The following is a 44,769-nucleotide window of genomic DNA, read 5'->3' on the forward strand; positions in this document are numbered from 1 at the left end:
CTCCAGCTTGACTCACGTGTGGCCAAAAACCGCGATCGTGGTGATGCGGGTCAAGAGAAAACCAGCCTGAACGGTTTGTCAACGAAGTCGGCGGCTGGTCGTGATCACGTTGCGGAGCAAAGCATTTTCAACAAAAGCTCAAACGACCGTTCAATCGATCAGTCGCGTATTGCCAGGTCCAATGCCGAGCGCGACAGGCCGGAAGCCGATAGCGCGGATCGTGAGCGCCAGAAGGCCCAACAACGTAGTCGCGAGTCGCAAAAGTCGATAAAGCTTCGCCCGCCTCAGGAAAAGGATCGCGACCGCAGCCGCTGAGGCGACAATCCCTGTTCAATTCTGCGTTTAGGCTGACCGGCGACGGCTCAGCCCCAAAATCCGTTGAATCCCGGCGTGAAGCCGTTGAATGTCCACAGTGTCAGGCGGAGAAAGATACTGCTGTTCCATTTCTATCAAGGGCGGAATGGTTCGATCCGCTGGCAGACCAGAATATCGGACAGCCGAAATATCTGCATCGTTTGCCGCCAGCAGACCAGCCGCAGTGCTGTAGACAAATATGGCTTCGTGCCTGTCGACACCATACCATTCGACGGCTTCTAAGATCATCCCGGCGATCAATCCGGCGCCATTCCTAATTCGTCGCTCCTCTTCTGCCTGGACCACAGTTCCCCTTTCTTGCGCAAAAATGCCCCATGCCGTCCAGAAATCCGGCATAGCCTTCCGGATCCGAAGCAGCTCGTCGAGTCGCCCTGTCAGGGCCGCGAATTCTGATCTGCCGTGAGAGCCGACGTCCATTCCTCTTGCGTCCGAAATAAACCCAAAGCGAACGTCGCTCTCTCGCAACTGCTTCAGCATTTGGACGAACTCGTTGCTGATGTCGCCCAGCATGAAATCGCTGGGCGGACTAGTTCGTCTCAACAGGGTGCCATCTCTCTCGAAAATGACGAGGCCCGTAGAGCCGATTTTTCGGAATGTATTGCCATTGTATTTCATTGGCTGACGATCAAAGCTGGAAGCCAGCCTTGCCTTGTTGAAACCTCGATACCCTGTGTGGCTCCTCCAGTCCTGGTTGGTTGCCGCAGTCTCTGGTTCAAGCGGCCGTGAGTACCGGCAATTCGCCCTCCCGTCTGGAAAATGAACGGCCTGCATACAAAGGTCCGGCGACTTTCAATTTCAGCCGCATTTGCGCGCGGACGCGCTGCGAGACCTCGAAGACTCCGCAGCAAACTGGAAACCTTCCGTAGCCATCGGCTCGACCGAGCTCATCGAACTCTGCCCCGGCGCGTTTGTACAGCCTCCGCATGTGCGGTTCATAGTTCGAGATCAGAGTATCGATGCCGTTGTCGACGGCAACTTCGCACAGTGCAAGGAGAAGCAGGCAGAAGGCGCGATCTGGGCGCATGTCGGGGAAGTCGCGCGCTACGGTCTCCTCGTCGATACACATGCGCGTTCCCTCCCATATGCCGGGCGCGACAAGATCACAGGCATTGGGGAATGTTTCGCGGAAGACGTCGTAGAGAAGCGTTGGGCCTGTCGTCGGCATAAGCCGAACCGACCCGTAGAGTTTCCTCCGGTCGTCATCGCACCAGATGAGATAGGCAGGGTGAAGATCGTCAAAGCGATCCCGTTCATGAGGGCCGGCCACACACACATCCCAGCCGAGACGGTCAGCAAAAACCTTTTTCCTCAGCCGGAACGATTGATCGAGCAGGTCGATATGCTTGTGATATTCGTGAGCCTGAACAAGAAGATACATGTTTGCCTCCATCGTTTGACGGAAGCACCATGAAGATCACAAGATATACGATAAATTCCCCAGGATGGTACCCCTAGCTGGGGGTATTGCCAAACGGATTGATCAGCCGTAGCTGCATTGCCCGCGCAATCGTAAAGGTGATCGAGCCACCTCCGAGCTTGTGTCGAGCCGACTTGATGTAGGCTCTTGTCGTATGCTCGGAAAGCTTCAGGATGACTGCAATGTCGATGCTGTCTTTGCCCAGGGCCGTCCAGTGCAGGCATTCGATTTCACGAGTGGATAACTGTGGTATTGGGTCGTGCTCGCCGTGAAGTTCGAAGACGGCCTTGTGATGAATAAGAAAGGCCAATTCTTTCCATTCGCTCCGGAATTGTTCGACGGTCGCGTCCCATTCGTCAGCCGTCTTGTGCGAATTCAGGGAGAAGAGTGCACGGCGCTTTTTGTCGACGATCGGGATGGAGTAACCGTGGGCGCCAACACCATTTTCCCTAGCGTCATACAGAAAGTCACGGGCCGCCAATGAAACCTCGACCTCGCGCCAATCGAAGGGCAGTTGCCGGAGGAGACCTTCGCGCAGAATGGGATCGACTTTCGCGTATCCTCGTAGGAGGTAACGAGCAACCCATGCGTCGCGGTATGTCGTGCGCACATACGGAGTATCGACTACGTCCGCTAGCGTCAGCGCCAGATGGTAAGTTGAGAAGTCGATGCCGTATACTGCTTCCAGAAAGCGGAGTGCATCGTAAACACTCGGAGCGTTCTGGACCGCATGAAGAAGATCTTGAAATTCGTCTCGTACTCGTAAAAGCTCCATTGAAAAACTCCACTATGCGTGTGTTGGGACCAAGCTGACAGTGCGGCCAAGGGGCAGTGCAAGCTGATACTAGCATGTTATGGTATAACATATCGCATAATCCCTTTTATGGAACTTTGACTGGTCCGCCTATAGAACCTCAAGCGGGTGGATAGAAGTGATAAGCAGGCTCGGCACCCTTCAAGAAATCCGGCCGCGACGCGGCCGGATTCCAAGTAAGAGGACTGTCCGGTGTTCGCACCCTATGTCTCCCACGTCATGAAAGCCGCAACGGCAGCGTAATATAGTTGCGAATGCGATCGTCATGCATAACCGTTGGCGTGCCGGCAAGCTCGATGTGCTTGTATCGGTCAGCGATGGTGGACAGAACCGTCTCGACTTCCGCCCGGCTGATGACCTGACCGGCGCAGCTATGCGTGCCAATGCCGAACGTCAAGTTCTGGCTATCTTCAGGCGGCCGGGTATGGTCGAATGCATCAGGATTCGGGAAAACCTCCGGATCTCGGTTGACCGCAGCAGTCATAAAGCGAATTCGGGACCCAGTCGGTATTTTCACGCCGCGAATTTCGATGTCTTCCCTGTTGTAGCGCGTGAAGGAAAGTTCCGGCGGGTAGAGACGGAAGAATTCGTTGATGATGGCGTGACGAGCCTCCGGCTGAGTGCGATAGAGTGCAAAGACCTCCGGATTGCGCGCAAAATGCTCAAGGCAGGACGCCAGAACGTAAGCCGGGTTCGGGGCTCCCGAGAAATAGAAGAGCACAAGCGTTTCAAGTACTTCGTTCTCAGTCAGTTCGCCCTTCTCGTGAGCCGCGATGAGGGCGTCCAGCAGTCCGTCGCCAGGATTTTTGCGCTTATCCGCAATCATTGCCCGGCACTGGCCGAAGAGATACTCGAACCCCTTGATCGATTCGCTCTCCTGCTCTGCCGTCGAGACCGGGCTCTGCGCCATAACGATCCTGAGGACGTTCTCGATGGTTTGCTCAACATTGTCTTCCGGCACCCCCAAGACGCGACACATCGTGGCGTGTGTCGGCATGACACAGAGATTATGATGCGCTTCCACAAGCCCATCAGCTCCAATACCGTCGAGCGCCTGGTTCGTTACCTCTGCCGTATTCTTGACCCATTCCTTTACGAGCTTCGGCGTAAACCATTTGTTGCTGTGCCGCCGCATGGCGGTATGTTTGGGCGGATTGTAGAACAGAACCGTATTCAAGAAGACATGCCAGGAATGTGGCGGAACCCAGTCCGGCTCCGTCATGCTCATCGCCGGATGCCGCACGAACTCGAGGTAGTCGTCATACCGCGTGACCACGTATTCCCTATTGTCGATTCTATAGACCGGGAAATCTTTGCGGAGTTTGGCATACCACGGATAAGGATTGGCTCTGAAGCCTGCGTCTCCCCAGGGAAGATATTTGTCTTGCGGTGCAGAAATGTTGAGCATTGCTTTTGTCCTCTGGAGAAAAATCACGCGATGGAGAAAGTTTCTTTCGTCCAGCTTATCGCAGTGTCCGTTAGCGGCTTTCCGCTGGCGGCATCGTGCTTCCCAGTTTTTCCCAACTGGGATGCCCCAAGGTCAGAAACCGTAGCGACGAGCGTATCGATGGCGTTGTTGTAGGTTTTGTAGGTTGCATCTCCCAAACCAAAAGCAGCGAAAGAAAGACCGCTGAGATCCGGCCGGGTCTCATTGAGGGAGCCGTAGAAGGAGATGGCTGTGTCTGGCATCTCGCCGTCGCCATATGTCGACGTGACAAGCACCACGCGCTGCATCTGAGAAAGTTCATCGACCGTAAATTCGTCCATCGAAGAAACCTTCCCTCCGATGCCGGCCACTTCCAACGTAGCAGCGATATCATCTGCCGCCATTTCCGCGTTTCCGCTCTCCGTTCCATAAAGGATCATCACATTTTGCATAAGCGCCTCATTATTTGACTGCTGTCGTCTTCGTCTAACTAACGGCCGTTCGGTTTAACGGAGGCAATTCTTATGCCATCTGCCGGGAATCGGTCACTGAGCCATAGCGACGCGCGGAAGGATAGCTGCGGCGCTATCCTAAGATCGCAGTGAGCAGCAAGGCATTTCCGTATGACTGCGGTTGAGAAAAGGCGCGACCAGCAGAAAGCAGGTGCGTCCAAATTCTACTCGAAGGCAAGCCAAGCAAACGGTTGTTCTGGTTACCGGCGTGGAATGGAGGAAGCGACTGAGAAAAAATAGGCATTGCATGGTAAGATTGCGAGAAAATGGGCAAAACATGTGCAGCCAATAGGCCTGTCCGACATTTTAACAATCGTCCTCGAGAACTTTCGACTTCCTTACCGCTGGAACAACGTCGCCCGTAGACCTTCCGCATTAGGTTAGCAGAACGGCCCGTCCTTCGCGCCTAACCAAGCAGCGTGGCGAATGCGGCCGGTTCCATAGGAACTCTCACCACTTTCGGCTCGCGCACATGCCCACTACCTGCCGGAGAAGTGGACGAGATTTGCTGTTCCTCAGCCTCACGGTTGTTCGTTCGTTCGGCAACCGTGCTGAATGATAAGGAATCTGAAGTGTCTACGGCAAATGATATGGTGGTGTGGCGAGGCATCTGCCCCCGGCGCCAATCAAGGCGGTCATCCCGCCACGAGCGGCGATTGTCCTTTGTGACGGCACCACCGATGAGGCGGCCTGCGTCGGTGGCGTCGAGCAACAGCCAGATGCAGCAGGGCGCGCACTTGCCTGTGCTTTCGATCTGCTAAATATATACTCGGTCTGGAACGCAAAGCGTGCGACCCGCGGCGCTGAACTTGTTCGCGTCTCCATCGGATTGCACTTCGGTGAGGTGATCGTTGGCAACGTCGGCACGAGCGAACGAAGGGAATTCACCGTCATCGGTGACGTCGTCAACGTGGCAAGTCGTCTCGAACGGGCGACGCGGGAGTTACGAGGAAGTCTTTTGGTCTCTGATGCGTGTCTTCAGGCAGCCGGTAGCATCCCGCCGGGTTGCAGCTTTACCTCTGCGACCACCATTGACTTAGAGGGTAGAGATGGCTCAATCTATGCACACATTGTTTGATTGGTATCCATCCCAGCAGCGCCGTGGCTGACGCGGCATAGCGAGCGTTGTTCCCGGAATGAACCGCTCCGGTTCAGGCAGCATGGAACGGCCTGGATTCGAACGGCTTGTGGCACAGGTTTGCTCCGGCAACGTAGGAGCGGTCTATTGTCTCGAGGCTTCGGCTGGCGCGCAACGGCAGGGACTGGCATCATCTGATCGACCTTTGCGCGCTTGCGGGTACGCTGGTCATCGATCCGGATGGCGCCTATGATCCGCGGCTCGTCAACGATCGTCTGCTGATTGGATTGAAAGGTACGATGTCGGAGTATGAGCTTAGCTTGATGCGTCAGCGCGGCATCGCCGCACGTGATTCCAAGGCAGGACGCGGAGAACTGCGGTTCATGCTGCCGCCAGGCTTGTGCTGGAGCGAAGTGGGCAAGATCGAGATTGATCCGGACGAACATGTGGTTGAGACGATCAGGCTCGTTTTTGCCAAATTCCGGGGACTGGGAAGTGGACGACAGGTCTTTTTGTGGCTGCGGTCGGCCGATATCAAGATGCCGGTCGTTCTGCGCAATGTCGATGTCCGCAAGCTCGTCTGGAAGGCCCCGGCCACCACAGCGTCTGCAGATCCTCCACAATCCACTCTATGCAGGCGCCTATGCCTTCGGAAGACGTGCGCAGCGAACGCGGTTCGTCGATGGCCGCGCTCGCAAGGCTACCGGAGTGCGCAAGCCGAGGGATGAATGGCGTGTGCCGTTGCGCGACAATCATCAAGGTTACATCAGTTGGCGGAAGTATGAGGAGAACCATACGCTTCTGGCCGAGAACGCGCACATGAAGAAGAATTGCGATCGCAAGTCAGCGCGCGGCGGCCGTGCCCTTTTGACTGGACTGATGCGATGCGGTCGCTGTGGCCGAATGATGCGCGTCTTCTACGGCAGCGCGAAAGGCAACGCCCATCGCTGCCAGTGTCGAGGCGACGATGCTCACGTGGGTGTCGGCCTCTGCATCGGCATTGGTGGCGTCAGGGTCGATCGCGCCGTTGCGATGCAGATTTTAGAAGCGGTGTCGGACCGTGCTGTCGAAGCAGCAATATTCGCCTCGGATCAAGTCGAGCGGTCCCGAAGAGATATCGTTGCGGCAATCGAACGCGACCTTGAAGGCGCACGCTATGAGGCGCTGCTGGCCAGTCGCAGGTATGAGCTTGTGGACCCGGCCAAGCGGCATGTTGCACGCGAACTGGAGGCCCGATGGAATGATGCCCTGGAGCGAGTAGGCGTGCTTGAGCGCAAGATCAAGGATTTATCCGCGCTGTCAGCAGCATGGAAACATCAGCCGACAGCCAGCCCGGTCGCATCCGGCTAGTATCCGCTAGCTTGCCGCACGCCGATTGAACGCAGTGATTGGCAAAGGGAACGAAATATGGAAGAGCGCTGTGTTGGCCGCGAAAACATACTCGCTATAATGAGCCTCGTACGCTGGATGGTCGACATTAGACAAAAAACACGCCATTTTATCCGTTCTATCAACGATACGGCGGCGCGAGAGGTTGCGATTTTTGTGCTGCGACGAGATTAATCATTGCTCAGGTAACGAAATGGCTTTGTCTCCAAACATTCAAAACGCGCTCAAACGAATGCGGGAACACCTAGATCAGTTGGACGGGGTAGGAATTACTGCTGGCCGAAAACTGATTGTTGATGCATTTCTTGAGCTTGCAACCACGCACGGTTATAACGCTGTCACCATGCGCCAGCTTGGCAAGGCTGTGAACGTGAAAGCTTCAAGCCTATACTTCCATTTCCCGGGTGGTCGCGACGAAATCATAGTTGAATCGTTGCGCTCAAATTATTCAAGTTGGGGTGACGCTGTATTAAATGCGGCAGGCCGCTGTAAATCAGCGGACGAAGCTTGGGATTCAATTGTCCGCGTGTACACGACCCGACAACTATCGATGCCGGGCCACGTACTGTGGGATATTCTTCTAGCGTCAGACAACTTTGCGCAATTTCTTCCTCGACTGATACGCCAGGAAGTTGACCGATGGCTGTTTCTTGTCGAGAAGTTGCTTGAGGAGGTTGCTGTCGAAATGGGTCATGACGCTGATGCGTTGACAATCCGCACGATTATTGCCGCTTTGGATGGAGCTCCGTCAATTTTCAGGTGGAATGGCGAGGCATCCGATCTGGTCACTCATGCCGAACAGGCTATTTTTATCTCACGCCATGTCTTGCAGATGTCGTCTCCACAAGCGGAAGCAGCTTCTGAGAGCCTCAAAGGAAGTTTCTTGAGAACATCCTCTCAGTTTGGTTCGCAGGGGACACCAAAGCCTCTTTCTCAATTGAAGGTTTCCTAGGGCGTGGTGCATTTATATGGGCACACCGCTGCAGCTTTTTGAAGCTACAAGTTCCTGCTGGCACGAAACCGATTCTGGCGCGACCGGCTTTTGGAAACGCCTGCATTCGGACACCGCCTGAAGAGAAGCTAAATAGTTTCCTCCAGCTATGTTGCCGTCAGAATAGGCGAAAGCAGGTAAAATCCTATTCAATCCTTATGCAAAGGCATGGTAATTTCAGAGGCATCCGCGGGATGCTCTTTGTCTACGTTTATATGATCGCGATCGATTCGGAAGCTGACGCCGGTTTAGTGCTGCAAAGCGGTACAGAGCTTTGTTGCCGGCATTGTTGATCATGAATTCTGTCATTTAAACAAATGACTGGCTCCGGGATCCTGGCTCGCTGAGTCCGTGCCTTTGTTTTCGGTTCACCTAGTTATCTTGTCATCGTAGACAGCCTTGTTCGAGTTTTTAGGTCTTCAACTATTTTCGGGCTCTTCACGCGGCACGGGCGACGCCGGCTTGGCATGACATTTGCTTCTCCTGAAAGCGAACGAGTGTTCGTTCGTTCGTTGCGGGTGAAAACTCGTGCATCCCACAAGATTTTGGAGACCAGAAGTGAAGCATTTCAATTCCATGGAGGCCCGTGACATTGCGCATGTTCTGCATTGTGCAACGGATGCAGTCGTGCACGCCGAAATAGGGCCGACCGTCATTGTGCGTGGCGAGGGAGTCTTCATTTATGACAGCGAAGGAAAGCGCTATCTTGAAGGCATGTCCGGCATGTGGTCGGCTGGACTGGGCTTTTCCGAAAAACGTCTTGGCGAAGCCGCAAAACGCCAGATGGACACGCTGCCTTTCTATCACATCTTCGCGCACCGCTCGACGCCTGTCGTCATCGATCTCGCCGAAAAGCTGATCCAGATGGCGCCCGTACCGATGAGCAAAGCGTTCTTCACCAATTCCGGGTCCGAGGCCAACGATACGGTGATGAAGTTCTTGTGGTATCGCGCACGCGCGATGGGCAAGCCGGAAAAGCGCAAGATCATTACCCGGCACCGTGCCTATCACGGAGCGACCATTGGCACGGTGTGCCTGACCGGTCTCGAGGTCAACCACCGCAATTTCGACCTTCTCGTGTCGGACGTCATCCGCCTGACCTGCCCTCATCTTTATCGTGACGGTCTTCCGGATGAAACGGAAGAAGAGTTCTCGACTCGCCTGGCGAGCGAACTCGAGCAGAAGATCCTGGAGGAAGGCCCGGAGACCGTGGCCGCGTTTATCGCCGAACCGGTAATGGGCGGCGGCGGAGTTATTGTTCCGCCTGCCGGCTACTGGGAGAAAATGCAGACCGTCCTCAAGAAATACGATATCCTGCTGATTGCCGACGAAGTGATCAACGGCTTCGGCCGGACCGGCAAAATGTTCGGCAGCGAACTCTATGGCATCGAACCGGACGTCATCGTCCTGTCCAAGCAACTGACGTCGTCCTACATTCCGTTTGCGGCGATCCTGATGAACGACAAGTTCGTCGATCCGATCATGCAGGCCAGCCATGAACTGGGCGGGCTTTTCCATGGGTTCACCAACTGCGGACATCCAGTCGCCTCGGCCGTTGCTCTGGAGACGATCAAAATCGTCGAGGAGCGAAACCTGCCTGCTCGGGCAGAGGCGATGGGCGAACGCCTCCGGGCAGGTCTTTCGAAGTATCTGTCGCATCCGCTTGTCGGTGAAGTTCGAGGCGTCGGGCTTCTCGCAGCAGTGGAACTCGTGACCGACAAGGTTACCAAGGCCGGTCTGGGCAAGGTTGGCAAACTCGCGGAAATCGCGGCCGACAAGATGCATGACCATGGAGTCATCACACGTCCGGTCTACGACGCGCTGATCTTCTGCCCGCCGATGATCATCTCGGAGGAAGAAGTGGAGTTGATCGTCGATACGCTCGGTAAAACGCTGGACGAGTTGCTCGCAGATATCAAGGCGATCCCGGTCTAAGTCCATCCGCAGCCTTTCGAGCGCCCAGACGATATTGCTCCGGGCGCCGGACACCGAAGCACAAACTGGAGACGCAGATAAGATGAGTTATGTCAATAAGGTGGTCATTGTCACCGGAGCAGGAACCGGAATCGGCCGGGCGATGGTGCAGGAATTCGCTGCTCAGGGAGCGTTCGTCGCGGCGTTAGGCCGCCGCATGGACAAGCTCCAGGGCACGCTGGCATTGCTGCCCGATCCTGGAGCGGCGCTGGCACTAAGCGTCGATGTGAGCGATGCGGAAGCGGTCGACCAGGCGGTAAAACAAATTCACGCACAACGCGGACGGATAGACCTATTGGTCAACAATGCCGGGATCATGGACGATTATACGCCCGTGCATAAGACCGATATCGACGGTTGGCGTCAGGTTCTCGACATCAATATCGTCGGTCCCTACCTCATGTGCCGAGCCGTCATCCCCTTCATGCTTGAGCAGGGCAAGGGCGTCATCATCAATGTTGCCTCGGTGACCGGTTCGAAAGCTGGCGGCGGCGGATCTGCCTATACCACCTCCAAGCACGCCCTGATCGGGTTCACCCGTGCGCTGACGTTCGAGTACGGCACGAAGGGCATCCGCGTGAACTCGCTGTCTCCCGGCGCTACGGCGACCCCAATGAACTTCCCGGAGGATCGGTCGGAAGACTTTCCGGATGTCGAAGCTGCTGTGCGCGATCTTCCCGCCGGACGTTTCTGCCAGCCTGAAGAAATTGCCAAATTGGCTTCATTCCTGGGCAGTGATGCATGTGACTACGTTCATGGCAGCGATTACGTCATGGACGGCGGCTGGCTGACGGCCGGCCACGACCAATTCTAACCTGTTCCCATCCGACTTTCGGGGGTGCCCAAGCACCCCCATCTATACCGTTCAACGGCGTGGATGCCCGAGACGGGGACTGGGTGCTAGGATATACTCCGATCAAAAGCAGCATTGACCAGATCCACCAGGGATACTGGGCGCCACTGGCAAAGCTATCGATTAGATTGTTGACCGCGACGCCACCGAAGACCACAGCAGCGATGACGTTGAACGCATAGGTTGAAAGTGCCAAAAAGGATGCGCCAAGCCCGATGGGGCGACCAAGGCCCATCGTGATATAGGTGTAGAACGCACCAGGGCGCGGAATTCGGCGACTCATGTTGGTGAAGCCAACCGAGAAGAGCAGCATAAATCCCGTCACAACAACAAAGGCGATCGGCACGCCTATGCCGAAGGACAGGTTGTGGGACAAAAATCCAAAAATCACGCCTAAAGGCCCGGTAAAGGCCAGAACGGTGAAAAGAAGATGGGATGTTCCCATGTTTCCTTTCAGGCTGAAATCTTCTATCTTACGGGCCATGGTCGCCGTATCGTCCACAGTCGCGCCTGCCTCAATTGCAATGTCGTTCATCTTACCTTTTCTCCCAGTAAGCTACCCAAATCGCGTTTTGTCATTTGTTCCCAAATCTTAAATGTGCCGACACCATTTGGGCTGCCTTGCCGACATTAGGCAAAAGGCTATGCGAACGGCAGCACGTGGAAGTGTCTCAATCTGGTGCATTCGGAAGGCGGATCCCTTCGAGGGAAGAACGGTCAAACTACCCTTCTCTCCTGTGGACCAAATGCCGTGAAGGAACGACGCGCACTCATTAGTGCGGAGGCTTTGTCGCTGCACGAACTTGTCTGACTTAGGACCGCGATTGTGTCCGTTGGCACTGGTAACAGAATAGGTGACATCGCAATTTCGCCGCGTTGACAAGCCGTTGCATCGATGGCATGCGACAAATGCATGCATTTCAGCCAGGATTTCTGACGCGTAGTGGGTTATCATTATATGTCATTCCGACCTCGTACGGTTAAGGCACTCGATCACATTCGAGAGCATCTTGCTTCGATAGGCAGGTCTCACATTACGCCAGGGCGTGCCTTGATTTTGGAGGCAGTTTTTAAACTCCTCGCGTCGGAAGGATACGCGTCAATTTCGATGCGAAGGGTGGCCACCGCTGTCAATTTGAAGCCGTCCTCAATCTACTCGCACTTTCAAAATGGCCGCAACGAGATCATTTCTGAAGCATTGCGATGGAGTTATCATGGTTGGGGCGTCGAGTTTCTGGCGACGTCCGAAAAGGCTGAAAATGCGAACGACCTTTGGGACGCGCTGATCACGGTTTATGTGCGGCGGCAGTTGACCATCTCGTCTCACGACGTATGGGACATGCTTTGGGCAATGGACCAAATTTCTGAATTTCTCCCCGATGATTGTCGGAATGAAATGCGCGTCTGGTTATCGATGATTCACGAGTTGATGCGTGCGATCATTGTCGAAATGGGATTTGAGTTCTCGGAGCCATCTCTTCGGCTCGTGATTTCCGTGCTTGACAGCGCAACCTCATGGTGCGGCTGGTCCAAAAAACCGGAAGACCTTCCATATCATATAAATACCGCGAAGAAGATAACCCGGATGATCCTGCAACGGAAAGACGTGTTCGACGCCACGACGTAATTTAATGTACGGCGCGATCACCCTCTTGAAAACGGGCTAACGACGATCGACGTTCACTTGCCAGCCGTGAGCCATCGGTTTCCCAGCCTGACGACTTGTCAGATGCTGATGCCAGCCTGCTCCCGCAGTTGCTGCGGCTGCCCGGTCTGCGAGGCGATCGTGGCCGCATCGGCGATCAGTTGCGCCCGCAGTCCGTCTTCGCCTGTCGGGCTTGGAGAGTGCCCTTCGCGAATGCAGTCGAAGAAATGCTGCAACTCCCGTTCGTAGGCGATGGCGTAACGCTCCAGAAAGAACTCAACATACCGGCCCTTTTGAACGCCGGTCGTTCCCGCAAAGGATATCATAGTTTCTGGGATGTTTTGGACCTGAAGCATCCCACGGGAACCGTGCACCTCGATGTGTTTAAGCATGGAATGTTATGTTCGGTGCTGATTGACAGTTTGTCCGTCCGCATGCTCCAGTCCATCGAAATCTTCGGCGCGATAGCGCAGCAGTACGGCACCGTAGAATTTGGTGTTGCCGCCGTTGGTAGTAGTAGTTTCCCGGATTGAAAGCCGCTCCGTCGGGGCCGTACCAGTTCTCTTTCGGGCGAAAATGGCCGCGCTGGAAAATGGCCCGCGGATCGCGGTTTTCGGGGCTATCCTGCAACTGATGGCCCTTTTCGAGAATGACGATTCTTGCGCCCGTTTCGGCCAGCGCCCACGCCATGGTGGCGCCGCCCATCCCCGAGCCGATGATCACAATGTCGGCTGAATCCGATCCACACTTGAGCATGCGCTATATATCCTGATTTCAAACAAGCTGCGGTCTGAAGCGCGCGACGAGGGGCCGTGCGGAAACCTGAACGACAGCGCTGCTCCGTACTGAACTGTCTCGCGAAGACGTCTCGGCAAAGCATACGACGTCTTGCGCTCTCGTTCGGAAGCGGTCCAGCGCGACTACGCCCCGCGAGGGTCCCAAAGCCGTGCCTTGGTCGTTGCCTCGTATCCCTTGCCGTTGGGATAGCACATCAACTCCATTTGGAGTCCCCATGGTGCAAGGAAGTAGAGCCAGGTGGTTCCCTCATCTGGACCTTCCGGTTCCACTACTGGCTCGCCGAGAAGCCGCACGTTGTTTCCGCGCAGATGGGCAATGGCTTTTCTCATGTCATCGACATAGAAGGCAATGTGATGCCCCCCGACTGCACTGTTTTTCGGAATGGCGTTCGCCTGATCGGGTGACTCGTATTCGAAAAGCTCGAAATTCGAGTTGTTGTGGCAACGCAGAAACGCAACCCCGCGGATGCGGGAACGGGGATGAACGTTCAACTGATCCGACATGAAGGTACCTTCGTCGCTGAATGCACCAGCGCGATAGATGAGCTCGCATCCGATCACATCGCTGAAGAAGGCAATTGCCTCATCGAGATTGGGGACGGTGAGGCCGATATGATCGGTCCCGCGCAACCCCGGAAGTCCTTTACGCATTTCGTTTCCTCTAATGACTTGGGAACGTCGGGGACATCAAATCCTCGACCGGTCGGCCTGGCGGTTTGAGAGAAATACAATCACCAGGCAGACGAACATCAATAGCGAGAAGACCGCATTGACTTCTGGCGTGAAGCCGAAACGGAGTTGGTTGAATACCCAGATCGGAAGGGTCGGCGAGCCGCCGGAAAGAAACAACGTGACCATGACGTCATCAGCGGAAAGGGTCAGCCCCAGGAATGCACTCGCAAGAACGGTGCCCTTGATCAGCGGCCAAAGGACCGAAGTGAAGCTTTTCAGCCGATTCGCCCCGAGATCGAGCGATGCCTCCATCAGGCTCGGGTCGATCTTGCGAAGTCTGACCAGGACCATCAGCAAGGTGACGGGCATGACGAAGCTCATCTGCCCCACGATAATGCGTGGGATTCCCGATGGAATTCCGAAGATTTCCGTGCCGAGCACCATCTCGATCCCCAGGACGACGCCAGGCGTCGCGACCGGCAGCGCGAAGGCAAGCTCGTAGTAACGCGCGCCCTTCAGTCGACCATGATGGATGATCACCGCAAACAGAGTACCCAGCCCGGCGGCAAGGCATACGACGCTGATTGCGACAATGAGCGAACGTTGCGCAGCGGCGATCAGGGATTCGTTGCTGGCCAGGGAAGCGTACCACTGAAGCGATAGCTCCTGAAGCGGGAACGTCTGCACGGACGACGAATTGAGCGAGAAGATGAAAATGATGGCAAGGGGTGCATAAAGGTAGACGATCGCCATGCCGGTACCCAGGACGCCGATCAGGCGGCCTATCGTATTCGATGCGGTCACCGTCTGGGCTTGGCTGTTGTCGCCCTCGACACTGAGCATCACGCCTCGCGATGGACACAGGGCAAGAACGATCGACAGGAGAACGCCAACGCTCACCATCAGTACAACGGCCGCAGCCGCGCCGTATGGCCAGTTGTTCGCGAAGCCGAACTGTGTGGAAATGACGACGCCAACGGTGGTGCCGTCGATACCGCCGATCATGGCGGGCGTGACAAAGTCACCGACGGTCACAAGGAACGCCAGGGAAAACCCGATCGCGAAGTTTCTTCTCGTGAGCGGCCATACTAGAGTCACGAACGTGAAAAATGCGTTCGCTCCAGAATCCTGTGCTGCTTCGATCAGATCCTGTGGGATTTTCTCGAAGGCACCCATCGTGGAAATGAAGATAAACGGGATGGCGATATAGGCAAAAACTAAAACCACCGCGAGAGGGCTGTAAAGAAAGGCATTCGTGGGCTCCTGCAAGATCCCAGACGACACGAGAAATGTGTTCAGCACGCCGGACTGGCCGAGGATGACACGCCAAGCGAAAACGCGCATCAGCAGGCTGATCCAAAGCGGCAGAATAATTAACGTGGTTAGAAGCGCCCGATTGCGGGTGGCAACCCTGCCAACGTAGAACGCCAGGGGATAGGCGATGAACGATGCGACGAAGCACCCCGCGAAACTATATCCGAGCGTGCGTCCCAACAGCACCCAAAAACCGGAGGAATTCCAAAGTCTCTGGTAGTTGGCGAGTGACGGTTCGAATCTTATCACACCGCCGGTGGACTTGAGAAAGCTCACGCCGATCAGCAACAGACTCGGCATGACCACGATGAGGACAAGCCAAGTCAGGATGGGCAAGCTGATCAGAGCGGAAGAGGCCGCCGCCTGACATCTCTGCAAATTCCAGCGTGAAGTTTGCGAGCCCACGATCTGGCCCGCGGAGGAGACGACACCATCAGTCATGGAACACCTGTGAGTTCGTCAGGTCGAAGTCGAGCCAGACCGGTTGGCCAACTGCAAAGGTGGTTTCACGGGCCGCTGGCACCGAACCGATGAGATGCAGATCTCCGCAGCGCACATTTACTTCGCAATTCGTTCCGAGGAACAGCACGTCCTCCACTACGCCCCGCATAGCTCCAGCAGCAGAATTGGACGCCTCCAATTCGCTTATCTGGATCGCCTCGTAGCGTATCGCCATCCGTGCCGAGCCGGCTTTGCTTGACGTCAGCCCCTTGATGCGGCGGCCCATTATTGATCCGGTGCAGCCCTCGACGCCGTCTTCGAATTCGACAGGCAGGAGGTTCGACCGACCCACAAACCTGGAGACGAATTCATTCTGCGGCGAAAAGTAGATCTCTCTGGGCGTAGCGAGCTGCGCGATCTCCCCGTCTTTTACGACGACGACACGGTCCGACATGGAGAGTGCTTCACCCTGATCATGGGTAACATACAAGAAGGCAATGCCAAGCTCCTTCTGTAGCGCGACAAGCGTGTGCTGCATCTGCTGACGGAGCCTGAGGTCCAGCGCTGCAAGCGGTTCATCGAGAAGCAGAAGTTTCGGACGGGACACCAGAGACCGGGCAAGGGCGATGCGCTGGCGCTGCCCTCCCGAAAGCTGGTGCGGCAGCCTGTCGCCGAAATTGGCCATCTCAACAAGCGTGAGCATGTCGTCGGCCTTTCTGCGGCGGTCCGGTCCCCATTCGCCCTGCATGCTCAAGGGATATTCGACGTTTTCCCGCACCGTGAGGTGCGGGAACAACGCGTAACTCTGAAAAACCGTTCTGACATCGCGCTTGAATGGCGGGACGTTGTTCACGACCTTTCCATCCATGACGATGTTGCCGTGATCGAGGCGCTCGAACCCGGCGACGGTCCGTAGAATCGTGGTTTTACCCGAACCGCTCGGTCCTAGGATCGAGAAAAACTCGCCCGGCTTCACAGAGAACGAAACCTTGTTGAGCGCGGGCTTTTGAGCACCTGTATAGGTCTTGGATACGAGGTCCAGCGATAGAACCGCCGGTGTCTGGGTAATGCCCATGGGGCTAACTCCGTTTGACTGTAATGGATTTAAAGCGTTCCGGCGAGGAAATCGCTCCAGATCTGAATGCGGCGATCCACATCTTCCGGCTCACGCGCAAACAGCAGGTTCTGCTTGAAGGAGGGATTGTCCGCGTCAGGGATATTCGTGCTCTTCAGCTCTTCATCCGTCAGTCCGCCCTTGAGAGCATTCTCTGCCGTGAGGACACCATTGCTCGCTGTTGCTTTCATGAACCGGGTCTGCCACGCGACGGACATGGTATCGTCGAGGAACTTGTAGACGATGTCGCGCTGGCCTTTTGGGCTGACATACGTTCCTTCGATCCAGGCAGGCGTGCCTTCTTTGGGTAGGATGTACTTGAAATTTTTGCCCTGAGTCCGTAGCGAGTTGACGACCGTCACAAGATGGCAGTAGCCGATGACGGCTTCGCCGGAGGCGTAGAGGGTCGTTGCGTCATCGAAACCGCGCGTTACGACGCGCACCTGACCACGCAGTTCGCGAAGTGCATCCGTTGCGCGTCCGAACTCTTCTTCGGTGAGATTGAACGGATCTTTGGCGCCCACATAAAGCGCAATCATCTGAAAATTGACGGTCGCGTCGTCGAACGTGGTCACCCGGCCGGTATATTTCTTATCCCACAATGCCGCCCAGCTTGTCGGCGCTTCCGTAATAACGTTCGCGTCGTACTGCAGCGGCTGCGTGCCCCAATGCAGCGGGATGCCCATCAAGGCCCCATCGACGGACAATGGCTTTTGCCAGTCGAGGGCGGGAAGGATATTCGCGATATTCGGAACTTTGGCTGCATTGAACGGGGAAATAAGCCCCGCCTTGTTGAGTCGGCCTGCGAGAGACGCCTCTGCATAGATGACATCGGGCTTGACTGCGCCAGACATGAGCTGCGCAAAAACCTCGTCACCGGACGAAATGAGAACGGGCTTGATCTGAACGCCGCCGTTTGCGTCCTGCCACTCCCTCACCCACTCGGCCGGTTGGTATCCTTCCCATGTGAGAAGAGTGATGGGCTCCTCGCTCGCCCACGCCTTCAAGTTGAGAGCGGGTGTGAACAGGGACGTGGCGGCTAGAGCACCACTTGCCTTGAGAAGAGTTCTACGGCCGGTGGGCTTCGACAGGATTTGCGTCATGAATATGTTCCCTTGTTTTTGTTGAGCTATATGAGACTGCTTTGGAGCATTGCTAATTGCGTGGGGCTCCGGCACACATTGGGCGTCTTAGCCCAATCTTTCGAAACGTAGTCTTTGCCCAGAGTTCGAGTCACATGGCTGAGGCAAGTCGCACCCAGCATAGCTACTTCACAGGTACAGCTATGTGTTGTGTACTTAACGTCACCGCACCTTGACTTGGCACCAAAGAGGTCTCCGTGTTGTGGGTTGCAATTGAAATCATTCGGCCGACATCCGTCACCTTTTTCCGACAACGACCTGGAGAGCCAGAGGCGCGCTCATATACGTCGATCCTGCGCCAGCCGTCGAAATCGATAACCCGCTCCGCGATCGGCGGGAACACTGCCTCGAACCCCGGCTTACCGAAGCTCAACCGTCCACTTGCTGCGCAGTCGAAGATCGTTTCGGAAACTTCCTTCGCGCAACGGCGGTTTTCAGCGATCGTGCCGACTGGACCTCGTCGAAGCCAACCCACACGAAACACGTTGGCGCGGCACCAAGCCTCGCTCGGTGCCGGGATGTTGCGACCTTCGCCGGCAACAAACCCAATAGCCGTGATAATGGCATCGGCTTCGAAGCTGCGGGGAACTGACCCGTTAGTGGTTAAAGTATGCAGGGCCGTCACATGCCCGGCTTGGGTTACGCAGCGAGGCTCCAGGCCGAAATGAAACGTAACGCGTTGCCTCGACGGAACGTTGGAGGTAGCTGAAGCCTGAACCGCTGCTCTCAACGCCGTTACTTGTGGCCCGTCCTCCGTATCAGAGACGCCTTCAGCGAGAATCTCAACGTTGGGCAGCGCACATAGTTCTCGAAGCATTGCGACGTCGAACTTGGCCAGACTTGCCGGCGAACGACCCACTACATCTATCGACGCCAGCGGAGCGGGCCGAATTGCTTCAAGCACATCATCGTTTAGGTCGGAACCGGACAAATCCGCTGGCGCCTTGCACAATAAGCGCACTACGTCGACGGCGACATTACCATTCCCCACGACAATCAATCGTTCGCCGAGCGGCCTGATTTTATCCATTTCTTTCGTGGCCGATGAGGGATACCCGTTCAAGGCACGCAGTATGCTTCCAGCGCCGACGATTCGAGCCCCAGGACTTTGCGGCACAGGAAGGAGCCGATCTTCCGGAAGTCCGGTTGCAAGAACAACGATGTCAAATGCATCCGCCAACTTTTCGAACTCAATATCTTTTCCGACTGAGACGTTCCCAACAAAACGGACGCCATCACGCTCAAAAAGGCGATCGAATTGGGCGGTGACGGCCTTTGTTCCTTGGTGGTCAGCTGCGACCCCATAACGAATTAAACCATAGGGGACAGGAAGCGCCTCGAAGATTACGATTTCGGCAGATGGCCATCGCTTGCGAATAAATTGGGCCGCGTAGCACCCAGAGGGGCCACTTCCGACAATTGCTACGCTCTGTTTTTTGTCCTGCTCCATCATCCGGTGCTCACTGCTTCTACTAGGTTAAATTGGGCGATGGCGGTTAGCGCCCATCTAACTAACGGCCGTTCGGTTATAGCTCAGCAAAAACCGTGCCAATTCCCCGAATCAAGACAGATGAAGCATTGCTATTGACCCCGGCGGACGACTGGAAATCCCTTGAATTTCGTTTGTTTCCAGATAGTTATTAATGACATCGTGCATGGAGTAAAGGATGTGGGAGAACGTCACCTGCGCATTTCAAAGAGCTGTTGTGTCCCGCTAACGCCAGATCAAACATTCATCAATCTCGAAATGCAGTCGCTTTTTTTTTAGTCGTTGCCGGGAGGTAAAAAAGTGCCAGTCACCTTGAAGATTTGATCTCGGTGATCAAGGATGCGAGGTGGCAGATCGAGCGGATCGGACTTGAGCTGGACCGCTGTCGAAATGAGTTTATGTAGGCTTGCCAAGGCAGGATTGCCGGTGATCTGCATCGAGACCAAGCCTGCCAAGGCATGTTGAAAGCCCAACTGAATAAGACGGGCCGCAACGATGCAGGCCAATCTCTAGCGGCCTGTGAATGTGAAGATACTGGCGAGCCAGAAGCACTGGGCATTGCTGACCGCGCGCAAACTCCTGCAGGAAAAAACTATCGCCATCGAGAATGATATTCGCGGATTGTTGCGCAGCTTTGGTCTGAAAGTCGGTCCGGTCGGCAAGGTTAAATGCGAGGAGCGAATCAATGAACTGGTCGAAGACAGGGCTGATCTATACGAAATCGTGCAGCCATTCTTGGCTGCACGCAAACTGCTGCGCGAGGAGTGGTGCAGGGCACCGACGGCGTCGCCGTACCTTGCCTCTACCCCGGCGCAGCCCATCAGCGATTGGACTGCGAAAGCAGCTTATGACGGTCTGCGCCCTGAAACTCGAGCATCCACCCCGGATACCAGGCCGGCAACGTGGTTACTCTGGCAATCGCCTCTAGCTCGTCCCCGGCAAGCGCCAAATCGGATGCCCTGAGGTTGTTCTCCAACTGATCCATCCGCTTGGCCCCTATCAGGACCGACGAAACCACCTTCTGGTGCAGGAGCCATGCCAACGACACTTGTGCAATGGAAGCTCCATGCGCGTCGGCGATGGAACGCAGCACGTCGAGTGCTTCATAGCCACGCACCTGGTCCACCGGCGGAAAGGCAATAGCTGCCCGACGGCTTTCCTCGGGGGCTTGTTGGCCGCGGAGTTGCTTGCCGCTCAGGAAGCCACCAGCCAGAGGGCTCCAGACCAGAAGGCCGAGGCCCTCGCTTTGCAACAAAGGCTCCAGTTCCCGTTCCAGGTCGCGACCCACCACCGAGTAATAGGCTTGCAGCGAGGCAAACCCTGTGAGGTCAAGCCGCTCAGCAATCCCCAGCGCCTTGGCGATCTGCCAGGCGGCCCAATTGGATATGCCGACATAGCGGACATGCCCCTGGCGGACGAGATCATCGAGCGCGCGCAGGGATTCCTCGATTGGCGTCGCTGGATCGAAGCCATGCAGCTGATAGAGATCTATGTAATCGACTCCCAGACGTCGGAGGCTGTTCTTGGCTGCATGAAGCAGGTGCGCGCGCGACGAGCCCGCATCGTTCGGGCCATTTCCCATCGCCAGAAACGCCTTGGTGGCAATCAGGTAGCGCTCGCGCGGCACGCCCAGGCTCCGCAGTGCTTCACCGAGAATCTGCTCAGAGGCGCCGAGTGCATAGCCGTCAGCGGTGTCGAACAGATTGACGCCCGCTTCGAATGCACGTGACACCAGCGCGTTGGCTTCCGATTGTCCCAATCCGCCCAGAGCGGGTAAACCCTCGTTCTCGCCGAAGGTCATCGCGCCGAGGCCTAGTTCCGATACAAAGAGTCCCGAAGTTCCAAGACGGTTGTATTTCATTTGCCTTCTCCTGATTTCGAATGGCGGCCTCACGAAGTATGCGGCCGTACGGCAACGTGCCTAATCGAGTCTTATTCGCGCACGCAGGCGCGAATTGAGGCTATCGACCAGCCACAGCAAACTGCCCCGGACCATCCCGTGCAGGCGGGCCTGATGGCTTCGATAGAGCGCGATATGTCCGAACTGGGCGAGCCGTCCGCGTATGGTGGTTTCCTTGAAGAAGCCGAACTTGCCAAGAGACCCGTAGGCCCCGTATTCACCCAATGACACCAATGCGCCGAAGTCGCGGTGGCGGAAATCCGGAACGGGTGTGCCTTGCAGAACAGCCCCGGGTAGATGCCTGATCAGGTGGTGGGCCTGCTGATGAGCAATCTGGGCCGTGGGTGGCAGCGGGCGCTCCATCCCAGGCAGTTGCAAACTGGCGCAATCGCCCACTGCATAAATGTCAGGATCCAGCGTGCTCTGCAGTGACGACTTCACGAGCAACTGATTGGCGCGGTTGTTTTCCAGGCCTCCGAAGCCGTTGAGGAAGTCAGCAGCCTTGACGCCTGCCGCCCAAACTTTCAGCGAGGCTTCAATTCTCGTGCCGTCGCATAACACGAAGCCGTGTTCATCCACTGAACCGACCTGGGCCTGCGTCATCACCTTGACACCAAGAGCCTGCAAATGATGCAGGGTAGCGGCGGAAATATCCTCCGGAAACGCGGGAAGGAGCTTGGGGCCGGCCTCAATCAACGTAATACTGATACGAGAGGCCAGATCATATGCTCCATATGCGACGGATGTTTCAGTCAGTTGCACAAGTTCGGCAGCCAACTCGACACCGGTTGCGCCCCCTCCAACAATGCCAATGGACAGCTGTCCATCCTGCGCGAGGCACTGCAAAATACGAAAGCGGATTTCCTGATTAAAGGCCTGGGCCTGCTGCCGGGAATCAATTCGCCGGCACCAGGTTGAAACGCCTGGCGTGCCGAAGTCATTGGCCTGGCTACCCAGCGCAATAACAAGAGTGTCGTACCCCAAGGTACGTTCAGGGACCAGCAGGCGTCCATCGGGAGAATGGAGTGCCGCAAGCTTTATCTCACGCGCATTCCGATCCAATCCACAGATCTCGCCCGGCTCGAAGGAAAAGCCCGAATTGTGCGCCTGGGCGAGGTAAGGGGTCTGTTGCTGGGAAATATCCCGGGTTCCGGCCGCGATGGTGTGCAGCATCGGCTTCCACACATGCGCCCAATCACGGTCAACCAACGTCACCGATAGGAAATTTGCGCGGCGACGGTTTTTTCGCGCCAGCATGGTCGCCAGTTCGAGACCGGCGATACCGCCACCGGCAACGACAATGTGATGCCGGGCATTCTCTCTGTTCATAGTGAATCCTTTACCGGTGAGAGCAGCTCAGGTTTTGTCTGCATGCCCTCTCCTGCCAGACAGTCAGTCCGGGAAATACGCTTGATGAAACTTGTGGTGCTGGCCTTGGCCGCATCGGCCAAGGCCAAACCCCGCGCAGATCCAGAGCGGGCAGAATGTGAAGGCGGTTACCAGGGACCCTGGTTGCGCCTACGCGGCGGTCTTATCCGCGATATTGATGATCTTCGACTGCGTGAATTCTTTCATGCCCTCGATCCCGGATTCACGCCCGATCCCGGATTGCTTCGCGCCGCCGTAAGGCGTGTCATATGGCATGTCGAGGTGCTGGTTGACCCAGACCGTACCAGATTGAATACGCAGGGCGACCTGCAAGCCGCGATCGGCATCGTTGGTCCAGATCGTCCCGCCGAGGCCGAACTCGCTGCTGTTGACGCGCTCGATCACTTCATCGATCGTGTCATAGGCGAGCACGGGGATGACCGGCCCGAACTGCTCCTCGCGGACAAGCGGGGCATCGTCGGGAAGATCGCGGATGATCGTAGGCTGAATGAAATAGCCCTGTCGCGGCAACGCGCTTCCGCCTGCGACCACCCTGCCCTGACCGCGCGCGCTTTCGATGAAGCCGAGCACCTTTTCGTACTGCAGCCTGTTCTGGACAGGCCCGATTTGAGCTCCCTGATTGAGACCGTCATCGACCACAGCCTGGCGTGCCAGGTTGCCGAGTTCATCACATAGCGCATCGTAGATCGTCCGTGGGGCGTAGATGCGTTTCGCGGCGAGGCAAATCTGGCCGGAATTCAACATGCCTGCGCTGAACACCTTCGCCGCCGCCTCTTTCACATCGATATCGTCGAGAATGATCGCCGCGTCATTGCCGCCGAGCTCAAGCGTCAGCCGCTTGATTGTATCTGCGGCGCTGGCCATCACGCGCTTTCCTGTCGCGCTGGACCCGGTGAACGTGACCTTCGCCACGTCAGGGTGTGAGGTGATCTTACCGCCCAGATCGTTCGCATCGATGATCACGTTGAAGACGCCAGGCGGCAGGATCCGAGAGGCTACCTCGCCAAGCAACGCCGTGGTCAGCGGCGTCGTGGGTGCGGGCTTGGCCACCATTGTGTTGCCGGTGCTCAGCGCCGGCCCGACCTTGATCAGCAGCAGCGCGACCGGAAAATTCCACGGCGTGATCGCACCAACCACGCCAAGCGGCGTTCGTTGCTCCAGTATCCTGCCATTCTGCGTCTCGCGACGCGTCGTCAGCGGGAAATCCTGTTCTGCGAAATAGCGTAGAGCGCCGATCGAATAGGCGACCTCGGCTGTTGCAAAAGGAAGGGGTTTGCCTTGTTCGCGGGTCAGCAGTTCGGCGAATTCGCCCTGCCGTGCTTCCATTGCGTCGGCAAGCCTGACCAGATAGCCGCGGCGCTCATCGTGACTGAGGGCGGCCCATGCCGGAAAGGCGCGCCTGGCTGCGGCAATGGCCTGTTCAAGCTGCTCCTCATCCGCTCGAGCACATGTCGCGAAAACCGCACCAGTCGCGGGGTTGATCACCTCAAGGGTCGATGCGCCGTCCACAAGCTTGCCGTCGATCAAAAGTTTGTATGACATGAGTTAAACTCCATAATTCGAGAAATTTATTCGCCTCAGAAACAGGTGATGACGCTTCGCGCGATGGCGCCCTTCTTGAGCTCCCGATAGGCCTCGTTGATTTCGCCGATGCCGATCTCGCGAGAAATTAGGTCATCGAGATTGAAACGGCCTTGCAGGTAAAGATCGGCATACATGGGAATGTCGTGCTTGATGTTCGTGGACCCCATGAAGACCCCTTTGATGGTGCCCTGGTTGGCAATGAGATCCATCAAGGCGTCGACTTCGATCGGAGCATTGGGCTTGTGCATGCCGATCAGATAGGCGCCGCCTCCCTTGCGGAGCATCTTGATGGCTTGGTGCGTGGTTGCCTTCAGGCCGATCACCTCGAACGCGTATCCGACACCGCCGCCCGTCAGTTCTCTGACTTTTTCGACCGGGTCGCCATCGCCCGCATTCACGAAGTCGGTGGCGCCGAAACGACGCGCAAGTTCTTCCTTTGCCGGCTGCAAATCGATGGCAATGATCCGTTTTGCACCCGCAAGCTTCGCGCCGGAAATGACATTGAGGCCTACACCGCCAACCCCGATGACAGCCACTGTGTCCCCGGGCTTGACACCCGCCGTATTGATGACCGCGCCGGCTCCTGTAATGCAGCCGCAGCCGAGGATCGAGGCTTGCGGGAACGGCAATTGTTTCGGAACTTTGGCCAACTGGTTTTCGTGGACAAGGGTATACTCGGCAAAGGCGGCGGTGCCAAAAACCGATGTCACCGGGCCCCCGTCGCGGGTAAGCCGCGGCGGTTCGGTCGGAGCGCGCTGCGTTTCCTCGGGATGCGCGCATTGATAGGTGCGACCGTCCAGGCATGCCTCGCAATGTCCGCAATATTGGACCAGCGAGCCCACGACGTGATCGCCGACGGCAAACTCCCGCACATCCGGGCCGATCTCCTTGACGATCCCGGCGAGTTCATGGCCAAACACCGCGGGCAGCGGCAGGCCGAAATCCGTCTCGGCCATGTGCAGGTCGGAATGGCAAAGGCCGGACGCCTTCACTTCCACCAGAACTTCTCGGCCTTTGGGAGCATCGATTTCGATCTCCTCAACCGAGAATGTCCCGTCAATGGCATTCAATACAGCTGCTTTCACTACGTCTTCTCCTCAAATAAAATCAGTTCTCGACCGGGTGACGGTCAAAATTGCTCCGGCAACGAACCGTCCCAGAACCAGGACGGATAGAGATCTTCCACAACTGCCAGGAGCCTTTCGGGATCGCGTGGAGACGGCAATCTCAGCCAGGCATCGAAAGCCCCTGCGACACCGTGGGCGAGAAATGCCGAGTAAAGAGTGAGTGCCTTACTCACTTTTTCAGGCAGTACTGCGGGCCTGTAATGCAGGATATCCTGCATGGATTTCTCCACGTGCTCGGCAAGTACGACGCGAAGCGCGAAAATCGAAGAAGCATGCCCGATGCCATAGACGCCTTCATATCGGAGGACGTGATCGATCATGCCTTGCAGGATGCGGCGCCCTCGATCGAGCAAAGCTGAGCGATCCAGCGCCAGTGCCTCAATCATTTCTCGTCGCAACCCGTCAAGATCGGCAGAGAGCACCCGCGTCAACAACTCTATCGGCGAATTTGCATGGTTGTAGAAGGTTGCCCGGTTGATGCCTGCGCGGCGGGTCAGCTCCGCAACCGAAGCGGTAGTGATATCGCGTTCGCTCGCAAGCGCAATGACGGCTGCTGCCAACCGTGCCCTGGTGCGTTCGAAACGCACGTCCTCCGCTGGCGCATCGGCGCTGGGCGGCTTTCCATCTAACACGTTCATTGTGACCATTCTACATAAACGACACCTGTTGTTTAGATAGAAGTATGTCACTTAATTGATCCGTGTCAAGGACTGAGTTCGTCTTCCAAAACCGGGAACCGTCTACGCAGGGAGATCAGTGCACGGCGAGTTTCGTTTCGACTTACACCCCTATGCCGCGTGAGCGCGAAGACCTTGGAGCCGATCTCGGAGGGTGAACGCTTCAGATCGAACCCGGAGTGTTGCCGGAACCTGCCCGAATGTGATTCCCGCCAGCGCGTTCGGCTCATCTCAAAGCTGCGTTTCCACGCGTCAGCGAATCTATTGGGTCTCCACGTTCGCTCTGGCACCACATCATTGGAATGGTCATGGTGATAGGCACCGCCAGCGGAGACCTCCCCCGCCAGTCCGAAATTCGTTCTAAGCGATTTTTGGCATGAGTTGTTCGAGGCCGCCCTAAGCATCACCATGGAACATGCGGGTATTGTCTTTGTAGAGCAGTGGGATCTCGATGCCGGAATAGCAGGTTCCCTGGCCGCGCTTGGAGAAGATGACGAGCTTGGACACCACATTTCCAGCACCGGCATGCCGGTGATGAAATACATCACAGGAGCGGCCGGCCCATCGCGACGAACTGCTGTTCAGTTCCCAGCAAGGCCATTTTCGCCGATGTCCGAGGGCCCGAACCGCGGAGCTCGCTTCTCCAGGAAGGCGCTCATGCCCTCGCGTTGGTCGGCGCTTCCAAACAGGCGGTGGAACAGGACCCGCTCGAACTTCAGTCCCTCCGTAAGCGGCAGTTCTTCGGCGCGCATCACCGCGTCTCGCGCGTCGCGAACTGCAGTCCGCGAGTGAGAAGCGATCGTCTTGGCGGCTTCCATAGCGACGGCAAGAACCTCGTCATCGGGCACGACGCGAGCGACGAGCCCGGCCTGTAGTGCCTCGGCTGCGTCCATCATCCTCCCGGTAAGATGCATGTCCATCGACCGTGCCCGGCCGATCAGTCGAGTCATGCGTTGAGTGCCACCCATGCCCGCAATGACCCCGATCCTCACCTCCGGCTGACCGAACCTGGCGGAGGTACCCGCGATGGCGAAATCGCACATCATCACCAGTTCGCACCCGCCCCCAAGAGCGAAGCCGCGCACAGCCGCAATCTTCGGTGTCCTGCACCGGGTGAAGCGCTCCCATTCTGCGAAATAGTCGGCCTCTATCATCTCGGCGGCTGTCTTTTGCGACAATTCCGCAATGTCGGCACCCGCGGCAAAGGCTCTTTCGGATCCCGTCAGAACTATGGCGCCGATCGCCCTGTCTCGCTCCAGATCCTCGACCGCCGAGATGATCTCTTTCGCGAGCGTCGCATTCAATGCGTTCAGCTGCTTAGGCCGGTTCAAGCGTACGATCGCAACGCCGTCCTCGCGGCTCGTTTCTATAGCTTCGTACATTCGAGCATCCGATCGCATAGTTGATTGAAAACACCGCCGATGCAAACATCTGAGCAGTGGGAGTTGCACAAGAGGTTCATGCTCCGAGCGTGGCAAACAATTCCCGCGCTATGACCAGGCGTTGCACTTCGCTCGTCCCTTCGTAAATCTGGCAGACGCGAACGTCTCGGTAGATCCGCTCGACTTCATAGTCCGTGAGGTAACCGTAGCCACCATGGATTTGGATTGCTGCGGAGCAGACCTCTTCCGCCATTTCGGAGGCAAAGAGTTTTGCCATCGACGCCTCCTTCAAGCAGGATCTACCTTCTTCCTTGAGAGCTGCGGCATGCAAAACCATCTGTCTTGCGACCTCGACCTGGGTTGCCATATCGGCGAGCTTGAACGCGATCGCCTGTTGTTCTGCGATCGCCTTGCCGAACGCCTTCCTTTCCTCCGCGTACCGCCGCGCCGCGTCAAGTGCGGCGCGGGCCATTCCAACCGCCTGGGATGCGATACCTATCCGTCCGCCTTCGAGGTTCGACAGCGCAATCTTGTAGCCTTCTCCCTCCGCTCCGAGGAGGTTTTCTGCGGGAACGCGCATCGCGTTGAATGCAAGGCCGCAGGTATCTGACGAATGCTGTCCTAGCTTTCGCTCCACCGAAATCACTTCGTAGCCGGGGGTGTTCGTCGGCACGATGAAAGCCGAGATTCCCTTCTTGCCTGCAGCCGGGTCGGTCAGTGCAAAGACGATCATCACCTGGCCGTTCTTGCCTGAGGTGATGAACTGTTTCATCCCGTCGATCACATAGAAATCCCCTTTCCGCTTTGCGCGCGTCACCAGGGCCGATGCGTCCGATCCGGCCTGCGGCTCCGTGAGCGCAAACCCGCCAATCCAGTCGCCCCGCGCCATCGGCGGAAGGAACCTTCTTTTCTGCTCGTCGGTGCCATAGCGCAGGATGGGCATACAAGCGACGGAACTGTGCACCGAGACGATGGTAGAGCATGCGCCGTCGCAGGCGGCGATTTCCTCCAGAGCAAGCGCGTAGGATACCATGCCCACGTCCGACCCGCCGTACTCTTCGGGCAGCAGCATGCCAAGGAAGCCGAGTTCGCCCATGCCGGCCAGTTCAGCTCTTGGAAAGGCCCCGTGCTCGTCGCGCTTTGCAGCTCCCGGCTTCAGCCGTTCCGAAGCAAATGCGCGTGCTGCCTCCCGTACCTGTTCCTGAGTCTCGGTCAGCAGCATCAGGACATGATCTCGATAGCCATCGCGGTGGCCTCGCCCCCGCCGATGCAAAGCGAAGCGACGCCCCGCCTCAAACCATAGGTCTTGAGCGCCGAGAGCAGTGTGACGAGGACCCGCGCGCCTGAAGCGCCTATCGGATGTCCCAAGGCACATGCTCCACCATGGACATTCAGCTTGTCCTCGGGAATGTCGAGGTCTCTCAAGGCGGCCATCGCAACGACAGCGAATGCCTCGTTGATTTCGAAGAGGTCGACGTCAGCGAGGTCCCAGCCGGTCTTTTCTGCAAGCTTCCGCATCGCGCCTATCGGCGCAGTGGCGAACCGCTCCGGGCGATCAGCGTGGGTCGTGTGCCCGACGATCCTTGCCAGAGGAATAAGAGCACGCCTTTCGGCTTCGGAAGTGCGCATCAGTACGAGTGCTGCAGCGCCATCGGAAATCGAAGACGAATTGGCCGCCGTAATCGTCCCACCTTCGCGGAAAGCAGGTTTGAGCGTGGGGATCTTGTCTGGTCGAGCTCTGGCCGGTGTCTCGTCGGAAAAGATCGAGACCGGGGTCTTTCCCTTCGTCGTGACCGCAGTTATCTCGGATGCGAACCGCCCTTCGGCAACAGCTTTTTGAGCCTTGGTCAGGGAGGATAGTGCGAATGCGTCCTGGGCGTCTCGCGTAAACTGATAGCCTTCCGCCACGTCCTCGGCGAAACTGCCCATCGTCCGCCCCTTGTCGTAGGCGTCCTCAAGGCCATCGAGGAACATGTGGTCCAGTATATGACCGTGGCCCATCCGGTAGCCGCCACGCGCCTTGGCAAGCAGGTAAGGAGCATTGGACATGCTTTCCATCCCGCCGGCGACCACCACCTTGGCGCTTTCAGCGAACAGCAGATCGTGAGCAAGCATCGCCGCCTTCATGCCTGATCCGCATACCTTGTTGATGGCGGACGCACCGACGGAAAGGGGAAGCCCGGCGCCAAGTGCTGCCTGGCGTGCAGGCGCCTGTCCCTGCCCCGCAGGCAGGACGCAGCCCATCAGCACTTCCTCCACCGCGTCCTTCGCTAGTCCTGCCCGACCAACAGCGGCGGAAATTGCAGCCGAACCGAGTTCAGTTCCCGCAAGCGAAGAGATGTCGCCCTGGAACGCTCCAAGCGGTGTGCGCGCCATCCCGACGATCACTATTGGATCCTGTATAGCCATTTTTGTTCCTCTCGAAATTACCGCGGAGCCATGCGAAGCGCTCCGTCCAATCGGATTACCTCGCCGTTCAACATCTGGTTCTCGATGATGTGGCGGACCAGTGCCGCGTATTCTTCCGGCGCGCCCAGCCGCGGAGGGAACGGCACTGAGGCGCCAAGCGCATCTTGAACTTCCTGCGGCATGCCCTCCATCATCGGTGTCCTGAAGATGCCCGGAGCGATGGTCGCTACGCGGATGCCGTAACGTGCGAGTTCTCTGGCGGCAGGCAGGGTCATGGCCGCGACGGCGCCCTTGGACGCTGCGTAGGCGGCTTGACCTATCTGACCGTCGAAGGCCGCTATGGACGCTGTATTGATGATGACGCCGCGCTCGCCGCCGTCACCTGGCTCCTGCTTCGACATCGCATTGGACGCGAGCCGGAGCATGTTGAATGTCCCGACCACGTTGATGGATACCGTGCGGGCAAAGCTCTCGAGCCGATGCGGACCTTCACGGCCGACGATCTTCTCGCCGGGTGCTACGCCGGCGCAGTTCACCAGGCCGTCAATACGACCGAAGACGTCGAGGGCGGCTGCGATCGCAGCGTGACCATCTGCCTCGTTCGCAACGTCTGCCCTGTGAAACAGGGCAGCTTCTCCGAGAGTCCGCGCCCTGGCTTCTCCGCTTTCCGAGTTGATGTCGAGTAGCAGAACCTTGCCGCCATGGCCGGCTATCATGCCGGCGACGGACGCTCCCAGCCCGGATCCCGCCCCGGTCACAAGAAACACGCGGTTTTCGATCTTCATCCTGGAACCTTCTGATTGTCGGTGAGCTTGGCTATCTCAGCATTGCGCAGGATGAACCTCTGCAGTTTTCCGCTCGAAGTCTTCGGTAGTTCTGCGACGAACTCGACGGCGCGCGGATAGGCATGTGCAGACAACCGTGCCCGCACATGGAGACGGAGCTCCTCGGCGAGTTCCGGGGTGCCTTCACATCCCTGAGCGAGCACCACGAAGGCCTTGACGATCTCGGTCCGTTCGGGATCCGGCACACCGACGACAGCCGATTCCACGACAGCCGAGTGCTCCAGCAACGCGCTTTCCACGTCGAACGGACCGATGCGGTACCCGGACGAGGTTATCACATCGTCGGAGCGTCCGATGAAGCTGAACGAGCCGTCCGGCTCGATCTCGACCGTGTCACCTGTCCGGTAGTAGCCCCCCGCGAGCGCCGGTGTCTCCTGCTGATGATAACCCCCGAACCACAGAAGCGGCGATTTTTCCACGTCGATGGAAAGCACCCCCGGTTGGTTCGGCCCAAGCTCCCGGCCATCATCGTCCAGCACCACCACACGATAGCCGGGCATCGGAAAGCCGGCAGAGCCCGGACGTACAGGATGCTCGAGCCCGTGGTGATTGTTGACCACCATCCCGAGCTCCGTCTGGCCGTAATGGTCATGGATAGGTGCGTTGATGACTTGGTCGAACCATCGGATCACTTCGGGATTTAGCGGTTCGCCTGCGCTGCTGACAACGCGTAGCCTTCCCTGAATACACTGAACCTTCTGTGTGCCCGCCGCCATCAACAGGCGGAATGCTGTCGGCGACCCTGCAAGACTGGTCACGCCAATTCGCTCTACCGTCTCACACAGGCTGTCGGCACTGAATGCCGCCTCGACGAAGGTCGTTGCCTGGCCGACCAGCAGCGGACCGATCGCCCCGTAATAAAGGCCATAGGCCCAACCGGGATCGGCAATATTCCAAAAGACGTCGTCGCTTTGCAGGCCGATGCCGTGGTGCATGTAGGAAGCGAACGCAAGAAGCGCACGGTTAGGAACGGGAACACCTTTCGGGAGTCCCGTAGTGCCCGATGTCGACATCATCAACATCAGGTCGTCTCCCGTTCTCATCACCGGTGGAAACGTATGGGGAACCTCCGAGATCGCCCTGTGGAAATCTATGTCGCCCTCAGGAAGCCTTCCCGGTGATGCTATTGTGGCAACCGGTGGAAGATTGGCGATCTCGGTCAGCTTCTCACGTTGCACACTATTGGTCACCAGAAACCGCGTGCCGGCAGTCTTTAGTCGATGCTCGATCGCCTTTGGTCCAAAAGCCGTGAATAAGGGCTGGTAGGCCGCTCCGACACGCCACGCAGCCAGGATTGTTACGAGCAACTCAGGGGTTCGGGGCAGAAGCGCCGCAACGACATCGCCTGGACCGACGCCTGCACGGCGCAGAACATGGGCAAAGCGAGCCGACATATCTCTCAACTGCTCGAAGGTGAGCTCGCTGAACTCTCCCCCGGCGCCGAGGAAGCGCAGCGCGACGCGACCTTGTCCGCAATGACGGTCACAGCATTCCACGGCCGGATTGAGATTGGACAGGTCACCGCTGAGGACGGAAATCCTGTCCTCGATGCGGAAGGCCTGGACCGCATCCTCATACTTGGCTTTGACCGGTCTACGAGTCTGAAATGAAGCGTTCATAGTCTCTCCTCCCTCACCAACTCGTCTCCCCCCGAGACAACCGACTAGCCGAATTTAGTTTAAGCGGGATTGCAAACAATGACATCTCGTTGCAGAAATGCTGATCGATTTTGCCATAGGGGTAGAATGCATGGAACGCAGGATGATCCTGCCGGGATTTGTGGAAGATGCCTTGGGTAGCCTCTACGAAGCTGGAATCGATGTCGCTCCGCTATTGGCTGCTGCGGGACTTCCGGAGAGCGTTACTGAACCTGTGTCAAACACCAGCTACGGGCGGTTGTGGTGGCTGATCGCAGAGACGATGCAGGATGAGTTCTTTGGCTTGGCAGCGCGTCCGATGCGTCCGGGCAGCTACGAGATGCTGTGTCACTGCGTATTGCACACGAAGACGCTCGAGCAGGCGCTGAAGCGCGCCCTGACCTATCTGTCGCTCGTACTTGACAATCCTCGTGGCGAGTTAACGGTGATCGGAGGCGAGGCAAAAATCGTCCTTTCGGCCGCCACAGGCCCGCGAACGGCCTTTGCCTACAGGACATTCTGGCTGATCCTGATGGGGGTCGCATGCTGGCTCGTTGGAAGGCGCCTTCCTTTGAAGCAGCTTCGCTTTTCTTGTGCCGCCCCTGTGCATCGCGACGACTACCGCCAGTTCTTCGGTGCCCCCGTGCATTTCGACGCGGAGGAGACTTCGCTTGTTTTCGACGCTGCGCACCTCGATCTTCCCGTGGTACGGGACGAGCCCGCCTTGAAGATCTTCCTCCGAGACGCACCCGCCAACATCCTCGTGAGGTACCGGCATGACGGTGGCGTAACGGAACGGATCCGACAGAAGCTCGGCGCGCTGTCGCCCGAGGAGTGGCCACATTTCGACAATCTGGCCCGAGACCTCCGTCTCGCGCCTGCCACCCTTCGCCGACGGCTGCGTGCAGAGGGCCAGACATATTCAAGTATCAAGGACGAACTGCGGACGGGGCTGGCCAGAAAACTGCTCGATAGCCAGGAGATGACAATCTCGGAGATTGCCGCCGAACTCGGCTACAGCGAACCAAGCGCCTTTTATCGCGCCTTCAAGAAATGGTCGGGGGGCAGTCCGCGCAGTCGAGGCGACAGACCGTAGGCTGCAAACGCTCCTCTGGCATCGAGCCGTCTGACGAAACATCCCTCCGATCCCCAGTCTCTTCGGCGGCAGCAATCACATTGCCTGTTCCAGTCACCAACGAAGGTGAAGGAGCACGCCTCATCGTTCAACGATGATCTTGGCAACCAGCTCAGCGGCATTCTGAACTCCGAGCTTACGCATGATGGACGCGCGATGGACTTCCACCGTGCGGTGGGAGATGCCCAGCTCGTTTGCAATTTCCTTACTCGTCAGACCATTCACGATACGGTGCGTTATCTCTCGTTCCTTGGTCGTAAGCAGGGCGGCGCTGGGCCGCTCCTTGTCGATGAGCTCGAAGATCCAGACGATCAGCTTGAAGGGCTCTTCCGGTGTCAGAGTTCGACCTCGTGCCCTCATCCAGACGATCCTGCCGTCGCGACGTTTCATGAATCGTTCATCTTCGTACAGTGGCTGATTTTCCAGCCAGCGGTGCCATCTTTCGCCTGTCTTCTCGAAGTCCACACTGGATGGGTAAAGTACACGTATTGACTGGCCCTCGATGTCCTCGGCGGTCCAGCCGAAGAGGCTCCCGATGGCTTGGTTCGCCTTCAGGATACGCCTGTTGCTGAGCAGCATGATGCCCACGGGCGCCTCCCTGAAGGCCGTGGCGACAAGGTCTCCCTCGGTCATGTCGAGTTCGGTCATTGATCCTCCGTCACTGCGTCCGTTCATCCCTAACGAGCGATGCATAATAGGTAATAGCTACGTATAAATCTACGTGTTTTCACCGATAGCGCTGGACCCTGTTCTTAACCACAATTGCTCCTTGGAGGAGAACAGACATGACAAGATCATTTCCAAGTAGCAGCGCGGTCTTCCGATCGATATGCACTCACGATGGCCCGATCACTGCTGACCGGGATGCCACATCACCCCTGCAAGGTTTTCTCACCGCCCAGCGCTGACCATCCCTCGGGTGCCGATATCCCACATGAATTGGACCGATGTCGACGGCTGCCGAGGCGGTTATGACTCTACAGCCCGTTGCGAAAACTGCGCGAGCCGGCGTTGCGTACACCCGTGCCCAGCGAACGACCACTTGTGCCACAAGGATCCAGGAACGGAATGACAGAATTCATACTCGAGACCCGCGGAATTTCGAAGAGCTTTGGTGGCTTCAAAGCCGTTGATGATGTGCATCTTCGCGTCAAACGCGGCACCATTCACGCGCTCATCGGCCCAAACGGCGCCGGTAAGACGACGTGCTTCAATCTGCTGACCAGGTTCCTGTCCGTCACTGCCGGTACGATCCTTTACAACGGACGGGACATCACTTCGCTGAAACCCGCGGACGTGGCGAAGCTGGGTCTGGTGAGATCCTTCCAGATCTCGGCGGTGTTCCCTCACCTGTCGGTCCTGGAAAACGTTCGTCTGGCATTACAGCAACGCAGAGGCCGCTCCTTCGACTTTTGGCGCTCAGGAACCGTTCTCAAGCAGTATGACGATAGGGCGCTGCAGCTTATAGAGGATGTCGGTCTTACGACCTATTTGGGAACCGCCGCAGGAGAGCTGTCTTACGGGCGCAAGCGGGCGCTGGAGATTGCCACAACCCTGGCGATGGACCCGGAGATGATGCTCCTGGACGAACCGACGGCCGGAATGACTCATCAGGACGTTGACCTGATCGTGAACCTGATCAGGCGGGTGGCACCCGGCCGGACGATTCTGATGGTCGAACACAACCTGAAGGTCGTCGAGGGACTGTGCGACACCATAACCGTCCTGACACGGGGACGGGTCCTCGCCGAGGGCGACTATCGCGCCGTCTCCCAGAAGCCGGAAGTCATCGCTGCTTATCTGGGAACCGAACCACAGATTTCGGGAGCTGCTGTCCATGCTTAATGTTGAAAGCGCCACATCAGGCACCCTCCACAAACTCCAGTTCACGGTCCCTCCCTCGCTTGAGGTCTCCGGGCTGAACGCCTGGTACGGCGAAAGCCATGTCCTCCATGGAGTCGACTTCCACGTGCGCGAAGGCGAGGTTGTAACGTTGCTCGGCCGAAACGGCGCCGGAAAGACGACGACGCTCAGAGCTATAATGGGTCTTGTAGGCAGACGCTCCGGCAGCGTGCTCTACAAGGGCAGGCAGCTCGTCCAGGCAAGGAGCGACCACATCGCCCGAGCAGGTATCGCGCTTTGCCCGGAAGAGAGAGGCATCTTTTCAAGCCTCACGGTAACGGAGAACCTGATGCTTCCACCGGCGATTGGCCCCGATGGGATGTCCCTACCGGAAATCTACGAGTTGTTCCCGAACCTAAAGGAACGTTCTGCAAGCGCTGGCACCAAGCTCTCCGGCGGAGAGCAGCAGATGCTTGCGATCGCGCGTATTCTGAGGACCGGAGCGAAGTTCCTGTTGCTCGACGAGCCGACGGAGGGGTTGGCTCCTGTGATCGTCCAGCAGATCGCCGCTACAATCCGGGAGATCAGGGCGAGAGGCTGTACAGTCCTTCTGGTGGAGCAGAACTTCCGTTTCGCCCAGACGCTGGCAGACCGGCACTATGTCATGGAGCACGGTCGCGTGGTGGATCTGCTGACATCCCAGGATCTTGCCGTTTCGACGGCACGCCTGGAAGCATATCTCGGCGTTTAGGCGCCACAACGACTTCAAGAGGAGGAGAAGCCCAATGACTATCAGCAGACGCAACATCCTGAAAGCCGCCGCAGCGGCGGCAGCCGCGCCCACACTCGGCGCCATGCTGGCTAGGCCCGGCTACGCACAAGGCGCGACCATCAAGATCGGCGTCATGAACGACCAGTCGGGTGCATATCGTGACCTGTCAGGCCCCGGTTCCGTTCAGGCAGTCCGTGCCGCTATTGCGGAGATGCAGGACAAGGGCATCTCTATCGAGGTGGTGTCGGCTGACCATCAGAACAAGCCCGACGTCGGCTCGACCATCGCACGGCAGTGGTTCGACAGGGACGGCGTGGACGTGATCGTGGACGTCCCGACCTCTTCGGTGGCGCTCGCCGTTGCCAACATAGCCAAGGAGAAGAACAGGGTCTACGTCAATTCGGGAGGCGCCGTATCCGACCTGACAGGAAAGGCATGCAGCCCGAACACCGTCCACTGGACCTATGATACCTGGATGCTCGCCCACTCAACGGGCGGCGCCCTCGTCAGGGCCGGAGGCGACACCTGGTTCTTCGTCACCGCCGATTACGCCTTCGGGCACTCCATGGAACGGGATGCGGGTTCATTCATCGCGCAGCAGGGCGGCAAGGTCGTCGGAAGTGTCCGCACTCCTTTCCCCGGAACGACCGACTTCTCGTCCTATCTCCTCCAGGCGCAGCAAAGCCGTGCCAAGGTGATTGGCCTCGTCAACGCCGGAACAGACACGGTCAACAGCATCAAGCAAGCGGCGGAATTCGGGATTGGCCGTCGCGGAAGCAAACTGGCTGCCATGCTCGTCTTCCTTTCCGACGTTCATTCTCTGGGTCTGGAAGCCGCGCAGGGTCTCGTTCTTTCCGAAACGTTCTACTGGGACCTGAACGACAGGACGCGGGCCGTTAGCAGCCGCATCGGCGACATCGACGGCAACAGAAAGCCGACCATGGTGCAGGCTGGATGTTATGCGGGGGTTCTCCATTACCTGAAGGCCGTGAGCGATCTCGGTGTGCCCCAGGCAAAGGCGGACGGAAGAGCAGTCGTTGAGCGCATGAAGGCCATGCCTACCAACGACGACGCGTTCGGTGAAGGAAAAATCCGGCCCGATGGCCGAAAAATCCATCCGGTCTACCTGTTCGAGGTCAAGAAGCCGGAGGAAAGCCGCGGCGCCTTCGACTACTACAAGCTGATCGGCACCACTCCGGCGGAGGAGGCATTCCGTCCGATGAACGAAGGCGGTTGCGAAATGGTGCGCGGCTGACCGGATGTAATTCCGGAGCAAGGAAATTAGCTGATGCTTGAAGAAATTCTTTTTCAAATGGAAATGGCGGGGCCCCAGATCGTTCTGGGGCTCGTGAACGGAGCGTTCTATGCGCTGCTGTCGCTGGGGCTTGCCGTCATCTTCGGCATGCTGAACGTCATCAATTTCGCCCATGGCTCGTTCTTCATGGCAGGGGCCTTCGTTGCCTGGATGCTATCGAACTGGCTTGGAGTCGGATATTGGTCCGCCCTTGTTGTCGCCCCGATCGTGGTCGGAGCGGTGGGTGTGGTGATCGAACGGACGATGATCAGCAGACTCTACAAACTTGATCATCTGTATGGCCTCCTCCTGACCTTCGGACTGGCCCTCATCATCGAGGGCCTCTTCAGGAACCAGTTTGGCTCGTCGGGAATGCCTTATGCGCAGCCGCCTGTCTTCCAGGGCCGCCCGATCGATCTGGGGTTCATGGTCCTTCCCATGTACCGGGCGTGGGTCGTCGTTGCCGCCCTCTTGACGTGCATTGCGACTTGGTTCGTCATCGAAAGGACGCGCCTCGGATCGTATCTCAGGGCAGCAACGGAAAACGCTCCGTTGGTTCAGGCGTTCGGCATCAATGTCCCTCGGATGGTCACTCTCACATATGCCGCAGGGGTTGCACTCGCCGCGTTCGCGGGCGTCCTTGCGGCGCCCATATACTCCGTGAACCCCAATATGGGCTCGAACTTCATCATCGTCGTCTTCGCGGTGGTTGTGATCGGGGGGATGGGCTCGATATTTGGATCGGTCGCAACAGGGTTTGCTCTTGGTCTATTGGAGGGTGTGGCGAAGGTCGTATGGCCTGAAGCCTCCGCCACCGTGATCTTCCTTGTAATGGCAATTGTCCTGCTTGCACGGCCTGCAGGTCTATTTGGAAGGGCCTGACATGACGGCAACAGCAACACGTATCAATCTCGTCGAGACGCACGGGTCGCGCCGCGGGATTCTTGATTTCACGCTTCCCCAGACCGTTGCATGTCTGGCTCTGGTCGCAGCGGTAGCTGTCGCACCTATGGTGCTCTATCCTCTGTTCCTGATGAAGGTAATGTGCTTCGGGCTTTTTGCCCTGGCATTCAATCTCCTCATAGGCCATGTCGGCCTCCTCTCCTTCGGCCACGCGGCATTTTTCGGCATGGGGTCCTATGTGACCGCCTATGCGAGCAAGACTCTGGGTCTCCCGCCGGAAGCTTCCATTGTCTTGGGAGGCGCCGTCGGCGCGCTGCTCGGGCTGGCCGTCGGCAGCCTGGCCATCCGCAGGTCGGGCATCTACTTCGCCATGATCACACTGGCCTTGGCGCAGATGGTGTACTTCTTCTGTCTCCAGGCTCCGTTCACAGGTGGAGAAGATGGCATCCAGCAGGTCCCGAGAGGGAGCCTTCTCGGGATCATCTCTGTCGCTGACGACACGGTCATGTACTGGCTGGTAGCTGTGGTCTTTCTCGGTGGCCTGATCTTCGTGCAGCGTGTCGTGACGTCGCCGTTCGGGGAGATCCTCCGAGGGATCCGGGAGAACGAGGACAGGATGGTCTCTCTGGGGTACCGCGTCAGCGACTACAAGCTCATCGCTTTTGTGCTGTCGGCGGGGCTGTCCGGCGTGGCAGGAGGAATGAAGAGCCTTGTATTCGGGATCGCCACGCTCACCGACGTCCATTGGACCATGTCCGGGGAGGTGATCCTCATGAACCTTGTCGGCGGCCTTGGAACGGTCTTCGGTCCTGTTGTCGGAGCCGGCATACTGGTGGCGATGCAGAACTACTTTGCCCAGTTCGGAGCGTGGGTGACGGTGATACAGGGGGTTATTTTTGTCGCGTGCGTTCTGGCGTTCCGCTCAGGCGTCATAGGTGAGTTGGCCAAACGGCTGAAGGTCACGCTCTAGGGCGCATCGCGACCTTCTCCCAACCAGGAGCGTCGCCCTCCGTAAGGATGTGGCGGCGTTCTTCTTTTATGAACTGGCACCGCCCTGTCGGAGCACGTCGGTGGTTCTTAGCAGTACGTAGTCATTACGTAGATATCTACGTAGTTACCCTGATGGCTTCAAGGTCCCGGCAGTGGCAGGTTTCCCCAAGGAGGACTTCATCCATGAAATCTGAAATCTATGTCATAGGCGCAGGGCATACCAGGTTCGGCCGACTGGAGCAGTCGTTCGAAGAACTCGTCGTGGACGCAACTCGGCAAGCGGTGACCGATTCCGGTGTCGGGCCAGAGGATATCGACGCGATATGCCTTGGTCATTTCAACTCAGGGCTCATACCGGACGGCTTTGCATCCTCCCTGGTTCTCCAGGCATTTCCCGAGATGCGCTTCAAGCCGGCGACACGGTTTGAAAACGCCTGCGCTTCGGGAGCCGCTGCAGCCTTCAACGGCATGAATCTAATCCACGCTGGAAAGGCCCGGAACGTACTTGTTGTGGGCGCCGAGAAAATGACCCATCGCTCGACGGAGGACGTCACCAGATCGCTGGGCGGCGCCGGCTACCAGAACCATGTCGATGAGGCGGGACTGAGTTTTCCGCAGGTTTTTGCAATTGCCGCGCGCTCCTACACGGAGCGATACGGAAGCCCGTTGGACACGATGGCGCGCATTGCGTCCAAGAACCACGTCAACGCCATGAAGAACCCTCTGGCGCAGATGCACAAGCCGTTCACCTATGACTTCTGCAACGAGATCAGCGAGAAGAACCCGCTGATCACTCCTCCTCTCCGTTTGACGGACTGCTCGCTGGTGACTGACGGTGCGGCCGCTGTGGTGATCTCTTCCGGCGACGCTGCTGCGTCTGCCGCAAGAAGAGTAAGGATCGCCGGCGCTGAGCACGTGTCGGACTTCCTTCCCATGCACCGCCGTGACTTCATAGGCTTCGAGGGTCCAGCAAGAGCGATTGCGTCGGCCTACGCACAAGCCGGGATTACGCTCGAGGATCTGAATTTCGCCGAGGTGCATGACTGTTTCACGATAGCTGAATTGTTGATCTACGAGGCTATGGGCTTTTCTGAAAAAGGAAAAGGCTCGCGGGCGATCGAGGAAGGCATCGTGTCCGCTGAGGGCAAGACTCCGGTCAATCTGTCCGGTGGTCTCAAGGCGAAGGGTCATCCGGTCGGCGCTACAGGCGTCTCGATGCTCGCTCTGTCTTACCGGCAGCTTACCAATCAGGCTGGCGAGATGCAGAAGACTGGTGCGACCTTCGGACTAGCGTTCAACATGGGCGGCGCGGCGGTGGCGAACTATGCGACGATCCTTCAAGCTGATCGTGCCTGAGGTAAAGATATGAACATTGCAAATTGGCTCGACCAAACCTCCCGGAGCTGGCCTAATCGGGACGCGGTCCTCCTGGGTGCGGACCTAGTCCACACATATTCTTCATTGCGGCAGGCAGTCTGCGATAGGGCAGCGGATCTCACCCGACGGTTCAACATTCAGAAGGGCGATAGGGTCGCCATCTTTGCCAAGAACTGCCCGGAGTACTTCGACGTCCTCCACGCCTGCTGGTGGATCGGCGCCGTTGTGGTGCCGGTAAACTGCAAGCTCCACAAGAACGAAGCCGAGTGGATCGCGGACAACTCAGCGGCCAAGGTGGTCTACACCGACACAGGATCTGTGTTCGCCCACGGCAAAGGCTTCCAGGAAGCTCGCATATCGGAGCGCCCCCTTCCTTCGGCAGAACCGTCCGCGCCGATCGTCCTCGACGACAGCAGCCTGGCCTGGCTGTTCTACACATCCGGCACGACGGGTAAGCCGAAAGGCGTCATGCTCAGTCACGGGAACCTCCGCAGCATGTCGCTCTGCTACATGGCCAACGTTGATCCCGCGTATGCAACAGACACCGTACTCTACGCCGCCCCAATCTCCCACGGCGCCGGGCTGTACATGTTGCCACATTTTCGCGCGGGCGGTGCCCATCTGGTGCCCGTCTCGCGGGGCTTCGACTGCGACGAAATCATCGACCTCTCCCTGTCACGCGGAAACCTGGTTTTCTTTGCTGCGCCAACGATGGTGAAGAGGCTGGTCTCCGCTTCGAAGAAGCGCGGCCACCAGGGCGACGGTATCCGAACCATCGTGTATGGTGGAGGCCCCATGTACCTCAACGACATCGATGAAGCGCTGGAGGCCTACGGTCCGAGGTTCGCCCAGATCTACGGTCAGGGGGAAACTCCGATGACAATTTCTTCCCTGTCGCGCGAACTGGTAGCAGACACGTCCCACCCTAGCTGGCGGGACAGGAGAGTATCCGTAGGCGTTGCGGCAAGTTCAATCGAGATCGAGATCCAGGATCCTGATGGCACTGCACTGCCGCCCGGCCAAACGGGGGAGATCTGCGTCCGTGGACCGACAGTCATGCTCGGATACTGGGAAAATCCGGGCGCCACTGCTGAAGCCATCCGAGACGGATGGTTGCGGACTGGCGACCTGGGCCGGCAGGACGAGGACGGCTTCCTCTACCTCACGGACCGGTCGAAAGACGTCATTATCTCCGGTGGGACCAACATATATCCGAGGGAGGTCGAAGAGGCCATCCTCTCCCATCCTGCAGTCTATGAGGTGGCAGTCGTGGGAGAATTCGAACCGGAGTGGGGAGAACAGGTCGTCGCCCACATCGTAGCAGTTCCCGGGAAAACCGTCTCGGGGCCGGACCTCGATGTCTGGTGCAAAGAGCAGATTGCCTCCTTCAAGCGCCCCAAGAAGTATGTCTTCCACAGAGAGCTTCCCAAGAATGGTTACGGCAAGATACTGAAGACCGAGCTGAGGCAGACGACTGCCCTGGTGGAAAATCAGGAACCACATCCCCACAGTCATCAATCGCGGGAGAGCCCTGCCCACGTTGTCCGTGGACGGGACAGCGTATTATCCGCGCACCTGGAAGCACTGAATCGGGAGGAGACGGAATGAGCAACCCCAACCAGATGGAAGGCAGGATAGCGCTCGTGACCGGCGGCGCGTCGGGTATCGGCGCCGCCACGGCCGCTTTACTGGCCCGGCGGGGTGCGACGGTCGTCATTGCGGACCTCAACATTGAAGAGGATACCCGAGCAGGTAAACCAGTAGGCCTCAAGATCGACGTAGCGGAGAGTCCGTCCGTAGAAATTGCGGTCGATAAAATAATCAACGCGTATGGCCGCCTCGACTGCGTCGTCCACAGCGCCGGCATCGCGCGGACCGTGCCGTTCTTCGACACGACCCTCGAGCAGTTCGACCAGATAATGAGGGTCAATGTCCGCGGCACGTTCGTGGTGGGCCAGATCGCGGCCCGTGCGATGAGAGAGACCGGGGGAGGCTCCATTGTCAACATTGGAAGCGTTTCTGGAATCCTTGGCAGTGCTTTGCGTATCGCGTACGGCACGTCCAAGGCCGCGGTCCACCATCTGACGAAGGTGATGGCGGTTGAGCTGGGACCCTACAACATCCGCGTGAACGCGGTCGCCCCCGGACCTGTGTCAACGCCGATGACTGACGCGATGTACACGGATGCTGTTCGAAAGGAATGGACGGAAAGGATGCCGCTTGGCCATTTCGGATCTCCCGAGGACATGGCGTCGGCTGCAGTCTACCTGGTTTCGGACGAGGCGTCGTTCATCACAGGTCACGTTCTGGTCTTGGATGGAGGCTTTACCATCAAGGGTCTGAGCACGAACTCATGACGGTTGTCCCTGCCCCGGCCATCTTCTTATTCGCCCGCGCTGCAGGCCTGGCAACCGCGTAATGACCCATCACCGCGATCTACCGAAGCCGACGGTCGGTCTCATCTGACCCTAGCACTACTTTGGCAGAATGTATTTTGGCGGTCTGAAGCGGATTCTGCAGTGCGGACATCGTTCTGGGGCTGACGTTGATAGGAGGGTGTTTATGACAGCGCGTCGGATGGCTGGCAGTGTCGGTTTAGGCGGGCCGTGCCTCTTGGTTTTTTTCCCGCTTGGCCTGGTGTAGGCGCAGATGCTGCAGGAAGGAATAAGCGATCATTGTCATCAGCGCGTGTCGATGCAGACCTTGCCATGATCGGCCTTCGAAGTGATCGAGGCCGAGTTCTTCTTTCATTTGTTGATGCGCCTGCTCGCAGACCCATCGGGCTTTGATGGCAGCTGCCAGCTGCTTTAACGTTGCTTCGGCCGGCAGATTGGAGAGATAGTATTTGCGTTCGTCGTTCGAGCGCCATTCGCCCACCAGCCACGCCTCTTCGCCCGGCATATGCTGCTGTCCCTTGTCGAGGATACGTTGCGGACTACCATCAGCGATCCGAATGCGGAGCGCAGCAAAGCGCGCTGTCAGGCGACCTTTCGTGCCGCGACGCCAACTGACCTTCTTCCAGGAGGATGCTTCCAGGATCGTTTCGGCCGCCATCGACAGGGTGTCGGGGATCGAATGCTTGCGCGGCCTGCCATGACCGGAAACCGGAAAAATCAGGGCGACATCATGGGGGTAGACCTTTTGATGTTTGGGAATACCGACAGCCCATGTGAGGCCGCGTGCACTCAGCCCCTGGCGAAACGCGGCCGATAAACCATAGCCGGCATCGGCGAGCACGGTGCCAAACCGCACCCCCGCCGCAATCAGCCTGTCGATCTCGTCGAGCGCGATCGTCGGCTTGGTGCGGGATATCGCATCTCCTCGGGGACACCAGCCTTCACCATCCGATCCTGATTACTGGTCCAGCTTTCCGGCAAGAACAGTCGCAGACCAACCGGAACGGGAACCTCATCGCGTGCAAGCGTCAGCGATTGTTGATTTCCGCGCAGAAGTGAGCCGGTTTTTCCACCGAGAAGTGAGCCACCTCTGAGTATGGTTTTCTGATCAGGTTTTGGTCAAGGGCTTGGCTTTTCTCCTCTCTTGTGTGCTGCGGCGGCGGAACTGGCTTTGAAGCGGAAGCTGTCGTTTCCTGTTTCCAGGATATGGCAACGATGGGTCAGGCGATCGAGGAGCGCGGTGGTCATTTTGGCATCGCCGAAGACAGATGCCCATTCGCTGAAACTCAGGTTGGTGGTGATGACGACGCTGGTCCGTTCATAAAGCTTGCTCAGCAGGTGGAAGAGCAATGCTCCACCTGAGGCGCTGAATGGCAGATATCCAAGCTCGTCGAGGATGACCAGGTCAAGACGGACCAGGGTCTCGGCGATTTGTCCCGCCTTCCCCTTGGCCTTTTCCTGCTCAAGCGCATTGACCAGTTCGATCGTCGAGAAGAAGCGAACTTTTCTGCGATGATGCTCGATGGCCTGGATGCCGAGGGCTGTCGCGACATGGGTTTTGCCTGTTCCTGGGCCGCCGACAAGCACGACATTGTGCGCTCCATCCATGAACTCACATCGATGCAATTGCCGCACTGTCGCTTCGTTGATCTCGCTGGCGGCGAAGT

The 44,769-nt window shown here is 57.7% G+C and carries 41 protein-coding genes and 4 pseudogenes (1 of these 45 cut by a window edge); 18 read left to right on the forward strand and 27 right to left on the reverse strand.

Annotated elements, in window-relative coordinates; all coding sequences use genetic code 11:
- Positions 1 to 315, forward strand: partial view of a relaxase/mobilization nuclease domain-containing protein gene (locus tag V6S97_RS25050; RefSeq protein WP_334427893.1) — the 3' end only. It extends 1,701 nt beyond the left edge of the window; only the last 315 of its 2,016 coding nucleotides appear in the window; its start codon lies off the left edge, out of view; it ends in the stop codon at positions 313 to 315.
- 27 nt (positions 316 to 342) lie between these two features.
- Here the strand turns inward: V6S97_RS25050 and V6S97_RS25055 are convergent, their stop codons facing one another.
- The 5 genes from V6S97_RS25055 to V6S97_RS25075 form a co-directional block, all read right to left on the reverse strand.
- Positions 343 to 990, reverse strand: a complete 648-nt coding sequence (locus V6S97_RS25055) for a hypothetical protein (RefSeq protein WP_334427895.1) — start codon at positions 988 to 990, stop codon at positions 343 to 345.
- 97 nt (positions 991 to 1,087) lie between these two features.
- Positions 1,088 to 1,753 carry an acyl-homoserine-lactone synthase gene (locus V6S97_RS25060; RefSeq protein WP_334427896.1) on the reverse strand — a complete coding sequence of 222 codons (666 nt, stop codon included), beginning with the start codon at positions 1,751 to 1,753 and terminating at the stop codon, positions 1,088 to 1,090.
- A 73-nt stretch (positions 1,754 to 1,826) separates the two neighbouring features.
- Entirely contained in the window at positions 1,827 to 2,567 is a 741-nt protein-coding gene (locus tag V6S97_RS25065) for a helix-turn-helix transcriptional regulator (protein WP_334427897.1), read from the reverse strand.
- Positions 2,568 to 2,823: 256 nt separating this feature from the next.
- Positions 2,824 to 4,014, reverse strand: a complete 1,191-nt coding sequence (locus V6S97_RS25070; protein WP_334427899.1) for a cytochrome P450 — start codon at positions 4,012 to 4,014, stop codon at positions 2,824 to 2,826.
- 23 nt (positions 4,015 to 4,037) lie between these two features.
- Positions 4,038 to 4,484 carry a flavodoxin family protein gene (locus tag V6S97_RS25075; protein ID WP_334427900.1) on the reverse strand — a complete coding sequence of 149 codons (447 nt, stop codon included), beginning with the start codon at positions 4,482 to 4,484 and terminating at the stop codon, positions 4,038 to 4,040.
- A 658-nt stretch (positions 4,485 to 5,142) separates the two neighbouring features.
- Here V6S97_RS25075 and V6S97_RS25080 point away from each other — a divergent pair.
- The 6 genes from V6S97_RS25080 (at position 5,143) to V6S97_RS25105 (ending at position 10,790) form a co-directional block, all read left to right on the forward strand.
- The gene (locus V6S97_RS25080) at positions 5,143 to 5,622 is read left to right on the forward strand and encodes an adenylate/guanylate cyclase domain-containing protein (RefSeq protein ID WP_334427901.1); all 480 of its coding nucleotides are present in this window, start codon (positions 5,143 to 5,145) and stop codon (positions 5,620 to 5,622) included.
- A 197-nt stretch (positions 5,623 to 5,819) separates the two neighbouring features.
- On the forward strand, positions 5,820 to 6,350 hold the full coding sequence (locus V6S97_RS25085) for a hypothetical protein (protein WP_334427928.1): 531 nt from the start codon (positions 5,820 to 5,822) through the stop codon (positions 6,348 to 6,350).
- Complete coding sequence (locus V6S97_RS25090; RefSeq protein ID WP_334427929.1) at positions 6,235 to 6,972, forward strand: recombinase zinc beta ribbon domain-containing protein; 738 nt, start codon at positions 6,235 to 6,237, stop codon at positions 6,970 to 6,972. The genes V6S97_RS25085 and V6S97_RS25090 overlap by 116 nt, the downstream gene beginning before the upstream one ends.
- Before the next feature lie 232 nt (positions 6,973 to 7,204).
- A complete protein-coding gene (locus tag V6S97_RS25095; RefSeq protein ID WP_334427902.1) occupies positions 7,205 to 7,963 on the forward strand; it encodes a TetR/AcrR family transcriptional regulator in 759 nt (252 codons plus the stop codon).
- 615 nt (positions 7,964 to 8,578) lie between these two features.
- The gene (locus tag V6S97_RS25100) at positions 8,579 to 9,937 is read left to right on the forward strand and encodes an aminotransferase (protein WP_334427930.1); all 1,359 of its coding nucleotides are present in this window, start codon (positions 8,579 to 8,581) and stop codon (positions 9,935 to 9,937) included.
- 82 nt (positions 9,938 to 10,019) lie between these two features.
- Positions 10,020 to 10,790 (forward strand): SDR family NAD(P)-dependent oxidoreductase, encoded by a 771-nt coding sequence (locus tag V6S97_RS25105; RefSeq protein WP_334427903.1) that lies wholly within the window; start codon positions 10,020 to 10,022, stop codon positions 10,788 to 10,790.
- On the opposite strand, the gene V6S97_RS25110 is transcribed toward V6S97_RS25105, so the two are convergent.
- Positions 10,747 to 11,364: a hypothetical protein gene (locus V6S97_RS25110; protein WP_334427904.1), complete on the reverse strand. Its 618-nt coding sequence runs from the start codon at positions 11,362 to 11,364 to the stop codon at positions 10,747 to 10,749. The two genes, V6S97_RS25105 and V6S97_RS25110, sit on opposite strands and share 44 nt — an antisense overlap.
- Positions 11,365 to 11,787: 423 nt before the next feature.
- Between V6S97_RS25110 and V6S97_RS25115 the strand changes: the two genes are divergently transcribed.
- Positions 11,788 to 12,456, forward strand: coding sequence for a TetR/AcrR family transcriptional regulator (locus tag V6S97_RS25115; RefSeq protein WP_334427905.1), 669 nt, complete (start codon positions 11,788 to 11,790; stop codon positions 12,454 to 12,456).
- Positions 12,457 to 12,554: 98 nt separating this feature from the next.
- Here the strand turns inward: V6S97_RS25115 and V6S97_RS25120 are convergent, their stop codons facing one another.
- The 7 genes and pseudogenes from V6S97_RS25120 to V6S97_RS25150 all read right to left on the reverse strand — a co-directional run bounded on the left by V6S97_RS25120 (position 12,555) and on the right by V6S97_RS25150 (position 19,407).
- Positions 12,555 to 12,866, reverse strand: a complete 312-nt coding sequence (locus V6S97_RS25120; protein WP_334427906.1) for a Gfo/Idh/MocA family oxidoreductase — start codon at positions 12,864 to 12,866, stop codon at positions 12,555 to 12,557.
- A 33-nt stretch (positions 12,867 to 12,899) separates the two neighbouring features.
- A pseudogene (locus V6S97_RS25125) lies at positions 12,900 to 13,230 on the reverse strand (FAD-dependent oxidoreductase); the annotation flags it as partial.
- 164 nt (positions 13,231 to 13,394) lie between these two features.
- Entirely contained in the window at positions 13,395 to 13,922 is a 528-nt protein-coding gene (locus V6S97_RS25130) for a VOC family protein (protein WP_334427908.1), read from the reverse strand.
- Between the two features lie 36 nt (positions 13,923 to 13,958).
- Complete coding sequence (locus tag V6S97_RS25135; protein WP_334427931.1) at positions 13,959 to 15,557, reverse strand: ABC transporter permease subunit; 1,599 nt, start codon at positions 15,555 to 15,557, stop codon at positions 13,959 to 13,961.
- 133 nt (positions 15,558 to 15,690) lie between these two features.
- The gene (locus tag V6S97_RS25140) at positions 15,691 to 16,773 is read right to left on the reverse strand and encodes an ABC transporter ATP-binding protein (RefSeq protein ID WP_334427910.1); all 1,083 of its coding nucleotides are present in this window, start codon (positions 16,771 to 16,773) and stop codon (positions 15,691 to 15,693) included.
- Between the two features lie 29 nt (positions 16,774 to 16,802).
- Complete coding sequence (locus V6S97_RS25145; protein WP_334427911.1) at positions 16,803 to 17,915, reverse strand: extracellular solute-binding protein; 1,113 nt, start codon at positions 17,913 to 17,915, stop codon at positions 16,803 to 16,805.
- A 163-nt stretch (positions 17,916 to 18,078) separates the two neighbouring features.
- Positions 18,079 to 19,407: an FAD-dependent oxidoreductase gene (locus V6S97_RS25150; RefSeq protein ID WP_334427912.1), complete on the reverse strand. Its 1,329-nt coding sequence runs from the start codon at positions 19,405 to 19,407 to the stop codon at positions 18,079 to 18,081.
- Between the two features lie 332 nt (positions 19,408 to 19,739).
- Here V6S97_RS25150 and V6S97_RS29245 point away from each other — a divergent pair.
- Positions 19,740 to 20,211: pseudogene (locus tag V6S97_RS29245) on the forward strand (IS110 family transposase); the annotation flags it as partial.
- Between the two features lie 52 nt (positions 20,212 to 20,263).
- Here V6S97_RS29245 and V6S97_RS25160 read toward each other — a convergent pair.
- The 11 genes and pseudogenes from V6S97_RS25160 to V6S97_RS25210 all read right to left on the reverse strand — a co-directional run bounded on the left by V6S97_RS25160 (position 20,264) and on the right by V6S97_RS25210 (position 32,375).
- Entirely contained in the window at positions 20,264 to 21,304 is a 1,041-nt protein-coding gene (locus V6S97_RS25160) for an aldo/keto reductase (protein ID WP_334427913.1), read from the reverse strand.
- Positions 21,305 to 21,364: 60 nt separating this feature from the next.
- Positions 21,365 to 22,672 (reverse strand): NAD(P)/FAD-dependent oxidoreductase, encoded by a 1,308-nt coding sequence (locus tag V6S97_RS25165; protein ID WP_334427914.1) that lies wholly within the window; start codon positions 22,670 to 22,672, stop codon positions 21,365 to 21,367.
- A 189-nt stretch (positions 22,673 to 22,861) separates the two neighbouring features.
- Positions 22,862 to 24,259 carry an aldehyde dehydrogenase family protein gene (locus tag V6S97_RS25170; protein WP_334427915.1) on the reverse strand — a complete coding sequence of 466 codons (1,398 nt, stop codon included), beginning with the start codon at positions 24,257 to 24,259 and terminating at the stop codon, positions 22,862 to 22,864.
- Positions 24,260 to 24,309: 50 nt separating this feature from the next.
- On the reverse strand, positions 24,310 to 25,401 hold the full coding sequence (locus V6S97_RS25175; RefSeq protein ID WP_334427916.1) for a Zn-dependent alcohol dehydrogenase: 1,092 nt from the start codon (positions 25,399 to 25,401) through the stop codon (positions 24,310 to 24,312).
- Between the two features lie 44 nt (positions 25,402 to 25,445).
- The gene (locus V6S97_RS25180) at positions 25,446 to 26,090 is read right to left on the reverse strand and encodes a TetR/AcrR family transcriptional regulator (protein WP_334427917.1); all 645 of its coding nucleotides are present in this window, start codon (positions 26,088 to 26,090) and stop codon (positions 25,446 to 25,448) included.
- Between the two features lie 426 nt (positions 26,091 to 26,516).
- A pseudogene (locus V6S97_RS25185) lies at positions 26,517 to 26,656 on the reverse strand (NAD(P)(+) transhydrogenase (Re/Si-specific) subunit beta); the annotation flags it as partial.
- A gap of 45 nt (positions 26,657 to 26,701) precedes the next feature.
- Positions 26,702 to 27,502: an enoyl-CoA hydratase-related protein gene (locus tag V6S97_RS25190; RefSeq protein ID WP_080850588.1), complete on the reverse strand. Its 801-nt coding sequence runs from the start codon at positions 27,500 to 27,502 to the stop codon at positions 26,702 to 26,704.
- A gap of 76 nt (positions 27,503 to 27,578) precedes the next feature.
- Positions 27,579 to 28,724 (reverse strand): acyl-CoA dehydrogenase family protein, encoded by a 1,146-nt coding sequence (locus tag V6S97_RS25195; protein ID WP_334427918.1) that lies wholly within the window; start codon positions 28,722 to 28,724, stop codon positions 27,579 to 27,581.
- Positions 28,724 to 29,911, reverse strand: coding sequence for an acetyl-CoA C-acyltransferase (locus V6S97_RS25200; protein WP_334427919.1), 1,188 nt, complete (start codon positions 29,909 to 29,911; stop codon positions 28,724 to 28,726). Before V6S97_RS25200 ends, V6S97_RS25195 begins: the two co-directional genes overlap by 1 nt.
- Positions 29,912 to 29,928: 17 nt before the next feature.
- Entirely contained in the window at positions 29,929 to 30,696 is a 768-nt protein-coding gene (locus tag V6S97_RS25205; RefSeq protein WP_080850593.1) for a 3-hydroxyacyl-CoA dehydrogenase, read from the reverse strand.
- Complete coding sequence (locus V6S97_RS25210; RefSeq protein WP_334427920.1) at positions 30,693 to 32,375, reverse strand: AMP-binding protein; 1,683 nt, start codon at positions 32,373 to 32,375, stop codon at positions 30,693 to 30,695. The genes V6S97_RS25205 and V6S97_RS25210 overlap by 4 nt, the downstream gene beginning before the upstream one ends.
- Before the next feature lie 130 nt (positions 32,376 to 32,505).
- Here V6S97_RS25210 and V6S97_RS25215 point away from each other — a divergent pair, with 130 nt between their 5' ends.
- The gene (locus V6S97_RS25215) at positions 32,506 to 33,489 is read left to right on the forward strand and encodes an AraC family transcriptional regulator (protein WP_080850766.1); all 984 of its coding nucleotides are present in this window, start codon (positions 32,506 to 32,508) and stop codon (positions 33,487 to 33,489) included.
- Between the two features lie 120 nt (positions 33,490 to 33,609).
- Here the strand turns inward: V6S97_RS25215 and V6S97_RS25220 are convergent, their stop codons facing one another.
- Positions 33,610 to 34,176 (reverse strand): LuxR C-terminal-related transcriptional regulator, encoded by a 567-nt coding sequence (locus tag V6S97_RS25220; RefSeq protein WP_334427921.1) that lies wholly within the window; start codon positions 34,174 to 34,176, stop codon positions 33,610 to 33,612.
- 420 nt (positions 34,177 to 34,596) lie between these two features.
- Between V6S97_RS25220 and V6S97_RS25225 the strand changes: the two genes are divergently transcribed.
- The 8 genes from V6S97_RS25225 to V6S97_RS25260 all read left to right on the forward strand — a co-directional run bounded on the left by V6S97_RS25225 (position 34,597) and on the right by V6S97_RS25260 (position 43,063).
- The gene (locus tag V6S97_RS25225) at positions 34,597 to 35,373 is read left to right on the forward strand and encodes an ABC transporter ATP-binding protein (protein WP_080850599.1); all 777 of its coding nucleotides are present in this window, start codon (positions 34,597 to 34,599) and stop codon (positions 35,371 to 35,373) included.
- Entirely contained in the window at positions 35,366 to 36,121 is a 756-nt protein-coding gene (locus V6S97_RS25230; protein WP_080850601.1) for an ABC transporter ATP-binding protein, read from the forward strand. Before V6S97_RS25225 ends, V6S97_RS25230 begins: the two co-directional genes overlap by 8 nt.
- Positions 36,122 to 36,155: 34 nt before the next feature.
- Positions 36,156 to 37,397: an ABC transporter substrate-binding protein gene (locus V6S97_RS25235; protein WP_080850603.1), complete on the forward strand. Its 1,242-nt coding sequence runs from the start codon at positions 36,156 to 36,158 to the stop codon at positions 37,395 to 37,397.
- 33 nt (positions 37,398 to 37,430) lie between these two features.
- A complete protein-coding gene (locus V6S97_RS25240; protein WP_334427922.1) occupies positions 37,431 to 38,318 on the forward strand; it encodes a branched-chain amino acid ABC transporter permease in 888 nt (295 codons plus the stop codon).
- A gap of 1 nt (position 38,319) precedes the next feature.
- Positions 38,320 to 39,309, forward strand: a complete 990-nt coding sequence (locus tag V6S97_RS25245) for a branched-chain amino acid ABC transporter permease (RefSeq protein ID WP_223567761.1) — start codon at positions 38,320 to 38,322, stop codon at positions 39,307 to 39,309.
- Positions 39,310 to 39,512: 203 nt separating this feature from the next.
- Positions 39,513 to 40,685: a thiolase domain-containing protein gene (locus V6S97_RS25250; RefSeq protein ID WP_334427923.1), complete on the forward strand. Its 1,173-nt coding sequence runs from the start codon at positions 39,513 to 39,515 to the stop codon at positions 40,683 to 40,685.
- Positions 40,686 to 40,694: 9 nt separating this feature from the next.
- On the forward strand, positions 40,695 to 42,314 hold the full coding sequence (locus V6S97_RS25255) for a class I adenylate-forming enzyme family protein (RefSeq protein WP_334427925.1): 1,620 nt from the start codon (positions 40,695 to 40,697) through the stop codon (positions 42,312 to 42,314).
- Positions 42,311 to 43,063 (forward strand): SDR family NAD(P)-dependent oxidoreductase, encoded by a 753-nt coding sequence (locus V6S97_RS25260; protein ID WP_334427926.1) that lies wholly within the window; start codon positions 42,311 to 42,313, stop codon positions 43,061 to 43,063. The genes V6S97_RS25255 and V6S97_RS25260 overlap by 4 nt, the downstream gene beginning before the upstream one ends.
- Before the next feature lie 79 nt (positions 43,064 to 43,142).
- Here the strand turns inward: V6S97_RS25260 and V6S97_RS25265 are convergent.
- A pseudogene (locus tag V6S97_RS25265) lies at positions 43,143 to 44,137 on the reverse strand (IS701 family transposase); the annotation flags it as partial.
- 84 nt (positions 44,138 to 44,221) lie between these two features.
- A partial coding sequence (gene istB, locus V6S97_RS25270; protein ID WP_334427927.1) for an IS21-like element helper ATPase IstB occupies positions 44,222 to 44,769 on the reverse strand: 548 nt, incomplete at its 5' end.

This window comes from Agrobacterium sp. CCNWLW155, from assembly GCF_036888815.1.
GTDB lineage: Bacteria > Pseudomonadota > Alphaproteobacteria > Rhizobiales > Rhizobiaceae > Agrobacterium > Agrobacterium radiobacter.

What these genes read in the sequence shown, in the direction of transcription:
- V6S97_RS25180 (WP_334427917.1), bottom strand. Translation starts at nt 26,090, where the DNA reads ATGGTCACAATGAACGTGTTAGATGGAAAGCCGCCCAGCGCCGATGCG.
- V6S97_RS25210 (WP_334427920.1), bottom strand. Translation starts at nt 32,375, where the DNA reads ATGAACGCTTCATTTCAGACTCGTAGACCGGTCAAAGCCAAGTATGAG.
- V6S97_RS25115 (WP_334427905.1), top strand. Translation starts at nt 11,788, where the DNA reads ATGTCATTCCGACCTCGTACGGTTAAGGCACTCGATCACATTCGAGAG.
- V6S97_RS25205 (WP_080850593.1), bottom strand. Translation starts at nt 30,696, where the DNA reads ATGAAGATCGAAAACCGCGTGTTTCTTGTGACCGGGGCGGGATCCGGG.
- V6S97_RS25260 (WP_334427926.1), top strand. Translation starts at nt 42,311, where the DNA reads ATGAGCAACCCCAACCAGATGGAAGGCAGGATAGCGCTCGTGACCGGC.
- V6S97_RS25235 (WP_080850603.1), top strand. Translation starts at nt 36,156, where the DNA reads ATGACTATCAGCAGACGCAACATCCTGAAAGCCGCCGCAGCGGCGGCA.
- V6S97_RS25220 (WP_334427921.1), bottom strand. Translation starts at nt 34,176, where the DNA reads ATGACCGAACTCGACATGACCGAGGGAGACCTTGTCGCCACGGCCTTC.
- V6S97_RS25200 (WP_334427919.1), bottom strand. Translation starts at nt 29,911, where the DNA reads ATGGCTATACAGGATCCAATAGTGATCGTCGGGATGGCGCGCACACCG.
- V6S97_RS25075 (WP_334427900.1), bottom strand. Translation starts at nt 4,484, where the DNA reads ATGCAAAATGTGATGATCCTTTATGGAACGGAGAGCGGAAACGCGGAA.
- V6S97_RS25150 (WP_334427912.1), bottom strand. Translation starts at nt 19,407, where the DNA reads ATGATGGAGCAGGACAAAAAACAGAGCGTAGCAATTGTCGGAAGTGGC.
- V6S97_RS25065 (WP_334427897.1), bottom strand. Translation starts at nt 2,567, where the DNA reads ATGGAGCTTTTACGAGTACGAGACGAATTTCAAGATCTTCTTCATGCG.
- V6S97_RS25135 (WP_334427931.1), bottom strand. Translation starts at nt 15,557, where the DNA reads ATGCCGAGTCTGTTGCTGATCGGCGTGAGCTTTCTCAAGTCCACCGGC.
- V6S97_RS25195 (WP_334427918.1), bottom strand. Translation starts at nt 28,724, where the DNA reads ATGCTGCTGACCGAGACTCAGGAACAGGTACGGGAGGCAGCACGCGCA.
- V6S97_RS25225 (WP_080850599.1), top strand. Translation starts at nt 34,597, where the DNA reads ATGACAGAATTCATACTCGAGACCCGCGGAATTTCGAAGAGCTTTGGT.
- V6S97_RS25190 (WP_080850588.1), bottom strand. Translation starts at nt 27,502, where the DNA reads ATGTACGAAGCTATAGAAACGAGCCGCGAGGACGGCGTTGCGATCGTA.
- V6S97_RS25250 (WP_334427923.1), top strand. Translation starts at nt 39,513, where the DNA reads ATGAAATCTGAAATCTATGTCATAGGCGCAGGGCATACCAGGTTCGGC.
- V6S97_RS25110 (WP_334427904.1), bottom strand. Translation starts at nt 11,364, where the DNA reads ATGAACGACATTGCAATTGAGGCAGGCGCGACTGTGGACGATACGGCG.
- V6S97_RS25070 (WP_334427899.1), bottom strand. Translation starts at nt 4,014, where the DNA reads ATGCTCAACATTTCTGCACCGCAAGACAAATATCTTCCCTGGGGAGAC.
- V6S97_RS25060 (WP_334427896.1), bottom strand. Translation starts at nt 1,753, where the DNA reads ATGTATCTTCTTGTTCAGGCTCACGAATATCACAAGCATATCGACCTG.
- V6S97_RS25120 (WP_334427906.1), bottom strand. Translation starts at nt 12,866, where the DNA reads ATGCTTAAACACATCGAGGTGCACGGTTCCCGTGGGATGCTTCAGGTC.
- V6S97_RS25100 (WP_334427930.1), top strand. Translation starts at nt 8,579, where the DNA reads ATGGAGGCCCGTGACATTGCGCATGTTCTGCATTGTGCAACGGATGCA.
- V6S97_RS25130 (WP_334427908.1), bottom strand. Translation starts at nt 13,922, where the DNA reads ATGCGTAAAGGACTTCCGGGGTTGCGCGGGACCGATCATATCGGCCTC.
- V6S97_RS25230 (WP_080850601.1), top strand. Translation starts at nt 35,366, where the DNA reads ATGCTTAATGTTGAAAGCGCCACATCAGGCACCCTCCACAAACTCCAG.
- V6S97_RS25245 (WP_223567761.1), top strand. Translation starts at nt 38,320, where the DNA reads ATGACGGCAACAGCAACACGTATCAATCTCGTCGAGACGCACGGGTCG.
- V6S97_RS25215 (WP_080850766.1), top strand. Translation starts at nt 32,506, where the DNA reads ATGGAACGCAGGATGATCCTGCCGGGATTTGTGGAAGATGCCTTGGGT.
- V6S97_RS25165 (WP_334427914.1), bottom strand. Translation starts at nt 22,672, where the DNA reads ATGAACAGAGAGAATGCCCGGCATCACATTGTCGTTGCCGGTGGCGGT.
- V6S97_RS25240 (WP_334427922.1), top strand. Translation starts at nt 37,431, where the DNA reads ATGCTTGAAGAAATTCTTTTTCAAATGGAAATGGCGGGGCCCCAGATC.
- V6S97_RS25055 (WP_334427895.1), bottom strand. Translation starts at nt 990, where the DNA reads ATGAAATACAATGGCAATACATTCCGAAAAATCGGCTCTACGGGCCTC.
- V6S97_RS25160 (WP_334427913.1), bottom strand. Translation starts at nt 21,304, where the DNA reads ATGAAATACAACCGTCTTGGAACTTCGGGACTCTTTGTATCGGAACTA.
- V6S97_RS25095 (WP_334427902.1), top strand. Translation starts at nt 7,205, where the DNA reads ATGGCTTTGTCTCCAAACATTCAAAACGCGCTCAAACGAATGCGGGAA.
- V6S97_RS25145 (WP_334427911.1), bottom strand. Translation starts at nt 17,915, where the DNA reads ATGACGCAAATCCTGTCGAAGCCCACCGGCCGTAGAACTCTTCTCAAG.
- V6S97_RS25105 (WP_334427903.1), top strand. Translation starts at nt 10,020, where the DNA reads ATGAGTTATGTCAATAAGGTGGTCATTGTCACCGGAGCAGGAACCGGA.
- V6S97_RS25140 (WP_334427910.1), bottom strand. Translation starts at nt 16,773, where the DNA reads ATGGGCATTACCCAGACACCGGCGGTTCTATCGCTGGACCTCGTATCC.
- V6S97_RS25255 (WP_334427925.1), top strand. Translation starts at nt 40,695, where the DNA reads ATGAACATTGCAAATTGGCTCGACCAAACCTCCCGGAGCTGGCCTAAT.